Below are 54,859 nucleotides of genomic sequence, written 5' to 3' on the forward strand. Positions count from 1 at the left end.
TACCAGAAAGTGTATACCCCCAAAGTTGGATCATTGGGGTTTTAATGTTTAAAATTTAATAGTATATTGTAGGTGTAGCACTTTTGCCTTCATTGATTGTCATTTGAGTAACATGTAAAGGAAAAATATTGTTCTTCATATTAAAACAATTTTTTCCAGGATCGTAATCCTTGATAAAATTCATTTTCTTAAATGACATTAAAGTTTCATGAACTACTTGCCTTAGGAGTGCTAGATGTAACTCCTTGAAGGGAATCCCTGGCATGTTTGGCATTTTAGTTGCTTGTAAAGAATATATATCATTCTTTAGGTTATAGTATTTTTCATTTAGCTCAGGGTCAATGTGAGCTCCGCCGTCTTTATTTACAATGAATCTAACAAGTTCTTTTCTGGTGAATGAGGTATCTGAGGCAATTAAAATTCTTCCGTTCCACCAATGTTCAAAACTAATATAGTGACCAATTTCTAAATTTTTTTCATAGCATGATGGAAGGTAAACATATTTGCCAGCAACAAATGCATTAGTAACACTTCCTCCATATATAATTGGCTTTTCACCAAATTGACAAGTAGACAAAAATTGATCTTTATTAACTTCCGGAATAAGGTTTATTAATATATCACCATAGCTTTGTTGATAGAATAAAGTTCGTAATTGTGGAGTAGCCATTTTTATAGCTGTTCTCTCTCCACTATCGTATAGCTTTGCTGCATAATTTAAGAATTTAAGCTGTTCAATAAAAGCATCATAATATTCGCTTTGTGATCTTCTTATTTTTCTGTTAACCATTGAGGTGACTCCTTTGAATAAAAATATTATTATTGTTAATGATAAAAAAGATATTGATAATATTACTGAATTGGAATCTTTTTATTCAGAATTTCCAACTGATAGTAATATAGGCATTGATGAGCTAAAGGCACTGATGACTGGAAAAGCCTTAATAGATGTATCTGATGGTGAGTATATACATTGGTTACAGCTAGATAAACATGCTTTAAGATTTGCAAAGACTATACTAGAAAAGTAACTTGTAATTACAATACTTTCATCCCTTGTCACAGCAGGGGATGTTTTTTATTTAGTTGTTGTCATCGTGCATTACATCATAGAGTGATTCGCCATCGTAAGACATGTATAAAACTTTATCTGTGTTTTCAGGATTAACAATTGCAATAGGTGTCTTAATATGGCAATCATCATAAATTGTTTCTGATAAATCATCGATTGATTTGGTAAGCTTGTTCCAATCGTGTTCAGACTCATCACCGTCAAGAACAGCGATCATTTCATCTTCGAACTCTTCATCAGTAGGCTTAATAGCAATAACGTCATTTTCTTTATCGTAGTAAACATCTGCAGAGTCATCATATTCTTCTTGCATGATAGACACTGCTTTGTTAATTCTAGAACGTTTTGACGCTTGAACTACTGTAATATTGCCACTATTCGTATTGACAACAACTGTCGTGGTAGCGAGGGAAACCCCAGCAAGGCCCACTGCCAACATAATCTTCAAACCTTTATTCATAAATAAACTCCTCCGATTTCAGCTTTTAACGTCAATCAGTTTATTGGACGTACATATTTACTTATTCTCTTTTACAAGTTTTTCTAATCTACTTAGATGATCTTCAAGTTCTTTATTTTGCTGTTTCAGTTCGGCTAATTCTTTTTCCAGATCATTATCTGTTGAAGTATCAAAGAAATTAGTAAGACTACTTGTTAGCATTCCAATAAAACCAATTCCTAGGAACATTAATAAAACTGCTGCAGCTTTTCCTAATCCCGTAGTAGGGGAGACATCCCCATATCCAACAGTCGTGGCCGTAGTGATTGACCACCATAATGCAGTGCTGAATGATACTTTTTCAGAAATGCAATATAGTGAGGAAGCAATAAGGATAACGGTTAAACTGATATAGAGATAATAAATAAGTCCGTTAGTCTTTAAAAACTTATGTAGTCTTCCAGTTAATCCAACTAATCGAAAAATTCTTAAAAGTTTTAATAGGCGGAATGCTCGTCCAATTCTAGCCATTCGGAAGACATAGAAAAAGTTATTAACGGGGATGATAGAGAGTAAATCAAAGATATTTTCTTTGAAGAATCTTTTCTTATCTTTTGCATAAAATAGTCTTACAAAGTAATCAATCGCAAAAACAATTAAAATTGAATTATCAATAATACTATAAGGTGGTGAAACGATATTAATTTCATGGGCGTAATCTAAAACAATTAGGACAATTGAAATGATAGCAAGTAACGCCATGAAAATATCATAAATGTAGAACTTTATTTTTTTCGTTTTACTTACTCCTAATTGAAACTATAAGAATGATGACCAAGCGATTTACCAATAGTTTGATTATTATTAATTACTTTGACGTTTAGTCCCTTAATGGTATCATTTTCTTTTATTTTTTTATGATCAAGAAGGATAGTGGCAGCACTATTTTCTGCTTTCATAATGCTATCTTTCTTATCTTCACTACTAAGACTGCTGAAATCATTAGTTACATAAATATTTAATTTATTTTTGCCTGTATATTTAATTTTTGTGACATAGTTTGCCCAATCAAATTCATCATTTGCAGATCCGCTATCCGTAGAACTTCCATTTTCATCAAGAGTTCCATTTGCCCAGCCTTTACTTTGAGCTAAAGTATCAGAAATTTCTTTATTTATACTTTTGTACTTATCCTTTGCAGCATATACATAATTATTATTTGCTAGTGAAGTAGTAACCGTTCCTCCACAAATTCCTAGTAAGCTAAGTGCGATTATGTTTTTGAACTTCATAAATAAATCTCCCTAATATTCAGCTTTTAATGACATCAGTATTTGGTCATAAATTCATTATTTCACATAATATTCCCAAATTTTGTCCCTTACTACATCAGAAAGATAGCGAGGGACATGAAAAGCTTGCATAAAGTTTGCACTATTAGCACATTGAATATCCGTATCCTGGCAGTAGAATGGAACTAGAAGTTTGATAGCACCGACATTTGCCTTATACTCTACTGATTCTTTACCAGTAAAACTGGCATGGTAGAACACCACATCCCCAACATCTCCATGAATGACATGAGCTAGTTCATGAGCAAATTGGAATATAATTTCTTCAGGTCTATGCCAATCAAGATTCATTACTACACGCCGATATTTGTAACTACTACCAGGTGGAGTATAGGGAGAAAAGTGATCCCATACAACGTCAATTTTATATTCTCTAGCTTTTTCTAATAGATAATCGCAAACTTCTTCAGCTTGTTGATACAACATTACTTACCACCACGCAATAGCCGTTTCATATATTCCAGATCTTCTGGTGGAATTTGCCGACCTTCGTAGGTGAAGACAGTATCTTCGTCTGCAAGGTCGGCTGTTTTTGTTTCTTTCGTATCTCGCCCTAAGAGGTAGTCAGTTGAGACATTGAAGAAGTCAGCAATTTTAGTAAGATTAGCACCCGACGGAATTTTCTTTTTCCAAGAATAAAGAGTGTTTTTTCCAAGACCGACTTTTTCTTCAACATCATTTATAGATAGTCCTTGTTTATCGGCCAATTTTTTTAGTCTGTCAAATGGAGTCATAACAAATTCTTCCCTTCCTATTAAAATAAAGTTTAAAAATTTATTGACAATTAAAACAAAGACTAATATACTTACACTGTAAGTTGATTGGTGAGATATGATACTTACTGTAATATATAAGGTTTTAGCCGATGTTCTAATTTGAAGTAGCTTATCTAATAAGCTTATTTTTATACTCAAATGTTAAAACAAAGACTAAAAAAAGTCAATGTTATTAAAAGAAAGTGTGGTGAAAAGATGCCAGGACTAACTTATAAGGAAAAATTAGCAATCCAATTTATTCGTAACAAGAGCGCAGGGTTACAGCCTACAAGTCAACGAGCAATTGCTGAAAAATTCGGATTATCAGCAATGTACGTTAATACAGTAGTAAATGGAAACCAACATGGTCCAAAAGCAGATGAGTGGCGGAAGAAGTTCGCTGCTTACGCTGGTATGGAGGAGGGATGAAAGTGAATGGAAAAGAAAAAGCACTTTGGTACCTTACAGTCCAATTACGAACTGTTAATGCTGAACTAGAAAAGGCCAATCAACTGGTTAAAGAGATGATTGACCTTAAAGATAAATTAGAATCCTAGCTTTTTTGCGATTAATTTTTTGTGAGCAGTTGTTTGCATTTCTTTCCATGATTGGAAATCAGTTTTATTAGCAACCCACTCATCCCATTCATCATCAGGAATTTCTTCAAATGGTATGTCGGCAAACTTACTTGCATTGAGAAATTCGTCAAGCGAGGAGTAAGTGTTATACGTATGCTGAAGCATGAAGGGGCGGCTAAAAAGTTCATCATTTGTGAATTCATTTTTACCGTTAAGCCGTTCTGCATTTTTTTGCATTTTATCAATATGGTTGATTAAATCATCTAAGCCATCATTCATGTATGTCACCACCTTTCGTTGGGGATGAGTCAAGTATAGCAGAAAAGGAGTGGAACAATTATGAAAACAAGAGAAACTATGAGAACCAGAGAAGAAATTGGTTCACCCATGCTCATGGAGCGAGAAGCTGCTAAGTATTTACGAATCAACAATAGTACATTAGCTGATCTGCGTAAGTATGGCTTCATCAATTCTTTAGATTTAGGTGCAAGAAAGTATCCTAAGTGGGAATTAGATCGGTTCATTAGTAAGTGGACTGATAGTCAAGAATCAATTGAGGATGCTCTCGAACAAGCCAAGCGAGAGCATGAAGTTAAGGACGAAAAGATCGTCCATCTATAGGAGATGAATAATGTGTGGCCGTATTTAGTAATTCTCGGGTGTTTTGCCTTTGCTGCTATTTACAGCATTGGCATCCACCATGAACCAGTGTTTAAGCAGAAGTATCGCGGAAAGCATAACAGAAAGCGGGTGTTCAGATGAAAGATGGTACCAAGCGTCTTCGCGAATTAATGGAGGAATACGATTTTCCTCTTGAAGCGATTGATGATATTCTTTATCGCCTTGGCTGGCACTTCCTTAGTGGTGGGCAACCTACCGATGATTATGTATGGACGCAGGTTCGTTACTTTGAGAACTTAGTTAAGTTTGGCAAAGTAGCACGAAAGGAGAAAGTTAAATGATTACTTTAATTGCAGTAGCAAGCACAATTGCAATGATGATTAGTCTGTTTAATGCGAATGTTCCGTTTGCTTTATTTTCAGCTTTAATTCTCTTGTGGGCTTGTTTAGCTGATACGCCCCAAAAGTGGTGGTCAAACGAAAAAAGCACCGGCGCTGACGACACCGATGCTAAATAATCCAATAACTGGATAAGAAATCTACAAGGAGATTATAACATATGTCAGAAAAGGATACTGCAGCAGAAGTTGAAAAACTTGCGAATGATGTGATTGGTCAAGCTATTTTTGTTTGCAATTTATGTGATCAATTTAAGCATGCTGAGACGTACAGCCATCATCTGAAGTTAGCAGAAGATATTGCTTACCACCTTAAGCGGCTAAGCGAATCTCAAGACTTTGATGAATTAGTTAAGCAGATTTATAACTAGGGGGTTACACAATGGCACAGCGCAGAATGTTTAGTCAAAAGGTAACAGAGACAGATAAATTCCTAGACATGGGGATGACAGCTCAGTCACTTTATTTCCATTTGGGAATGAATGCCGATGATGATGGATTTGTGGGTAATCCTAAGTCAATTAAGCGAATGATTGGCGCTAGTGAGGACGATCTTAAAGCATTAGTTGAAAAAGATTACTTGATTGTCTTTGAGGATGGTGTGGTTGTTATTAAGGATTGGCGAGTTTCAAATTATGTCAAACCTGATCGATATACTCCAACAATCTACACAGATGATCGAAAATTAATTGGTCTTGATAAGAATAAACGGTACCAATTTGTACCCAACTTGGAACCAGAACGGAACCAAGTTGGAACCGAAATGGAACCAAAACGGATCCAGAGTGGAGACAAGATGGAACCAGAATGTATCCAAAATGGTTCCAAAAAGAATAGCAATTTTTTTGAAGAAAATCCTCAATCTCAACGGGGACAAGGAATTAACGCCATGGAACCAAATTGGAACCAGAATGGAACCGAAATGGATCCACAGGTTAGGTTAGGTAAGGATAGGTTAAGTAAGAGTAAAGATAATTTAAATACTACTACTAGTACTACTCTTAATTCATATTATAAAAAGCTCGTATCCCCAAAATCAAAAATCGAATTCAAAACATTCGTGAACGAACTTGGTAGGGATGTTGTAGCATTTGCAATTGATTCGATGTCTGATAGTGCTGATCGACCATCTTTCGCATATCTACGTAAAATCCTTAATCGCTATAAAAAACAGGGATTGGATAGCTTATCTGCAGTCCAACATGACGATGATGTATATCACGGTAAGTCGGTTGTTGTCGCTAGTATGAAGCCAAAGATCCCTGTTTACAAGTTAGGAGAATAGAACCATGGAATTAAAGAATTACTTACGACACGAATATGTTGCTAAACGGCGTCATGGAGATCAAAAGATGTTAGAAGATCAGCTATTCGACATCATGCAAGTTAATCTAGCTCATCAGTTACACGATAAAGGTCATTACAATCGACTTTATTTGCCAATTGATATGGAAGCTCTAGGATGTGATGACTTTGTGATGGAACCTGAACTTTATCATTTGTTTAATCTTGGCATTGACGGGCGAAAAATTGCTGAGAAGTTAATTCATTTGATGAGACGCAATGGCTGGAAACTTAATTATTACTGTGAAGATGGTCAAATGTTTATTGATGTGGAGGAGAAGAGTTATGAGTAAGAAGAAAGCAATTAATTTTGATATATCGGAAATAGCCGACGGTGGTGTGCAAGTTAAACTTAACCGGGCATTACAACAAGTAGCAGATAATATCCTTGATCCTAACACGGACCCAACTAAAAAGCGGAAGGTGCAACTTAATATCACGTTAGCCCCTAATGAAAAGCGTGATGCCTCAGATGTCACGGTTGAAGTTAAAACCACCCTTGCTCCGGAAGTAGGAGTACCAACCACGATGCTTTTAGGTCGTGATATTAGCGGCAAGGTTCACGTTAACGAGTTGAAGTCAGGTGCGCCGGGTCAAACTTACATCGATCCAGATGATGGTAAGGCTAAGACGGATACTGGCGAACCAGTTGAAGAAGTCGAAAAAGAAGAGAAACGTAAGGTCATTGATTTGCAAAAGCAGGAGAACTAACTGATGCAAGAGCCAAACATTAATAAAACAGTTTTTGAGGGAGAATACAAAGGTCGACGAGTAATTATTCGTGAAATGCGTCAATTTGCTGGAATACCTACTTCATTCTCACCACTTCAAGATTACTATTGTGGATACGTTGAATTATTGCCAAGTGACTACTATTACAACCATTTATCAGAAACAGAATCATGCTTGTCTGTATATGGGGGCATAACATGGACACCTGAATATGGTAAATTAGCTGATCTGCCAAACGGTTGTTTCATTGGCTTTGATACTGCTCATGCCGGACAGCCTCCCTTTAGTCAGCAGACCGTCCTGAATGACTGCATAAAATTAATTAAACAAATCATAAAACGAAACGAAGAGGAGAACTAACTCATGGAAACAAAGATTAATGGTGAATTAACCCAATTTGAACAACTTGTAAATGATGCTAACGGCAATCAGCTCATTACAGGCTTAAACGGCCGGCAGTATCTTCTTGATCATGATGGGGATGCAGCTTTACTTAATGATCCGATCATTGCTCATCCCCTCCAGTTGAACCAATTAACTAGCTTGATTGAGTGGTTGGAAAGTGAAGGATCGTCAATTAACGATGCACTAAAAATCCATGTGATTAGTCCGACTAAGGTTGAGGTAATTGGAAACTTAGCTAAGGGTGGTCAACGTCCTTGTTTTGCTGAGGTTCGGGCAGTGGTTGATAGTCTTGACTTAGAAAGTTACTTAGACCAGGAAAGCATGATCATCATGCTGCAGTCACATTTTGAAGAAAATGACGACCGGAATATTATTTTGAAAGTTGTCAGTAACCTTCGTGATGAAAGTATTCACCAACAAACCGATGATGGTGTAAGCCAAAGTGTTCAAATCAATTCTGGTGTTGCTAGTGTCGATGAAGTTAAGGTACCGAATCCAGTTAAACTGATTCCTTTCCGGACATTTCAGGAAGTTGACCAGCCAGCAAGTAAATTTATCTTCCGAATGCGTGAGGGGATGCAATCAGCATTATTCATGGCTGATAACAACCAATGGCAAGTGGAAGCAAAGAATAATATTAAACGGTACATTCAGCAACTAGAACAAGAAACGTTTGGCGAGATTAAGTATCCGGTGATTGCTTAATGCAGACACAAATAATTTTTCATAACGGGCTTAAATTATCAGTACGAGAAACTACCAGGGAGATCATTAATCAATCCCTTTATGGTGACGAGCTTATTGTTACTCGATTTAATCTTGGTCACTTAGAGCGTTTTAAGATTAATTATGATGATATGGCCAAACTAGTTGCTATTGATGAATGAGGAAGCAAGCCATGAAGATTAATCGACGAACTTTACATAAAATCCTTGTTGAGTATCAAAAATTAATGAAGAGCGATGAGAGAAGAAAAGTGTATTGGATTAATCATTTAATAATGAAAGACCAAGCAAGAAGATTTGAGCTACCCTTCTACAAAGGGACAAAGTATCGTGGCAAAAAACACTGGTTAGCTAATTCTTCACTTTATTGGGAATTGAGAAAAATTGAGGAAAAGAGCGGTAATAATGAAACTAACTGAGACGCAAAAGAATTGTTTGTACTGTCACGAGGCCACACAAGAAGAATTGGAAGATCTGGGCGGTGACAGAATACTTAAAATTCTCAAAGAAAAAGTTGGGTATAGTGATGAAGAGTTGGCTGACACTCTCCTAGCATGGCCTTTTTATGACGACTGGGAAGATGGATCACAGGTTTATTGTTTAACTGGTATGAAGGGCAGTCAAATGTGCTATTTGATGTCGTTTGATTTCGACGAGGAAACTTATTCGGGACATGTGATTTGTTATTGTCCTATATGTGGGCGTCCGTTAAATGAGGAGGAAGATTAATGAGCAAGCAACGTAAAAAACACCCAACAGTTGTATTGAGAGAACAACAGTATCGGTATTACCGTCGTAAAGCAATGACAACCCGTTTGCATCATCGTCCACGTGTGAGAGCTTTACAAAAAGTTAAAGGTCTTAATGGTAAGAAATGTAGATTGTTTTATAGAATGTATGTTCAGAAAATGGGGATGAAATAAATGACGGAACTATTAATTATCAGTGCTGTCTTAATTTTTACTGTTGGTTTTATCTTAGGGACTGTCCTATCGATAAAACAAGCAAACTTTGAGGAACGGCGAACTAATCAGGTGAGAAAATACAATGACAAGTAAACGAAAAGTACTTCAGCAATTATCAAAGGAGCGAAAGAATCTGTTAGGCAAAATAGACCGGTTAGCTCAATTTATTGTTAAAGATGGGCCTAAGCTTTCATCCCCATTGGAATTAACACTACTAAATGCTCAGCTAAGGTCAATGCAAACTTATTTGGAAAACTTGGATGCAAGAATTATTTATATGCGGGGTACGACTAATGATTAGATACAATGGCGATGTAGTTTATTCCGAATCAGGGAGTGGGATAAAAGCTACTAGCAGAATACTATTTAACGAGGCACAGGTAACAGCAATTAAATCAATTGCCAGGGATGAATTTAACAAACAAGCTGATTATGGGATTGTCTATGTTGTTAAAGATATGAAGTTGGATGACTATGGTAAGCTCGAATTAATTCATGTCTTTGAAGAACTACATGATGCGCAACGATACGCAGCCGATCATCCCAGAGCTGTAATCATACCGAGAGAGGTTCAAAAGCATGACCAAATCAAAAAGTAAAAGTAAAAACCGCCGGCGGCGAGAGAATAATAAGGTTAAACGTGAAGAAAAGAATGACAAATAAAGTTAAAGAAGCATTTGGTGGATTAATCAGTGTAGTTGTCCTTTTATTCTGTGCCTGTATTTGCGGAATAATACTAGGCGGCTTGATTTCAGCCAATATCTTTTTATGGCACTGGATAATTAGCATGCTGTAAATAAAAAAGCGCACCACTGTGGCACGCTCCTTCAAATTATCAAACATAAATATTATATCAAAACGGGGAGAGTGCTAAAAGTGGGGCTTTTGAAAGAATTAGATGTTGATGGAACTACTGATAATGTTCGCTATTTCTTTAAGGACGAATATGCACGCTTATGTCGCTTAGCAGGTGGAGGAATCAAGCTAACATCCCCACAAATTGACGGAATGCCAAGAGCAAGTGCCACTGGTAATTCAATGGAAAATCAAATGGTTAAAGTTGCTAATTACCATCTCTTGGTTGAGACAATCGCTCAAGCACTCAACGCATGCAGTCTTAGAAGTAGGCGAATATTAATTGCTAAGTTTATTGAAAATAAAAAAGATTGGGAAATAGCTAATCAGATTGGTTATGAGAAAACACGCTACTATCATTACTTGAAAATTGCTTGTAGTGAGTTTGCTGATACGCTGGAAAGATATACTAGTTTGCTCGGGGATGCTGACTTACTAGAAGACCTTCATGCATACAAGGACGAAAAAAGTGAACAACGAGTGAACAAACAGTGAACTATGACTGAACTTCAGGCCCGTTTTTAAGTGCGAAAATGATATTGTCGGAAGGTTAGCGATGTAGCCTTGTGACCCCCAATTGTGCCTGAGCAAGCCTTTAACTACTCAAATTTAGGATTCTGGCTTTAAGGAAAGAGATTTCTATGCTTAATACCACACGGGATCTCTTGTTAAAGCTTGAGTGTGGATCAGATGTTTGACTGACTGACGGGTTTGAGTACTGTCATCCACATTGAGACTATCATTTACAAGTTTTATGGTAACGACTAATTTGGCTTGTACGTCTTACAGATCTCCTTAGATCATTAAATTTACATGCTACTCTGATAGTCTCGTAGCAACCGTGCTGTAATCAGCAGAAGAGTATGTAATCTAACTCAGCGGCTAGAGGATTACCGTATGAATGGACAGCAGTACCGTTACAGGAGTAGGCGGAAAACTACGACCGGGTGCGGTGATTGCGTGGTCCTGATTATACTTAGGCTGCAAGGCTGTATGGGTGCAAATCCCTACTAAGTTTTTATATCATGATTATCAGAAGAAAGGAGGTAAATTTGGCAGCTCCTTCTTCACCCGTACATTGATAATTATGGTATATAGCAATGCTAACGAGTCACATTGCTAGCTAAGATCCACGGTGGGCACACATTACTCAGTCTTGTGTGGCAAAAGTACAGTTCGAATCTGTCTCTTAGCTATTGTCCGAAATGACGTTAAACTACGATCATTTTACTTTTACCTCAGGCTAGTCTTTAAGGCTGGCCTTTTGTATTATTGTTATTGAGGTGAAATAAAGTGATGATAAGTGATGCAATTAAAATATTAAAAGAAGTCCAAAGTCTAGCTACAGATATTAAAAGTAAACCTTTGAATGATGCTATCGTAAGGTTACAAGAATCGGTAATTGATCTAAGCAATAATTATTTAGAACTTTCGGAAAAGTACAATAACTTAAAAGAGCAAGTTTCTACTTCTCAGGATGTTTATCTAGACGATGATGGTTTTATTCGTGTGAAAGACGATAACCGTAGATTTTGTCCACATTGTTGGAATAAGGATAGAAGACTATCGTTAATGCCTAAGCACGGAATAAATTTAGGGATTTCTCAGGAAGTTTCAAAGCCATATGCTTTTGAATGTGCGGGATGCAAATGGATTGTTTACTCTGCTAATGAGGATATACATTATTAAGGAGAATTAATATTATGGAAGTAGTAATTAGCTTTAATGATAATTTAAGCGGGACACCAAATATAAAAATTAATGGTAAAAGCATATCAATGTTGCATGATATCCATTTTGACTGGAATACAAAGACATCTAATAAGGATACCGCTGCTCGCTTTTCCATTTCTTACTGGGAAAAACGGAACGACCGCACTCCTGTACTACGAACCAATGAAGTCTATACTTCCGAAATGCTAGGAAAAAATTTAGCTTAAACAAAAAAGCCGACAGGTCAACGCTTGCCGGCTAAATTTATACTCAAAAAGATTTGATTTTCTATTGTTGTTTATATGTTAATAAGGTATAATATAAATGTAGTCAGGAAAGGAATTAGCTACTCCTGAAGCGACTACAGCGATCCGGCGACAGCCTTTCTATCCGGATGGAGGCGAGTTCAATGGATGAAAGAGTATATCTGGAAATATGAGGATGCCATTATCGTTAATGCTCTCGTAGCAATATCAGTTGCAAGTATCAACTTTGCAATTGCATATGCGATAATAAAAAAAGCTAATCGCAAATAGCGGTTAGCCAGCAAACTCGTTTTTCCGGATCGCAAAGGGACGAGAGGTAGCAGCTCTTGTCCTTTTGCATATACAGTATACCATATTAATGTTAGAAGGTCGATATTATGGTTAGTGAAGCGCAACAAAGAGCAAAGAAGAAATGGGACGATAAGAATAAGAATAAGAATCGGATATATCGTTACCGTTCATACGCTCGTAAGTTTATCCGTGATTTGGCTACTGACGATGACTTGAAAGAATTAGACGAACTAATACATAAAAGATTAAATGATTAAGGCGATAGCAAATGGCTACCGTCTTTTATTTTGCCCTTATACATATTAGAAAGGGGATGCTACCAATGCCAAGGTATAGAAGATGTAGACAACCTAACTGTCATGCAATGGTTCAGTTCCCTAATCATTATTGCCCTAAGCACTTTGAACATGAAGCAGAGTACCTTGCCAATAGACAGCGATGGGCACGTAAACATAGTGAACAGTATCAGCATAAAGTTAAACAGTATAACCATCATTACAATACTGTTACTCGTAATCGTAATGATAATAGAAGTGAACAGTACAGGTTCTATCGAAGTAAGCAGTGGGTTGACTTAAGACAATCAGTATTAAACCATGACCATTACCTATGCCAGTATTGCAAGGCTATCGGTAAGCTTACACCAAATAGTAAAACAGTTGATCATATCATTCCTATTGCGTTTGATCATAAGCTGATGGCTAGTAGTAGCAACTTAGCTACCATCTGTAATAAATGCCACCGCTTAAAAACAAAATGGGAGCAAAAATATTATGGAACTGGTCAAGGAATGGAAATGAAAAATGTTCCAGAAATATCAGAAATTTCTAAAATCGTTCTATTGATGCACCAAAAATAAAACATCCCCCCGGGTACGGTCAGGTGAGGAGAGCAGCACACAGAACAATTTCCTTGTGATGCACAGTAATTTTCAAATTTTTGCTTAGGGGGGTCAAAAGCAATTCATTAGGATACAAAATCGTAGCAAAAGAGGTGAAAGATGATGGTAAAACACGCATTCTATCAGCAAAATAACGGTCATTTATCATATAGTCCACCTAAATATTTAACACCAATTGCAAAGACATGTTGGCGAAAAGTAGTGCCCTTTTTAGAGGCAACTAATAGAGTTCAACGAATTGACTCGATGCTTGTTGAACAATATTGCGTTCAATACCAAGAATATCGAAATGCTTATGATACCTTACAAAAAGAAGGAGCGCAGCAAAAAATATATCGTTCTTTGCAGGATGTTCAAACAGGAAAAGTAATTGGTAAGGATTTTGTTGGTTGGAAAAAGAATCCTGCAGTTGGCAGGTTAAAAGATGCTACTCAAATGCTTAATACAATTGGCATTCAGTTAGGCTTATCACCAAAATCAAGAGCAGAATTATTCAAAACTGTTCAAAGTAAAAAAGAAGAAGGATCAACTACTAAAAGTATTCAAGAATTTTTCAGTAATAATAAAAAGCAGTAGTCGCTGGATTACTGCTTTTTTGCTACAAATTATCTTGAATGATTTCTTCAACCTTACTTCCGACAGCTTGTCCAGTCGAATAATGAATGTCGTTTAATTTGGCATCTGGAAGCTTTACACAATCAATATAGTGTTCTTTTTGATCAGTCGTCATTATTTGAACTTGTATTCCAGTAATAACCTTCCGCTGTTGTTTGCCGGCAGCGGCTCCAACCATTGCACCGAAAAAACCACCAACCATTGCGCCCAGCGTAGCATATCCTAATGAGTGATTGGATGTTTGTACACCATCGCTTTCATCAACATAGCAATACATAATATCCTCGTATTTTATGACCTCATATTGGTTATGTTTTAGCAGTGTAGAGTGGTCGATTAAAAGGAGCTTATCTTTATCATCGAAATAGGCATTTCCTAAGTGTTCTGCATTTTTCTTGATTGCTTTAATATCGTAGGTCATTGTAATTCTTCTTTCCGTTTTGCTAATAATTTAGTAAATTCTTCGATATCATCTAAAGTTGCTTGATTACGAATAAATGAGCGCGATCTAGAACGATCACTTAAATACTTTGCGCGTTGTTTGTGGTTATCTACCCATTTTTTATTGTATTGAGTTTGTTTAGTTGGCATTAATAACACCTCATTTGTTTCTATATTTATTATACTCTGCATAGTAGTGAAAAGGAAGTGAGAAAGTGAAAATTGACTTAACCCAAACTCATGATGTCCTTGGTGCATACCAGGCTACTGATTTTAGCAATGTAAAAAAGGAATATCAGGATGCTGGTACTAAATATTGTTTTGATGTTTTGGATGGCAAGTATATTACCGGATATCAAATTAAATTAGCATGTTTTAGACACTTACGCGATCTGCAACGTCAAAATACCAAAGATTTCCCCTATCATTACGATATAAGTGAAGTTCAAAATATTTTGAAATTTGCTTCAGTTTGTCCGGAAATTAAAACGCGAAAACCAGTTAAATTAATGGGATGGCAGCAATTTGTTTTAGCAATGCTTGTTGGATGGCGTGATAGTAAAGGAGATAAGCGATTCACTCGAGCAATCTTATCTGTTGCACGGCATAACGGTAAAACATACCTAATGTCAATCGTAACCATCTATAGCTTTTTGATTGAGGCAATTAATGAAGCTGGTCAAGATTTCTTAGTTAGTTCTATTAACTATAAGCAAACTAGTAAGCTGATGGGGTATATCAAGCAGATGCTCCTATACCTTATGGAAGTTCCGCCATTTGGTCAATTAGTTCTAGAATTAGGAATTAATCCTAAGACACTTTCATCACAGTCAGACCAGATTGTGATGAGTAAAACCGGAAGTCGCTTATTGGCAGTAACTTACAAGTCGGGTCAATATGATTCTTTCCACTTCAAAACTGCAATCGGCGACGAATTTGCGGATCCGGAAGTGGGAGATAATAGTAAGATTTCAAAGATTACTTCTGGGCAGCTTGATGTTACTAATAAACAGTTTATTCAAATTTCGACTGCCTATGATAATCCATCAGTACCATTTCATAATGATGAAAAACGAGTTCAAAATCTGATGGAAGCCGATTATTTGCGCCAGGGGGATGCTTACCTTGTCTTAAACTGGTGTCAGGACGATGAAAATGAAGTATTTAAGCCAGAAACCTGGTCTAAATCTAACCCATTGATGGACATGTCAGGAAAGCGTGATCGATTTGTTTTAGACCTACAAACCGAAAGAGACAACAATATGCTAACTGGTAATATGTTAGGCTTCCAAAATAAATCAATGAATATTTGGATGCAACAGTCAGCAGATAGCTTCTTAAAACTTGATGATATTGAAAGAGCAATTATTCCGCGTTTCGATATTCGAGGACGTGAAGTATATATCGGGTTTGACTATTCGATGTTTAGTGATAATACAGCTATTGCATTTGTTTATCCCTATCAAGATGAAAAAGGCAAGCAAAAATGGCACGTTGAACAACATAGTTTTATCCCTTGGAATAAAGCAGGATCAATCGAGGCTAAAGAAAAACAAGATGGGATTAATTATCGTCAATTAGCAGATGATGGGTACTGTACAATTACAAGTCACCCACAAGGCTTAATCAATGACGAACAAGTTTACAATTGGCTATTAAATTATGTTGATGAAAACCATCTTAAGGTTATCTTCTTTGGCTATGACGCCTGGGGAGCAACCACTGCAATTAAACAAATGGATATTAATACGGATTATCCATTAGAATCTATTCGTCAACGAACATCTGAGTTAAAGGATCCAACTAAGTTTCTCCAAAAAATATTTGTTGAAGGAAATGTTACTCGTCTTGACGATAAAATCTTGGAAAAGGCACTGATTAATGCTGAAATTGTTGGAGATAAGATTGGTATTCAAATCGATAAAGCCAAGGCAACGTTAAAGATTGATGTAGTTGATGCAATCATTGATGCTCTTTACCAGGGGATGTATCATTTTGAAGACTTTGGGATTGCAAATGACAAATCTGGACAAGTTGATCGAATGACGGCAGAACAAGTTAAAGCATGGTTTGAAAATAAGGATAGTGGTTTACTTGATGATTAGTAATTTTATGAAGTTAATCTGGAAGTATTTTGATGTAATTTGTTTCTTAGCGGCGATCATCTTTGCTGTATGGGGATGCTTTTTATTAAATTTTATTGCTGGAATTTTTAGCGTGGCTATTAGCTTAGTAATTATCGGTTATCTTTCAGAGAAAATAGCTAGCCTTTGATGGAAAGGGGGTGAATGCTATTGCCGTTATTTAATCAAAAAGTAAGCCCTGGCTTATCGATTTCTGATAATACCGATATACTGCATTTCTTAAATCCAGACAATTCAGATAAATATGTCGATGCTAGTACGGCACTAAAAAATTCTGATATATATTCAATTGTATTTCAATTAAGTGCTGATTTGGCAAATGGTATTTTACGAGCAGATATGCCAAGAGCCCAGGGGATTATCAGTAATCCAACTCAAACGAGTAATGCTCATGGCTTTTGGCAATCAATGTATGCCCAATTGCTTTTAGGTGGCGAGTGTTTTGCTTACCGGTGGAGAAATAACAATGGAACGGATATGACCTGGGAGTACTTACGTCCATCACAAGTTACTCCATTTTTATTGGAGAATGGATCAGGATTAATTTACAATATTAATTTTGACGAACCGGAAGTAGGCGTAAAGCAGGCCGTTCCGCAAAGTGATTTAATCCATATTCGGCTCCTTTCTCAAAATGGTGGAAAGACTGGGATAAGTCCACTTTCAGCGCTGGCTAATGAGCTTCAGATTAAAGACCAGTCCAATAAATTAACTTTAAGTGCTCTGGGACGATCAGTGGTTGCTCCAGGAATCTTAACTATTAAACATGGTGGCTTGCTAAGCGATGAAGAGAAGGCTTCACGGTCACGCAAGTTCCTCAAACAGACATCTAGCTCGCAAAATGGACCAATTGTTATTGATGATCTTGAAGAATATACACCACTGGAGGTTAAGAGTAATGTGGCTCAATTACTGAATCAAGTTACCTGGACAAGTGCTCAAATTGCAAAAGTATATGGTGTATCGGACAGCATTATTAATGGTCAAGGGGACCAACAATCCTCTATTCAAATGATGGGTAATGCCTATGTAAAATCATTAGCACGGTTTGCTAAACCAATTGTTGCGGAGCTGAATAATAAACTGAGCGCGAACATCACTCTTGATTTACGTTCTGCAATTGATCCACTGGGTGATAATTACGCCTCTACAATTGCTAATCTACAAAAGAATGGAACGTTAGGAGCAAATCAGGCAGCTTGGTTATTACAACAAGCTGGGTATCTGCCTGAGGATTTACCAGAAAAAGAAAAGCCAACTACTCAAGTCCAACCGGTGCAAGTAGTTAGTTCGGACAATTAATTGAAGGGAGGTGAAGAAGATGACAATGAAGACAGTTAAAATCACAGGTGACATTGTGGATAATAATACTGCTAGGTTTTATCAATGGTTTGGTATGGATGCTACGTCACCAGCTACAGTTGATGAAATCTTGAATGATGGCAATACAGACCCAGTAGAGGTAATTATTAACTCTGGCGGTGGCGATGTCTTTGCTGGAAGCGAGATTTATTCCATGCTTCGAAATTATGCAGGGAATGTAACAGTCAATATTATGGGAATTGCCGCATCTGCTGCTAGTGTAATCGCAATGGCCGGAAATACTGTTAATATGTCTCCAACTGCTCAGATGATGATTCATAAAGCCTGGTCATATCAAGAGGGGAATGCTGATGATCATAATCATGAGTCACAGGTATTAGCATCAATTGATAGTTCCCTTGTTAATGCTTATGTAGACAAAACGGGGATTGATCGTAATAATATCCTTCAGATGATGCAAAATGAAACCTGGATGACAGCGCAAGATGCCGTAGACAAGGGCTTTGCAGATAAGATTATGTTCCAGGATGACAAGCAACTACAAATTGCTAATTCTCTTGGCCACACACTTCCTAAAAAAGACGCGGTTAAGAAATTTATGACAATGATTGCTGAGTTCAAAGATTCAGAGAAGCCTACGCCAGCAATCAAGAATCAAATTAAAGATAATAAAGAAAAGTCAACTCCTAGTCTAAGAGATCAGAAGTTGGCTATTTTATTTGGAAAGGATGATGGGAATGTCAACAACAATTAATCAATTAAATGATACTTGGGTTGCTGAAGGACAAAAGGTAGCAGATCTAAACGCTAAGCTTAATTTAGCGGTCTTAAATGATGATTTCTCTGCAGATAAGTTTGCAGAATTAAAAACACAACGCGACAATGCGCTTGCTCGCCGTAATGCTTTAAAGGAGCAATTGGATCAAGCACGAGCTGAAGCGGTTGTGCAGATGGAAGATAGTCAAAAGAAGCCTTTAAATAATAAGGAAAAAGATCTAAAGGCAGAATTCATTAGTAATTTTAAGAACATGGTTCGTGGCCGTTTCGATGCAATTACTTCTTCTGTTGAAGTAGATGCAGACGGCAATGGAACTGGTGGTTTAACTATTCCGGTTGATGTGCAAACTGCAATTCATACTTTAGTGCGTCAATTTGCTACCTTACAAAACCTTGTTAATGTTGAAAGTGTATCTACTACTTCCGGTTCACGAGTATATGAAACGCTATCTGACATTACACCAATGAAACAAATGGATAGCGAAGACGGATTAATTCCTGATGGGGATGACCCCAAGCTTCACCTTATCAAGTATCTTATTAAGGAATACGGTGCTATTAATACTGTTACCAATAATTTACTCAAGGATTCAGCAGAGAATATTCTGTCATGGCTTGAAACATGGATTGCTAAAAAAGTTGCTGTTACTCGGAATGTTGCCATTATTGCGGTAATGGATAAGGCAACTAAGAAGCCTACAATCACTAAGATGGACGATATTAAGGATCTTGAAAATAATACCCTTGATCCTGCTATTATGGCAACTTCTACATTCGTTACTAACCAATCTGGTTACAATGTTCTTTCCAAGATTAAGGATGCAGAAGGACGTTACATGATTCAACCGGATGTAACGCAGGCTGACCGTTACTTACTAGATAACAAACCAATTACTGTGGTCGCTGATAAGTGGTTACCAGATATTTCCGGTTCTCATCCACTTTACTTTGGTGACTATAAAGAAGCGATTACCTTATATGATCGTGAACATATGTCATTACTAGCAACGAATATAGGTGCTGGTGCTTATGAACATAACACTACTAAGATCCGCTGCATTGATCGCTTTGATGTCCAAATGATTGATGATGGCGCGATTGCTGTTGGCTCGTTTAAGACAGTTGCTGATCAGACTGCGACAACTGTAGCTGATAGTGGTAAGACAGCGTAATTTGAAGGCAGGTGAAAAGCATGAGTGAGAATCAACCGGATATTAATCTATTAGTTTCACGAGTTAAGGAAATGCTATACCTTGATGGCAATGAAGATGATCAGTTAATTGATACTTACGTTAAAGCGGCTCATGCTTTTATTCGTAATGCTATTGGAGAAGTTAATTCCGCTTTTTATACGGATCAGCGTGTTTCATCTTTAGTGGAAGTTGCGGAAATTTCATTAGCAGGAACTTATTATCAAAATCGTTTAGCCTTATCTGATACTCAAACTTATCCCATTGATTTAACAGTTAATAGTATCATTGGTCAATTACGAGGCTTAAGGAATTCGTACGATGAGGAGAGTGATAAGAATGAAACTTCCGATCAGCCGGCTGAATCATAAAGTTAAATTTGGCAAGACAGAAACCATTAGTGATGAGTCAATTGAAGGATCACACGAAAGTTTTATCACTCGACAGCAGTTACATTGTGCTTTTTACCAGCGAAGCCAAACTCAACAGTATCAATTACTTGGTACTAAACTTGAAGGAACGATTGTGATTGCTGTTCGTTCCCAATATCATGTTGAAGATAATCTTCAAGCTCAAATAGATGATGATAATGCTATCTATAATATTGTTACGATCTCTCGTGATGAAAGTCATTCACCAATAAGATATGATTTAATTACACTAAAGGATACTGGAAAGAAGGTTGGTTAAAGTGGACTTTGCAGCTTCACTAGAAGAATTTGGAAGAAAAGCAGAAAAAATTGCTGTTCCTGATCATGAAACTAAGAAAAAGATGACTGCCGCTGGTGCAGAAGTCCTTGTTTCAAAGTTGAAGGAAGTAACGCAAGAGAAGCACTACCAGCCGGGACGGAAGACAGGGAAGGTTAAACACTTAGCTGATTCGATTATCTTTGAAAATAAAGATATGGGGGATGTGGATAACGGAAATTCCCTGGTTGGGTTTGAAGGGCCAAAAGATAGCGGCATTAATCATGCACGTATTGCTAGATTCTTAAACGATGGAACAGTAAAGATGCGTGGAGACCACTTTATTGATAATACGAGGCGTGATGCCAAAGATGAGGTATTCGAGGCTCAAGCAAAAGTCTATCGAGGTCAGCAAAAATGAAATCTCCTTCACAACAAGCTGAATTACTGATAAAGAATAAGTTTTCGTTAATTGATGAAGTATATCGAGAATCGATTCCTAAAGAAATTATCGGAAATCAAGCCAAAACAATTTGTTTAATAACTGAATGGCTTAATGAGCCTACTTATTATGCAAATGCCACTTTTAAGGGATGGACAATTGGCGTTGAGGTGCAGCTTTTTTATCGAAAAGCATTGAGCGGAGAAGATGTAACAAACTTGGAAATAGAATTAGCAAAGAAATTCGTTCATGACAAATGGACGGTTGAACAATCAAAAGCGCATGTGAAAGATCCTGATACTGGTCAAAGTACCAAGGTCTTTTATTTTGCCAAAGACTTAGTAATAAAAGGAGTGTGAGAAAATGGCAGGAATGTCTATTAAAGGGATCGACTTTGTTATGGCTGGAATTACAGATGACAAAGGTGTTTTAATTACTGATCCCGAAAAAGGCGGATTAGGGCCGAAAGGAATTGCTCTTTGGGACGGTGATGGCGATGGTGCTACTACTGCTAATATCACTGGCCTCGAAGAAGCAGGGCAACAACAATATGCTAACAATAAAGTTAAGCGAATTAATCACGGGGTGCCAACGCCACAAGTTGCATTAACTATGTTGGATATGCCATATGAAGATGGAAGTAAAATGGTAGGTTATACGGATATTAACGGCGGTCGGGTTCTTTCTAATAAGAAACCGCATGTTGCGCTTCTTATTGCATCCCATGACTTTGACGGGAATTGGTTCTTTGATGCCTTTGCAAATGGTGAAATGACGCTTCCTACGCGTAATCATGGAACAAATAACAAGAATGAAACTGATAGCAATGTTGCGTTTACCTATCAGAGTCTGAACCCAATCCCTAATAATGTCTTCTTAAACAAAGAAGGCTCTCAACAATCTTTCAAAGCCTACAATACTGGCGATTCAGCATGGCAAGGCTTTGAGACAATGTTGAAAGAAGTATTCGGTGGCTATTCTGGAGATAATCCAATGGCAAGCTATATTCAAGCTACTGGAACTGGTAGTTTTACAAATACAAATCAGTCTGATGTAAATAAGCCAACTGTTTAAGTGAAGATAAGTCGCCATTGAAATAAACAGTACAGAAATGGGCGGCTGAATGGAGGTAAATATGACGGTTAAAATTAATACAAAGCAAATTGGACTTGGCAAACCAATTAATATTCATGCAACAGTAGGAGCGGTCGATAAAGCAGATGAAATGATGATTACATTGCTTTCTTTGGATGCTGAATTTAGTAAATCAGATAAAAATCTAGACAGTAGTGAAGCCATGCTTGCTGTCCTAAAAAAAGAACGAGAAGTTAATAAAAAGATCTTTGTCTTTCTTCAAGATGTCTTAAAACTGAGTGATAAACAAGTTGATATGATCAAAGAACGTGTCGATTATCAGCAACTTGGGAGTTATATAAGTTATGTCTGCAATCGTATTAAAGGTGTACCAGAAGATACGCATCAAAAGGCGGTTAATAATAAGAAAAAGGGCCCAAAAGGACAAGGGGAGAAATCCTCCGATCAATAGATTTACTGAAACAGGAAATTGAAGATCGTAACTATCTAAAAAAGCAGTTAATGTTTCAAGGCGGAATGGCGCCGTCACAAGTTGACTGCCAAGAATATGAAGAACTGCTGAAAATACTGAGTGCTAAATCTAGGGAGGATCGACCAATGAATACGGGGGATGCCCATAAGAAGTTAGCAATGTTAATGGGAGGTGGATAAATTGAAAGTTGAAAATGAAATGGCGACGCGGATATCAGTTGATACGATTGCTGCAACTAAAAGTTTATCTGCGTTCCGGAGTTCAATTAGTGCGGCCACGAATGCCTGGAAAGCTAATGAGACTGCATTGAAAAATTCAGGCCAGTATGCTGAAGCTGCTAAGGCGCGTATTTCCGGCTTAAATGAAGTAATAGAACTTCAGAAGGCTAAGATTTCTGAATTAAAAAGTCGTCAGGAAGGTTTGAACTTATCTAATAAGGATCAATTAGAAACATGGCTGAAATTAGATAAAGATATCTCTCAAGCTAGTAAACAATTAGCTTCGTATGAGGTACAAGTTAATCGGGCTAATAGTACATTAAAGTATCAAACTTCGGGTTTAGCTGAATTACAAACTAGTTTTCGAAGAGCCCAGGAGTCTTCACGAGCATATGCAAACTCACTAGAAGCAAACGGAAATAAAATAGCGGCTGATCGCGAAAGGCTGAGCGGATTAAGAAGTAGCTTAGAGAATTTAAGCAAGCAACATGCAATTCAAAGAAAAGAATTAAATGAACTTGCTCAAACTGAAGGTAAACTTAGTGAAGCCTATCGAAAACAAAAAGTTCGCTATGATGAAACATCTGCTTCTATGGGACAAATGAAGACGCAAGCAAAAGAACTATCTGCTAGCTTAAATCCGCCTAAAACGACAGCATGGATGTATATTCGGAATAACATTCTTAAAGTTGATGAAGCAGAGAAAAGAGTTCTTAATACTGGTTCAAGAATGAAAGAATTCTTTAGAAGTGGATTTGCTGGGATCATGACAGCTAATGCTCTTCCAATGATAACGAATCAATTACACCAAATCGTCGTAAATGGGACTGCGGCTGCCAAAGTAGGAGCTGCAATGGAGGCTCGTTGGAAAAATATTGGTGTCAGTAGTAATGGAATTAAGCAATTAACAGCACAAGTTGGCGAGTTAAAGACTAACACAAATCTTTCTGCTCAAGCAGTTAATGCTCTTCAAACTAGGTTTTATGGAATGACGCATTCAATAAGCCAAACTAAGACATTAACTCAAGGTGTTGCTAGTTTAAGTGATCAATTAAAGCTATCTGATAAGCAATCGGAAGCTTTTGCTGGCGGATTAAATAGGATTTATAGTTCTGGAAAGGTTACTTCTTCCGCCCTTGGACGTTTAGAGAAACAAGCACCCGGATTAAGTTCAGCACTTGCTAAAGCATCTGGCATGACCAGAAAAGAATTTAATGATTTAGTTGCATCTGGGAAAATGACTAGCGATCAGTTTAATAATATATTGACCAATGCTTCTAAAAACTATGCTAAGAATGCGAAGGCGTTTGGTCAATCATCAGGTGGAGCCCTGCATCGGTTACAAGCAGAATGGGCATCCACCCAAGCTAAACTAGCAAAGCCATTGCTTAAAGTTTCTGCAACAGGATTGAATGAACTGGATAAAGCTTTAAACAATAAGGAAACACAAAAAGGCCTAGAAGACCTTGCTAAAGGATTTGCTAATGTTGCTGTTTTTGCAGCTAAAACTATTGGCGTTCTTGCTAAGCATCAAGGAATAGTAAAAACTTTAGGAGCAACTATATTAACACTTGTTACAACTTTAAAACTTGCCCAAGCAGGTTTAGTTGCTTTTAGGATTGCAACTACTACGGCATTAGGTCCAATTGGATTAGCAATTACCGCAATTGTTGGAATAAGTACTGCCTTAGTCCAACTTTACAAACACAATAAAAAATTTCGTAATTTTATTAATGGGATTGCTAAGTTTGCAAAGAGTGGATTGAAAAAAGTAGGAAGCTTTTTCAAAAATACCTTCAAACAGATTAGCAAGAGCCAGGAACAATCCAATCGTGAACAGGCAAAAGCGAATAAGCAGGCCGAAAAGAATTGGCGTAACTTTACCAATAGTTTATCCAGAAATTGGAAGTCTTATTGGCGTAATCGTGATAAGGAACAACGTCAAAACGAGAAACGTAACCAGCAGTACTGGAATAATGTTCGTAAGTCAGCTTCACGTGGCTGGAAGAATATGGAATCTAGTGCACGTGCGGGTGTTAACAAGGTCAGTCGCTGGTATAGCAATATGAATAGGTCAACATCACGAGTTATTCAAAATATGTACAGGCAACATCCAAAAACATTTCAAAGTATGTATAAGGTTATTCAAGATCGTACTAGGGCTTGGCATGACCTTGTTACTGGACACTGGTCACAATTAAAAAATGATACGGGTCGTTTAGCAAAAGATCAATCAAGAGCAAATAAAGATATCTTTGAAGATATGTATAGTGCAATCAATAAAAAAACTGGCGGTTGGCTAGGCAAAGTTGTTGATTCGTGGAAAGATCATATGTCTCAAATTGGGGATGCTATTTCCAACGGTAAGAAAAAAGCCGGTGCAGCAATGGCAGACTTAGCCAATGGTGTTTTGAAACCATTTAAGACGTTGATTGATGATATCCAAAGCGGTATTAATTGGGTATTAGATAAGATTGGCGCTAGTAAACTTGGTGGATCCTGGTCCGCTGCTATCCCTACTTTTGCTACTGGTACTGCTGGCAACCCGGATGGATTAAAGAAGTCAACCATTGGAATGGTCAATGATGGAGCAGGATCACATTGGCGAGAATTGTATTCCTATAAGGGTCAAATAGGTGCTTTCCCTAATAAAAGGAACTTTATTACTTTCTTACCGAAGGGGATGTCAATCTTAAATGGTGAGGACAGTCATAAGTTTATGTCTGCTATTGGATTACCTAGGTTTGCGAATGGAATCGGTGATTTCTTTGCTAACCTAAAAGATGATGTGGATAACTGGACGGATCAAGCTGAAAAGATCATGGCTCACCCGATCCAGTTTATGGAACATGTCTTTACTAAGAAGCTTAGTGGTTTGAGTAGTGGAATTAAATTAGCACAATCAATGATAACGAATGTTCCAGTTTATGTGGCCAAACAAATGGCTAATTGGGTTAAGCAACAGTTTGAAACACTTGATTCAGCTATGAATCCTAATGGAACAAGTGCCGCACCTACAGGAGATCATAAACATTGGATGAAACAAGCAGGAATCCCAGAAAGTTGGTATGATTCGATTAACTATATTGTTACTCATGAATCAGGATGGCGAGTTAATGCAACCAACCCTAGCTCAGGTGCTTATGGTTTACCACAATCTTTACCAGGATCAAAAATGGCTGCCGCTGGTCGAGACTGGCGAACAAATCCGATTACTCAACTTAAATGGATGAAGAGTTATGTTGGACGTTATGGCGGTGGACCAGGAGCTGCTGCATTCTGGAGAGCACATCATTGGTATGCAAATGGTGGTTTAGTTGATAAAGAACAGCTGATTCATATTTCTGAAGGTAATAGGCCAGAAATGATTATTCCATTGTCAGCATCTAAAAGAGGTCGAGCTTACCAATTATTAGGTGAGGTCGTAGCAAGATTTAAGCACGAAGATGGACAGGCTCAGCCAACACGAGATGACCAATCTATCAGTCGTAAAGAATTCATGTCGTTAGAATCGAAATTAGATCAACTAATTAGCGGAGTACAGCAACTTGTTCAGGTTGGTCACCAGCAAATTGATGCTACTGTTAATTCCGGAAATAAATTTGGAATGAAAGCCAATCGGTTAAGTGCTTATACTACGATGGCTAAAGATCAACGGTTAAATGATTTTATGAGTTATAAGAGGTGATAAAATTTGAATGTAAGTAACCCAGAATTGTATCTGAAGATTGGTGACCAGGATGAATTTAATATTGAGGATAAAGTCCAAGGATTAACTTTTCTTGGGGATGATTCAACACCTGCTCTTGCTAATACCTATCAAGAAATACCTGGTTTAGATGGTAGTAAACTTCAGTACACAACTTTTTCTCGGTATCAAGTAGTTGCTAACTTTTGCATCTACTTTACAGACTGGGAGGACTATAAATTAGCCAAACATCAATTTTATCGACTTTTTACATCACGACAACTTATTAGAATGCGGACGGACGTTGAATCAGCGATCGTCCGTTTTGTTTACCCAAATCTTCCAGAGATTAAGCCAGACCAAAATGGTTCTCACTTTGCTACTTTTAGTATGAACTTCGACAATCCATCTGGGTTTCGCTATTCTCTCTATCGAAGTGATGGGACTTATAGTAATGATTTAGATGGTGTGCAGTTTGGTATGAATCTTCATATGAACGATGATCAGTACAATTATCATTTCACTACGAATCAATTTAAAGTTTACAACGCTAGTGACGTGCCAATTGATCCGTGGAAGTATAAATCTGATCTTAAAATCATTGTGAAATTTAGTGGTAAATCATTTAAGCTTACGAATACTACTACTGATACTGAATGGACCTATAAAAAATCATCAAATGGACAAGAGACAATTGTTCTAGATGGAATTTTCACAACGCTAAATGGAAATCCGGCTAGCGCTAATTCTGATTATGGAACAATAAGATTAGCCACTGAATGGAATAACTTCACTGTTGATGGTGCGGACAGTGTTGATATTACTTTTAGTTTTCCATTTGTTTATATTTAATGGATATCGATAATAAGGTCAAAGTTAGAGGCGTTGGACGCACCGAAACCGAGCCTCTTAACTGTATTGATCCAGATAGCTTTTATATCACGTGGGAAGCTAATTCAACGTGGAGCCTGCAATTTACGGCTCATAATGACCACTCGTTTGCCTATTCAATGTTGGATAGCCAAGCGTCAATCTTCTTTGATGGTCAAGAGTACATCATTAAGCAGGCTGAACCGAATGCTAATAGTGGGGTAGATTCGATTGATGTTGTTGCCACTCATGTTTACTTTGAAATTGCTCGGTTACGCAAGTATAAGACCTATATTGATCCAGCTGATGCGGATAAACAAACCGATGTTAAAGTCTACGGAAGTACGCAAACGGACAATGACTCTGGAAGTGATTCTGGAGATGATAGCGATGATACTGATCCAAATGCTCAAAAGAACGTTACAACTACTACTAATGGAAACACCACAACCAAAACTACTGTTACTAAAACAGATGAAACTAAGTCGGATTCCGAAGATGAAAACCAAGTTACCTATCATATTGAAGATGTCTTAAAGCATTGGATTGATGGTAATAACCTTGGCTTTACTTACCAGGTAATTGGCGATTTTCCAACTGCTCGAATTGAAGAGCTTGCTGATGGTAGTGGAACTGATATGCTAAGTAAGATTACTGAAGCGTGGCCAAACGCAATTGTTTATCCGGATAATAAAAATATTCGTGTATATGCACAAGATCAGTTCTACAAAGATTATGGCAACCGCCTTGACTATGAGTACAACACCACTGAATTTAAGTGGACGTTTGATTCAACTAGTCTCACCAATGAAGTTATGTGTATCGGTGGGAAGTATTCTATTGAGACACAAGTAGACACTTCGACTAGTGGGGATGATAGTCACGGTTCTGGTGGTGCTGGTGCCGATAAAGTTGTCAATGATGCCAAACAGTACCTCGGTGTTCCTTATGTGTGGGGAGGAGCCGGTGGTGCTCGTGGCGGCGATCCTCACAGTGGGATGGATTGTTCTTCTTTTGTAAGTCAAGTTTATAAAGATATGGGTATTAATATTCCAGCTTATACAGTTGCAATGGAGCCATATGGTAAACAAATCGATCGGTCGCAAGTGCAAACTGGTGACATGGGATTTTATGGTTCGCCTGGCGGTTCATATCATATTTGTATGGCTCTAAATAACAGCACAATGATTTATGAACCGCGCCCAGGCCAATCATGTATGACCCAGTCGATAGATTCTTATCCGCCAACTTGGTGGGAACGTAATGATCAAATGGCGGCAATTGTTGCTGGTGATAGTGATAGTGGTGGTGATACGACTTCGGAAAGTTCTTCATCAACATCTAGCGAATATTATTATTTTGCTCCCTTTATGTATCGTGATGAGGAATCAATTAAGAAGTACGGCGAATATCCGGCTGAACCGATTGAAGATGGCCGTTTTAGTGATAAAAATGCGATGTCTGATTATGCTAAGACGAAAATTCAACCAGATCCAGCATTATCATTAGAAGTTACGACTTATTCGAACTTTAAGCCGGTTGCTGGTGACATGATCCATATCATGGTTAAAGAACAATCAATCTGTACTAATGAAGCAGTGGTTGGCTTTAACTGGTATCCATATAGTGCTACCAATCCAACTTCTGTCACGCTTAATAGCAATTCACAGAACATCTTAGATTATCAGCATTCACGTCAAGTTGCGTTGACTGATGCCATTAATTCTGTTCGACAAGACGCACAAAAAAGTATTGAAGCTTCTAGTCAAGCCAACCAAATTGGCGGTGACAAGAAGCTTTTTACTTGGCTCAAGGAATACGCGGGGTGATTGATGATGGATATCTGGGATTGGATTGATTATTTAGCAAAAGGATTGAAGAAAGTTGCTAACGAATCACAACAAAATTATCAACAAGTTCATGCATATATCGATGGCCACGATCAAAAAACTTTGAACCAAGTCACTGAGATTGTGCATGACGTAATTAAATTAAAGTCTCCCAATGGCACAATTTACGAAATCACCATTGAAGACGATGGAACGATTAATAAGAAGAAAGTCGGTGAGTAATCATGGATCAGCAATCTAAGTCATTAACGCAAGTCGTGAATGATAAGAAAGAGACGGATAAGAATATGGAGGCTGTGGATCAGAATATTTATTGGATGCAAAATGGTCAGCATAATTTAGTAACTACGATGACTGGCGGAACTGTTTCTAGTGAAAAATACAATGACAGTCCAGTAATTGAGATTGAGCAAGGCACTCTCAGAAGCAATGAATTTAATCTCAACGGTGTCTCCTCCATTTCAAGTCGCCTCATGGCTAAGTTAAATGCGACTGATAATTCAATTTCTGCCACTACTTATGTTGAATTCTTAAAGAGCGATGGCAGTTTTGCCGGTAAGTCGAATATTGTCTATATCGTCAATAACGGCGCTTGGCAATCCGCTGGCACAGTCAATATTAAGATTCCGACCGGCACTACTAAGGGAAGATTAGTTTTTAATATTTCTGGTTCTGGTAAAGCGTGCGTATCACGGGCCCAAGTAAATCTAGGTTATAAGGTGACGGATTGGAGTAGTTTGAAGTAAGGAGGAAAGTAATGGGAGAAACTAATAATCTCAAATATCTTGAAAAAACATCACCACAAGATTTGATTGACGTACTTAATTCAGACTTTGAACAGACAGCCAATCAATATAATTCTTTCTGCCAACTCATCAATGACCGGCTAGCGATTCATAATTCATTGCATTACAATCACAGCCCAATTGATCCTGGTTACAATCGCAGAACTCGACTGGACCTGATAAAGAATATCCATAATTTGAACCAGGCCTTTGATCGGCTTGCCAGTCTGCTTAATCGATCACCATTCAGGAAGATGGATAAAGGGCGGATTATTCCTTACGATTTCACTGCTTGGATTGATGTCGGCATTAAGCTAACGAAAGAGCAAATTAACGACTACATCAAGCAAGTCGAAAACGTCCTAAAAGAATTATTTGATTTCAAAATAAAATATCGTCTTAACGACTAAAGCCACCTCATTGCGAGATGGCTTTTCTGTTAGAAGGAGGAATTTAGAATGCAAAGCACAATTATTCAAATCGATACGTTAAAACCTATGGGAACTTTAGTGGACCTAACCAGTCAATTTAACGCCCGGGTTGGGGACGCGTTTACACCTATTACTATCCAATGGACTGAAGGTAAAATTGCTAAGAATTTAGATGGCTTACACCCAGTTTTTGAAGCAGCAGTTGGACAAGGGCATTTAGAAAATGGTCAAATTCAAATGAGTGCTGATGCAGTACCTGTACGTTGGGTAGGAGATCAAAGCGCTGTTCAGAATTATGGCCAAACAGTTTTGAAATTTCCACCACAAGTCTTTCCTAAAGAGGGGTTGTGTTATGGACACCTGGCCTTAGAAAATGATCAAGGAGTTCGTGAAACATCTGTTGATATTTGGTTTAAGGTATTTGGTGGCGTCTTCAATATGGGATTAGCTTGCAATTACTTTATTACCGACTTTGAGGAAGCCTTAGCTAAAGCAAAAGGCGATGTATACCAAGCCCTTGATGACATTAAGCAACAGTACCAACTAAAAATTCAATCGGCCGAAAACGCAATTGACGATAACATCGCTTCGCTAAAAAAATTAGCAGCTGCAGTTGGTGCTATTCAAGCGCAGATTGATGCAGGGAATGTAGTAACATTAGTACGTCATGAAGCTGACTATAATGAATTAAAAGATAATCAAACCTTGTTAAAGGATGAAGTTAGGAATCAACTTTCTAAAATCTCATTCCATCCAGAAACATTCCCAACGTTAGCAGCTATTCAAGTGCAATATCCTAAGGGAACAAGTAATATTTGTGTTTCAATGGATAATAAGCATGGCTTTGTTTGGAATGGAACAACATGGGAAGACATTGGTGTTGTATTAAGTGACGGCCTATCAAATGAAGAACAACAAGTGTTGCATAATGCATTGCATGGTAAAACTATTGTCTATGATGAAGCCGCAAGTAAACCACCATATAATGACTTAAATTCACTTGAAGATAATACAATCGTAACCTATGCGACTGATATTACTAAAATTCGTCACGCTCCAGAAAACCAAATTGCAGATTCAACCTGGGGTGCAACTGTTATCACAATGAATTACGCAAGCAGTTCAGATGGGGCTGGACGTGTTCAATTCTTGATTACTAATAGTGCTGATCAATTTGTTCGAGTACAATGGGGATCCCCGATTACTTGGAGTGAATGGAAGAGCTCAATCATTCGTTCTTACCCAATTATTTATGACGTTCAAAAGGCTAAAGCACCATTTAATAATCTTGATACAATTCCTGCTAACAGTTTGATTCTTTATGCTCAGACAATTAATGACATGCAAGGGAGTCCTGATAAAAGTTTAGTACGGCAACATACTGGAGCGACTGTTTTAACGATTGGTTCCCATTTAGCTGGTTATAATGCAGGAACTATCCAGCTTTTATTTCTAGATAATGGTCAAACATTTACACGCATGATTTGGGGTGAACCAGCTAAGTATACTGAATGGAATCGTCCTTTAGAAAAGCGCGATTTTGTTGGGATTATGGCTTTTTCAAAAGATTTAAAAGAAGGTCGGTATACTGATTTAAATAAGCTTCCAGTAAATACGACTGTCTCATATTCTCTTAGCGATGAAGAAACCAGTTTAATTGCTAATTATCCAAGTAAAGTACCGGGAACTGTTCGAACGATTTCATGCGATCTTTACGATGCTCCGGGTCAATTTCAAATCTGTGTTGATCGCAATAATACTATTTATCATCGGATTTTATGGGGAGACCCAAGCTATTGGACACCATGGAAGTCGGAATCAACAGAGATAGAAAAGATTAAACCTTCAATCAGTCTTTTCCAAAACATTGGGATTATTGGTGATTCATATGCATCCGGTGAATTGTATGTCGATGGCAACTATATTGACCACTATGATATCAGCTGGGGACAAATTTTAGCCCGTAAAAATGGTATCAAAGCAGTTAACTTTAGCAAAGGTGGATTAACTACTCGTGATTGGTTAACCAATGAGCATGGCTTATCATTACTTAACTCTAGTGATCCGCAAGATTTATATATAGTTGCGCTTGGTATTAATGATTATTCTAAACTAGGTGATGCCTATTTGGGTGTCGAGAATGATGTTAATACTCAAGCCAATACTTTCTATGGTAATTATGGAAAGATCATTACAGCTATTAGAGCAAAAGCACCGCAAGCTAAAATTGTTCTCTCAACAATGTCCTATGACGGACAAGGAACTGCTCATAATTATAATGAGGCAATTAAAACTTTAGCTCAGCATTTTGGCTTACCAGTAATTGAACAGAATAATGATGCTTTATTTACTTCTGATCTTTACCTTAATCACATGGTAGGAGGTCACCCAACAGCTCCAGTTTATGCAGCAATGGCAAATGCTTTCCAACGCTTAATCGAAGAATCAATGATTGATAATCTTGATTATTTCATGACATATAAGCAATAGGATTTTTTTAATCGCCATAAAATTATTATAGGCAGTTTTATTTAAAAAACTATCTTAAAACGAAAAAAACGTTTATTTTGCTGTAATGATAGATAATTAGCGAGTATAATATAAAATATAAACGAGATATTCGTTTAAAGGAGATATTATGATAAAGTTAATTGGATTTGAAATATTTGGTCATTCTTTATTTAAGGATGGGACATTGTTTTCCATACGTACGGAGAATAAAAATACACAACAATCAATAAGCCGTGTAAATCACCTAAACCAATCTTTATCTATAAATAAGATAGTTGGTATTGTTGGTATAAATGCGACTGGGAAAAGTACTTTAATGAGAATTTTTAAGGGGTTGAATGATTTATACTTGTTTGATAGGTCTATTGATCAAACAGAGTTAAATAAAGCATTACGATCAAAAAATAACTCTATTCAAGTTAAAGCTTTTCTGGCTAGTGATGACAATAAAATATTTAAAATTAATACGGATTTTAAGGAAATTCATAATGAAGACAGCGTCTCTTGGATTATAACAGACGAAAAAATTTTTAAAAAGAAAGCAAAATATATTTCAAAAAATGAATATTTCTCATTTGATGAAAAAAATGCAGAATGCCTTTCTAAAAATGAGCAGTTTAGTTTTGATAAGAAAAAATATTTTGACAGAAATAAATCATTATCAGAGCAATCTAAGAGTGTTATAAAACCTAATGATTCTGTATTTAGAATTGTATTAGACGATAATGACAAACGAGGATTCGTTTTGTCAACAGTTGAAATAACAGACGTTAATGTGCCAAGGACCTTTTCAGATCAGACACCTAGAGAATTATTGAAATATCTAGATCCTTCAATTGAATATTTGACTTATAAAAGAAATAAAGAAGGAAAGATTATTAGTTGTTCATTAAAGTTTAAGAATAGTGATGAAATTATACATGGCTCCAATTTTAATGAAGTCACATCTTATCTGTCTTCAGGTACAATTAAAGGAATAACATTGTTTTTTGAATTTGTAGTTGCTTTAAGAAGAGGAGCAACACTCCTTGTTGATGAAATTGAATTGCATATTAACAAGCAGATAGCACGTGATTTTATAGGCTTATTTAGTGATCCAACGATTAATAAAAACGGAGCTACGTTAATATATTCTACTCACTACATAGAATTAACTGATGATCTTAGGAGAAATGATGAGGAATATATTTTAAAACGGAATACTTATTCAGAGCTTACACGACTAAGTGATAAAATTGATAGAAATGATTTAAAAAATTCTGAATTTTTCCAAAATAATATGTTAGGTGGCACAGCTCCTAGCTATAGTCGCTTACAGAACCTAAAAGATTCAATAAGAAGTACTATGTGATAGGAGAAATTTCATGAATGGATTGATGGTTGAAGGAACAGCGGAACAAGCAATTATTGATCTTTTGCTTAAAAATGGTCTCTTAACGTTGAGCAAGGATAATTTGATTCAAAGTCCGCAAAACGAATTTTATCAGGTAGGATTAAATGCAAAAAAATTCCAACGCGATTTTTTAAATCATGAGTTTGACAATGTTTATGTACATGTTGTGCTAGATGATCCTAAGAAAAGGTTGAAACTTTATAATGTAGATCAACTTATTTATTATGTAACTAGGGAAGAAATTGAAGCAATTCAGCTTTACGCATATCCTGAGTGGAAAGAGCAGTACTTGAGATTTGTTAACAGTAATTCAAAGCACAAAAATATTGATTGCAAACCAAGTGCATTTTTTAAGAGTGAAGATGGTCTGGGAATAAAAAATATAAAGAAGTATGACTATGTTTATGATTTATGGGTTAATAATATAGGTGGACTTGTTAATGCAATTAAGAGTGTAAAAAACGAAATGCATAAGAAAAATTCTATTCAAAAATGTTTTAATGGTAGAAAAAAGAGTAAGAAAGTTGAATATAAATACCTAGCTGATTTACTCATGCTTTAAATTTAACTAATGCGTCCATTATGGGCGTTTTTCTTTTACCCTTAAAAAGGAGGCGAGGCAATGCATATATTTACAATCCATTCTTTTCTGAGTCTTAGCTGGGCTGAATGGGGCTCCATTCTAGTAATTGGAACCGCCGTATTTGGGGGGGCACATAAGTTAATCGCCAATTTAATTGATAAAGTCCTTAATCCAATCAACCAGAATCTTCAAAAGTTCAATAAAAACATTGAAGACTGGAATGAATGGCACAAACACGCCAATAAACGATTTGAAAATGGTGATAAGCACTTTATTCGCCATGATGAACAATTAAGAGATCACGAACGTCGAATTACAAATTTGGAGGAACAAAACAAATGAACGTCATTAACGAAATTCCATCATATTTAATTACGGTTACCGCTTCGGTAGCCTTTTTTATTGCCTTGAAACTAATGCAAAACTTTATTCACGCCAAAGTTATCCACGCAAAGACCGAAACTTCCCGTGCTGCTTGGTTATGTGCGGCCCAACTTGCGGATAACGCGGTAGCTTCTTTAGTCGGCAAAGATATAGCCGGTCATGAGAAGTTTCGTCAAGCAACGGATATTGTCCAACAGGCGCTTCAAAAGCAGGGTATCAAGAATATCGACCTTAACGCCATCGAGACCCTTGTTCAATCAGCTTATGAAAAGTCTGCATTGACACCCACCGTTGATCCGACATCGCAACAAGAACAATCGACTAAAACTGCCACTATTCCAGCCGGCCAAGCGCCAGCAATTGATCCAATGAAAGGAGAAGAATAATATGCGTAATCAATTTATCGATGTTTCAAGTTACCAACCAGATACTGTTGCCTTTTTCCAAGCTGTGAAAGCTCAAGGTGCATTAGGGGTCGTTGTTAAGTTAACGGAAGGGTCCGAAGATGGTTCGGCTTATGTTAATCCACGTGCGGCCGCTCAAATTCGTAATGCCTTAGCAGTTGGCTTGCGCGTATCCTGTTACCACTTTGCCCGTTACACATCCGTGGCCGATGCACAAAACGAAGCGCGGTTCTTCGTTAAGATCGCTAAGCAGTTCGGTATGTATGATGATACTTTGATGATTGATGATGCGGAAGTTCATTCGGCAGCAGATTATCAATCAGCATCACTAGCCTTCCTCCAAGAAGTAGAAGCTCTAGGTTACAAAAATACTGGGATTTACTCCATGAAATCCTTCTTCACTGGTGGTATTCTTAATTCACATGGCTTTGATTCCCGGAAGATTTGGATTGCCGGCTATGGTGTGACTGAACTGGGGATTGATAACGCAAGTGCATGGCAATATTCTGATCATAGCATCATGGGAATTGATACCAGTTATGACTTTGATGGCGCCTTTACGACTGGTTCAGTATCAGGCAATGTTCCGCAAGTTGTTATTCCAGAACCTAAGCCGGTGCAACACGTTGGCCATCCAGCAAGCGGAACCTACATTGTCCAACCAGGTGATACATTGAGTGGAATTGCGGAAAAATACGGAACTACTTACCAGAACCTCGCAGCAATCAATGGGATCGGAAATCCAAACCAGATCAATGTCGGCCAAGTCCTCAAAGTCACCGGAAAAGCATCAAACGAAAATACTTACTTTGTTCAATCAGGCGATACGTTATCCGGAATCGCCGTCAAATTCGGCACCACTGTCTCTGACCTCGTAAGCCGTAATCACATTGCTAACCCGAATGTAATTTATGTAGGTCAAAAACTTTACTTAGCCGGCAACGGTCAATCCAATGCTTATACTGTCCAAGCAGGGGATACATTAAGTGGAATTGCAGCTAAGTTTGGCAAGACCTGGCAATCATTAGCTCAAAAGAATGGAATAGCAAATCCTAGCGTGATTTTTGTTGGTCAAACAATTCAGATTTAATATAATAGTAAAAATTAGCGAAACACCCTGGTAACCGTATATGGTCACTAGGGTGTTTTCATGTTATATTAAAAAATAAAATAAGGTTAGGTGATAATTAGTGTCAGAGCTCTTAAATGAGATAGTAAAAAATATCACACATAAAATGGGAACTGTGGGATTTTGGTTGATTTCCTTGCTTTTAGAATTTATACCGTATGTTTACAAGATGGTTCAAGAATTACTTGGAATTTTAGATGAAAATCTCAGAAAAGCTTTTTTTATTTCTGAACAATTACTAGCATTAGTTTTGTTATGTTATTTAATTGCGGCGTTTATAATAATATGTTTTAAGAAGCCTATTGGTCAAAAAATGATACTTCGCTACAATAATATTATCTTGTACCCTGGGATTATGTGGCTACAGCTTTTAATATTTCCATATATAATTCAACAGTACTATACTAATCACGGAATAACATCATTTTCTGACCTTCCTATTGTCTTCTTAATAAGTATGGAAGTTATATTAACATTTTTTATTATAAAGGATATTAATAAAAGTTAATTCTCCATACAGTGCGTTTGTGATATTCACATTACTATATAAACTTTAAGGCCACCACTTTATATAGTTGAATAATTGTAAACTTCTTACCACATTTTTACCACCTAACGTTACATGCTTATCAAATTAAGCTTAATTTTTCTAAAATTTCTCCAATGCTAAAACGCTTATAATGCCAGTAATTTCAATGCCTTGATTAGTTTGCTGAAATTAAGTGAATACAGCTTAAAACAATCAACATAATAAGAAGCCTTTATGGCCGTTTTGAAGACCGATGAGCAATTGGACGAGAAGTAAAAGTTGATATAATAGACTTTTAAATATTTAAAAATCACAAAGTAGACCAATCTATAGACCAATTAAAGTGTTTTGCCCACCATTTGCCCACCAGAAACAAAAAGTTCGAGGTTATTCATGACTTCGAACTTTTTATTTTTTATCATAATGATCAGGTAATAATAAATGGCGTATTATAGAGAGGAGAATCATTGTTATGTCTCTAAATATAAAGGGAGGAAACTTACTTATGCAAAATAAAGATGCGTGTACGTCAATTATGGTTGGGAAAAAGGCATCACTGGATGGCATTGTTTATATTGCAAGAAATGAAGATCGGGTAAAAGCAATCGAGCCTAAACGTTTTTTAGTTAAACCGGCAGTAGCGGACCGCCATAAAACTTATGTATCGCCATACAATAAAGTAACGGTTCCATTGCCAACAAGCAGCATGCGGTACACATCAACACCCTCATTAGATCAAACTGCTGGTCCGAATGAGGAAGATGGAATTAACGAAGCCAATGTTGCAGCTTCATTTACTGAAAGTGTCTATGCTAATGATCGAGTATTAGCTTATGACCCCTTTATCAAAAATGGGTTAGCTGAAGATTCGCTGTGCACCTTAGTCTTGCCATTTATTCACTCTGCTCGGGATGGAGTTGAGTATACTGGAAAATTAATTGCTAAATATGGTTCTGCAGAAGGTAACGGGATGCAATTTGCTGATAAAGATAATATTTGGTATATGGAAGTAGTAACAGGTCACCAATGGGTTGCGGTTCGTATTCCCGATGATTGTTACGCAGTCACGCCTAACCAGGTGGCGATTGAAGATATTGATTTTAACGATCCTGATAATTATATGTGGTCTGAGGGAATTCAAAAATTCGTCGAAGAACACCAATTAAACCCTGACCATAATCGTTGGGATTTCCGTCATATTTTTGGAACAAGTACGCAAAAAGATCGCCATTATAACACACCACGGACTTGGTTTGCGCAACGTTACCTTAGTCCGCAAGCATCTCAAGGGCAAACCCCAGAAGATGCAGAGATGCCATTTATTCGTAAAGCCGAGTTTAAAATTGCCCATGAAGATATTCAGTACGTCCTAAAATCTCATTTTAATGAAACGCCCTTTGACCCAATGACTGCTGGCCCAGAAAGTAAAAAATACCGGGCAATTTCATTATCACGAACAGCACAGTCACATATTCTACAAGTTCGCGATACTAAAAAATATAAATCAAGTATTCATTGGATTGAATTAGGAGTACCGGCTTTTAATCCTTATGTTCCATTCTTTGCCAATGCAGATGATACTGACGAATCTTACCGAAACGTTCCAGCAACAATGGATTTAAAATGTGCTTTTTGGTTAAATGAGGCTTTAGCAGAAGTAGTAGAAAGCCATTATCATGAATTTATTGAAAAAGATGAAGCATATCAAAAGGAATTGAATGAATGGGCACGACGAAAGATCGCTGAAGTTGACAAGAAAGCAGTAAAACTTACCGGTCAAGCACTGATAGATTACCTAACTAAGCAAAATCATGAAATTGCAGTCCATTATAATCAACGGACGACGGAACTTTTCTATGAACTATTAACTGCTGGTTGTGAACTTTCAAAAATGTCATTTAAGATGGATCCCAATCTTTAACTTTTGTCCATTGACTTCTTACACTTTAAGATTAAAATATAATTAACTTAAAATGAGAGAAGGATGAAGATGAGGATCAAGGAAAAGGCAGAACGTCAATATTTACAGGATGTTTTTACTAAATTAGGTTTTTCTGCAGAAGATAGTGATTTATTAGCTGATACGCTTGTTGATGCAGATTTGCGTGGTATTTCTTCGCATGGTATTCAACGGTTAGCGTGGTATCGGCGCATGATTAAGGAAGGGACAATTAAGCCTCAAAATAAGGCAAAAATTATTCGAGAATTACCAGGAACAGTACTTGTTGATGCTAATCAAAATATGGGACAGCTTGCAACAGTTTTAGCAACCAATAAAATTATTGAAAAGGCTAAGCGGACAGGGGTAGCAATAGCAGTAATTCGTAACTCAAACCACTTTGGGACTGCAGGGTACTATACCTGCTTAGCGCTAAAAGCAGGGTTAGTTGGAATTGCGCTTACCAATACGCGGCCACTAGTTGTCCCAACCAACGCAACGCAGGCCTTTTTAGGTTCTAATGCCTTTGCCTTTGGCTTTCCTGCTTCTCCTCATCCATTTATGTTTGATGGGGCGACTTGTGTTGTTTCTGGTGGTAAAATTCAGGTTCATGCTAAAAAGGGTGAGAAGCTCCCGGGTGAATGGGCAGTTGATGGGCAACGTCAGTTAGTAACAGATGCTGAAAAAGCAGAAGATATTCTTGCCACTGCGGCATTTACAGAGGGGGAACAAAAGGGCGGCGGTGTCCTAACTCTTGGTGGTAATAGTGAAGCAAATTCAAATTATAAGGGAATGGGTAACTCCCTAGTGATTGAATTATTAACAGGGATTTTGGCTCAAGGTTCAATTTCAGCAGATACTGTTAGTGGTAAACACGATTTTAGTCAATTTGTAATGGTATTTGACCCAGCCTTTTTCGGTGATCCAGAGGTTCTTAAAAAAGATGCTACGGCAATGCTTGACCGGGTTCGGCAACTTGAGCATGTACCTGGCAAAGAAATTTGGGTGCCAGGTGACCGTGAGTACCGTCTTTTAGCAACAAATCAAGAAAAAGGCGTATTAATTGATAAAAAAGCTTATCAAGAGATGAAAGAAATTGGTGACGAATTAGCCGTTTCTGTTCCCCAATCAAATTAAGTGCTTTCTAAAATATACGTTTCCTAACTTAGGATCCTGAAAGTGGTAAACTGGGGTTATTAGGGAAAAAGGAGCGTTATAAAAATGGAAAATCGCGAATTAGTAATGTTTTGGCTTGCTGGTGATCACCGATTAGCAATTCAAAAAGGCTTAACTCCCGCAATTTTGGCGAGTGAACTTAAGAAAAAAGGCTATCAGGATGGTTTAATAAAAGACTTTCTCAATGATTTTGCTCGCGATTTAAAAAACGACCACTAATAATTATGGGACCAATATTTGACCAAACAAAAAAACTCTCAACGTTTATTACAGACGTTGAGAGTTTTTAATGTAAAATAAACTAACTAATTTATCTTTCCAATATTAGTAGGATTACTACTTAATAATTGAGGTTAGTTATTTTGTAACTTTGCCATACCGTTCTTAGCAACTTCTTCCAATTGCTTTGCAGAATCAGCCATAGCCTTCTTTTCACGGTCATTAAGAGGAACTTCGATAACCTTAGCAACACCAGAAGCATTAACAACAGCTGGAGTACCAATGTAAAGGTCGTTGAGGCCGTATTCACCGTTCATTGGGGCACCGATTGGGAGAACAGAGTTTTCATCACGAAGAATAGCCTTAGAAATCCGCATCAAAGCGGTAGCAACACCGTAGAAAGTAGCACCCTTACGGTTAATGATTTCGTAAGCCTTGTTACGAACATCATCTTCAATCTTAAGTAATTCATCGTCTGAAATACCTTCATCCTTAGTAATGTCAAGTAATGGCTTACCACCGATAGTAGCACTTGAGAAGGCAGCAAATTCTGAATCACCGTGTTCACCCATAATGTTAGCAATAACATCACGTGGGTCTACGTGAAGCTTCTTAGCAAGAGCAACACGTAGACGAGCTGAATCAAGTGAAGTACCAGAACCGACAACCTTGTTCTTAGGGAAGCCAGAAAGCTTTTGAACAGCGTAAGTAAGGATGTCAACGGGGTTAGCAGCAACTAAGAAGATACCGTCAAAACCAGACTTAACAATTGGTTCAACAACAGACTTGATAATCTTCAAGTTTTTGTCAACTAATTGAAGACGAGTTTCACCAGGCTTTTGCGGAGCACCTGCAGTGATGACTACTAAGTCAGCATCTTTGCAAGTATCGTAATCTGCAGAGTAAATATTCTTAGGAGCAGTGAAGGCAGTAGCATCTTCAAGATCCATTGCGTCTCCTTCAGTCCGTTCCTTAATAATATCAACAATAGCGAATTCTTCAGCGATTCCTTGTTGGGCCATTGCAAAAGCATAGCTAGAACCTACAGCACCGTCACCAACAAGAACAACCTTTTGATGATTCTTAGACATAATAAACAGTCTCCCTTTCATCTTATGTATAATACATTATTTGAGATTTCTCTCACAGTAACGATTATAACATTCCTTGTGAAAATTACTATAAAATTCAAAAAAGTCTTCTCAATAAATTAACTTGTGAAGATACCAGCGCCTAAAATAATCGCAGCTAAAAGAATTGCGGGCCAGAGTAAGACATGCACAAGTGCCCCTACTAGAAGGACTAGCATAATTAAACCAATAAATTTAATAGTAAGAAGTCCGACTTTCCATAATAACCAACAAGCAAGAATAGCAATTAAGATACTCACTTAATCAATCACCTTCCATTAATATTGTGAAATTAGTATAGCATTTTTTCTGAAAATTAAAGTTTAAACATAGATTAAACTTTGGAACAATGCAGACCTGTGCTAAAATATACCTATCTAAGGAGATTAATTTAATTGATCAGGAATAAAAATAGAGGAGGTGGTTACCATTCTGAATAGAACTAAGCAGTTTATGCGCGATAATGATTTAATGTATAAAAAAGAGTACATTCGGCCAATGATGACACCCCAACACGTATATGTGTTCCGTTTCGGCAAACACAAACTAAATAATCGGGTAATTGTTCGATATTCTCATACGTGGACTGGACGATTAAAGATTAATGAGATTGATGTTCGTCTCCATCACCAGCATCATCCCCGTATTTTCTTGACTGAGTCCGACTTAATTGATTACTTGAACCATCATCTCGACAAAGAAAAGAAACGTGAACAAGAACGACCACATATTAATGAGGCTGATGAAAAAAATAATTAGCCTTTATTAATCATCATTTATCGTGACCATTTGATTAGTTTGTGGTCACGATTTTATTATTTAAGGAGGCCATTAAATGGATTGGACAGCAGTCAAAGTAATAACCACAAGTGAGGCAGTAGAGGCAGTTAGTTATATTCTTACCGATGAGGGTGCCCAAGGCGTACAAATTGAAGATGCAGCCGATTTTCAGGACCTACATAAGGGTAAATATGGCAACCGTGGTGAATTTATTGATCCATCATCAATCCCGCATCGGCAGAGCGGGGCCGCAGTAACTGGCTATTTTCCACAAGATATCTTTGTTCCAGAACTATTGCCTACGATTCATCAACGAGTTGCTAAATTAAGTGATTATGGTTTAAATCCTGGTGAAAATAAGGTCTCTGCCGAAGTGGTTGATAATCAAAAATGGGCTACGGTATGGCAAAAATATTATCATCCACTGCGCGTAACAAATCAGCTGACGATTGTACCTCAATGGGAAGCGTATCATCCAGAAGATCAGCGTGAAAAATTGATCTACCTTGATCCGGGGATGGCATTTGGAACTGGTACCCATCCTACGACACGGCTAATGCTAGAAGCGTTAGAAAAAGTAATCACAGGTAATGAATATGTGATTGATGTAGGGACAGGCTCCGGTGTTTTAAGTATTGCCGCCAAACTTTTAGGAGCGGGTAAGATTGATGCCTATGATATTGACGAGGTTGCCGTTAATTCTGCAAAAAAAAATCTAGCGTTAAACCCCGATGCTCAGGGTGTCCATGTTGGTATTAATAGTTTACTAGATGGAATCCATACCCAAGCTGATATAGTTGTTGCTAATATTTTGGCGGAGGTTATCGTACCCTTAATTCTACAAGCATACGTGAACTTACGGCCAGGCGGAAAATTTTTAGTATCTGGAATTATTGACGACAAAGCCTCATTGATTCGCCGGAAACTTCGTGAACAAGGTTTTATTATTGAGGATGAGCAGCAAATGAAAGATTGGCATGGCATGATTGCATCTAAACCAATTGAGGTGAAATAAATGCAACGATATTTTATTAATGTTGATCCAGCACAAGAAATTATTTTGCCACAAGAACCTGCGCATCACCTATTAAAAGTAATGCGTGCAAAAATAGGTACAAGGGTTGAAGTAGTTTTGGCAGATCAGTATGTGTATATCGCTGAACTAATCGCAACAGCTCCAGTGGCTAAGCTAAAAATTACCCAAAAGCTATCTAATAATAGTGAACTGCCAGTTTCAGTAGTATTAGCATGCGGTGTTCCAAAAACAAAGGAAAAGCCAGAATTAATTGTTCAAAAAGCCACTGAATTAGGAGCAACTAAAATTGTTTTTTTTGAAGCAGCGCGTTCAATTAGCCACTGGCAAGAAAATAAACGAGAACGAAAAATTACTCGTTTACAAAAAATAGCTGAATCCGCAGCCGAACAATCTCATCGTAATAAAATTCCCCAAATTGAGTATTGTGATAATTTAACCCAGCTATTAAATAACTATCAGGCAACTAAGCGTGTGGTTGCATGGGAAGAATCTGCTAAGCAAGGCGAAACGAGTGCTTTATCGCAGCAATTTCAGAACTTAAAAACAGGTGATTCAATTCTTGCTATCTTTGGCCCAGAAGGTGGTTTGACATCTGATGAAGTTAGTCAAATGAATAGCACTGGAGTAGTATCTGTTGGTCTTGGACCACGAATCTTACGGACAGAAACGGCACCGCTGTATTTTATGGCAGCAATTTCATATGCAACAGAATTGTTATAATGAATACACCCTACTTATGGTAAAATATATGACAACTTTAATCGGTGATTCAAAACTGAATATAGGTGTTGAAAGAGAATGAATTTTATGAAAAAAGCATGGCAAAGGTTGGATAAACAGTTGTGGTTATCCAGTATTTTAGTCGGAATGGTATTAACATTAATTATTGATAAGCTTCCTTTTGTGACAAGGGTAGCGATGGTAGAGCTCATTTTAATTTTAGTTAATGGCCTTTTTAGTATCTGGACAGGATATTGGATTTACAAGCATCAAGGAAAATGGCTGGAATTATTTATTTTCCCATTCTTTTATTTCATTACTGCTTATTTCTTTATGCCACGGTATACGTATTATTTTGCTCTTGCTTACTTAGCATTAGCATATTTGTCATGGTCATTACGACAGCAAAAATAACTGGAGGGAGGGGATCTAATGTCAGAATTAAAAGAATTAACACATGAAGACGTTCGAGAAATTGTTAGTTCGTATATGAATGAAGAACATGTTGCTTTGGTTGAAAAAGCTTATCACTTTGCTGAAGTTGCTCATCATGACCAACGACGTAAATCAGGCGAGCCGTATATTATCCATCCAATCCAAGTAGCTGGGATTTTAGCAAACTTGCATATGGATCCAGAGACTGTTTGTGCTGGTTACTTGCACGATATCGTCGAAGATACGGGAGCAACGCTAAGTGATATTCAGGAGCTTTTCGGCCCAACTATTGCCATGATTGTTGATGGTGACACTAAGCTTGGGAAGATTCGCTATAAATCAAATAAAGAGCAAATGGCAGCAACGCACCGTAAACTTTTATTAGCAATGTCTAAAGATATTCGCGTTATGATTGTAAAACTTGCTGATCGTCTTCATAATATGCGAACGTTAAAACACCTGCGCCCAGATAAGCAACGACGAATTTCCAATGAAACGCTTGAGATTTATGCACCAATTGCCGATCGGTTGGGAATTAGTACAATTAAATGGGAGCTTGAAGATCTTTCACTTCGTTACCTAAATCCACAACAATATTATCGAATTGTACATTTGATGAATTCACGGCGGGATCAGCGAGTAGATTATATTGATGATTCTATTAAGTTAATAAAAAAGGCAATTGCTGACCTTGACCTAGGACCCAATGTTGAGATTTATGGCCGACCAAAGCATATTTATTCTGTTTATCGCAAAATGGTTACCCAACATAAACAATTTAGTCAAATTTATGATCTTCTGGCAGTTAGAATTGTAGTGGATTCAATTAGGGATTGTTATGCTGCCCTTGGTGCGATTCATACTAACTGGAAGCCGATGCCAGGGCGATTTAAGGACTATATTGCAATGCCTAAAGCAAATGGTTATCAGTCCCTTCATACTACGATTATTGGTCCAGAGGGACGCCCGCTAGAAGTACAGATTCGGACACATAAAATGCATGAGATCGCAGAATATGGTGTTGCTGCTCACTGGGCTTATAAAGAAGGAAAGACAAATGGTATTCAACAGACCCAAGATAGTCAAAAGCTAAACGTCGTAAAAGAAATTTTAGAGTTACGAAGCGAGAGTCAGGGTACTGATGAATTTATGCAGGGTATTCAAAGCGATATCTTTACTGATAAGGTTTATGCTTTTACCCCTAAGGGCGATGTAATTGAGATGCCTAAGGGATCAGGACCGCTTGATATGGCCTATCAGATCCATACAGAAGTTGGAAATCATACGACTGGGGCAAAAGTTAATGGACGAATTGTACCATTAGATTATGAGATTAAAAATGGTGATATCGTTGACATCCTTACATCATCATCGTCAGCAGGACCAAGCCGTGACTGGTTTGACCTCGTTTCAACTCGGCGGGCGCGAAATAAGATTCGCCAATTTTTCCGTGCTCATGACCGCGAAAAGAATATTGAACAAGGAAAGCAGTTATTGGAAAACGAACTGCGTGAAGCGGGATATTCACCAGCAGAACTTATGACCGATGAAAAGTGTGAAGAAGTCGCTAAAGAATCTCATTATAATAGTAGTGATGATATGTTTGCGGCTCTTGGATTTGGCGATTTAGCACCTGTAGGCATTCGGAATCGGTTTACTGCTGATATTCGCCAGCAGGCAGAGAGCGACCGTCAGCAAGCAGCTGAAAAAGCAGTCCTTGAAGACCACCAAACCCTTGAAAAACCTAATGAACGTGAAAAGCAAAAGCAGGCTAAAGCTTCAAGTGAGGGCGTGGTAGTTGAAGGCGTTGATAACCTTCTTGTTCGCTTAAGCCATTGCTGTAGCCCGATTCCTGGCGATGCCATCACTGGTTATATTACTAAAGGACGTGGAGTTTCGGTTCACCGTGATGATTGTCCCAATATTAAAGCAGCGCGAAAAAATGGCGAACGGATTGTTAGCGTGTATTGGGCAAATCCTAATGGGGATAAGACTAACTACAATGCTGACCTTGAAGTTCAAGGTTATAACCGGAATGGGTTATTAAATGATGTTCTTAAGTCAGTTAATAATAGTACCCGGTTCTTAAATTCCGTTAATGGTAAGGTTGACCATAATAAGATGGTAACGATTAGTTTGATTATTGGTGTCCGTAACCTACGTCAATTACAACTAATTATGGATAGCTTAAAAAACATTCCCGATGTGTATGTCGTTAAGCGAATTATTCGTTAGGAGGATTAACGTGCGAGTTGTTTTACAAAAAGTAAATCATGCGGCTGTTTCGATTGATAATGCGGTTGTTGGAAAAATCAATCAAGGATACCTCCTTCTAGTAGGATTTGCTCCAGATGATGGTGAGGAACAGATTGATTACCTTGTTCATAAAATTACTAATCTACGGGTCTTTGAAGATGAAAATGGTAAGATGAATAAGGGGCTGCGAGACGTTAATGGAGCGATTTTATCAGTTTCACAATTTACTTTATACGCTGATACTAAACATGGTAATCGGCCCGGCTTTTCTCAAGCGGCCCGACCAGAAATTGCCGAGCCATTGTACGATTTGTTTAATCAAAAATTGGCGGCAACCGGTATTCGTGTAGAAACTGGTCAATTTGGTGCCATGATGAAAATAGACCTTGAAAATGATGGTCCAACGACAATCTTGTATGAACGATAGGTAGTAAAAGAGAGCGTGAAGAAGGCTCTAGTGTTCAGCTTTTTTGAACACCAGAGCCTTTTTGTGTACTGTGCTATAGAATTTTTAACTATAAGGAGCCTTATGTGACAGCTCCATATTTTTAATCAGAAAATATTACAGGACAAGTTCAACTGCTGATAAAGCCTAGCCTGCTATGGGAGGTGAAACTACGAACGAGATAAGCTAGCTCACGCCTGCTTTCTTTACTAGTATTGGCTTAAAATTCGATCAACGGCGCCACCGTAGCTTTCACCGAATAAAATTAAATGCATGCATAAGTAGTAAAAACGATACCACGATAATCGTTCATCAAGTTGGTCGTCAAATGGGAAAATTTGACTATATGCATGGTAGAAGCTATTATCAAAACCGCCAAAAACCGTAGTCATGGCTAAGTCAAATTCCCGATCGCCATATACAGCGTCGGGATCAATTAAGAATGGTTCATGATTACCAGCAAACAAAAAGTTACCAGCTCATAAGTCGCCATGGAGTAGGCTAGGTTTTACCTCATGCTGGCGATAAAAATTGCTAAACTGCTTGACCATTTGGGAGTAATGCGCTTGCCGCCATTTATTCCAACGACCACGTTCGCTTGCTACCGTTACTTCTGGTTCTAATCGCTGGTTAACGTAAAAATCAACCCAGTCAGAGTTCCAAGAATTATTCTTAATAAGGGCTTTTGTTTGGTGATTTTCCATAAAGCCAAACTTATCATGGTAGTGTTGATGCATCTTTGCAACAGCATAACCTAGATCAGCTTGATTGCCCCACGTTTCGTCAAGCCAGTTAAGAATTAGATAAGCATTATCATCGATTTCACCGTGGTAAAGTGGAGTAGGAGTATTTATAATTTTGCCGATTGCCTTAAGACCACTAATTTCGTGCTTAAAATAGTCCTGCTTATGTTTGGGTTGAACCTTAATAAAAAACTTTTTTCTGTCACTAGTAATTATTTGATAAGCAAGGTTAATATCGCCACCGCTTACTGGTTTAACAGAAGTGATATCAGTTAAAGGGAGTTTCTTAAACCAAGCAGTATTTAAGTTGTTCATCGTATTAGGCCTCCTTGATTAGTCTTAACTTATTTATAACATTTTGAAGCAACTAGTGTTAAGCAAAATTTATTTGTTAGGTGAGTGTTGACTTTTAAGATGCTTTCGAGTATGGTAAAAATGTAAATTAAAGAATATTAATAGCTTTTGATAAAGAATGCTTGAGTATCTGGTATTAGCAGCGATTGGAGATGGGTGAAAGCTCCAAGAATCCAGCCTCAATTGACACTTTTGAAGCTGAGCATTATTGCTCCGTCGTTTGACGTTATCTTTGAGTGATACCAAGGTGGTACCGTGCATTTGCACCCTTGTAATTTCAAGGGTGCTTTTTTATTTAAATTGTTATTAATGATATTGAAAGAGGTAAGCGGAGAATGAAGAGAACAAATTACGCTGGGAATACAAATGAACAGCAAGTAGGTCAAGAAGTGGTTTTAAAAGGATGGGTTGCTAAGCGGCGTAATCTTGGTGGCCTTATTTTCATTGACTTATGGGATCGAGAAGGAATTGTTCAATTAGTATTTAACGAAAAGGAAAATCCAGAAGCATTTAAGATTGCTAATGCTGTTCGTAACCAATACGTTCTTGAGGTTCAGGGAAAGGTTCAATTACGGGCAGAAAAAGAAATTAATCCTGATATGAAGACAGGGAAGGTTGAAGTTGCCGTTGATAATGTCAAGGTTCTCGCCAAGTCTGAAACGACACCATTTGATATTGTCGATAATGTTGATGCTTCGGAAGATTTACGGATGAAGTACCGTTACCTTGACCTCCGGCGTCCCGAAATGATGCGTAACCTTAAACTACGGAGTAAAGTTGCTTCAATTGTTCATAATTACTATGATAATGAGGGATTTATGGATGTTGAGACTCCAGATTTAACGCGGTCTACACCTGAAGGGGCCCGGGATTACATTGTGCCATCCCGGGTTTATCCTGGTCATTTCTATGCATTGCCACAATCACCACAATTATTTAAGCAATTATTAATGGCCGCCGGAGTAGATAAATATTACCAGTTAGCTCGTTGCTTCCGTGATGAAGATCTTCGTGGTGATCGGCAACCAGAATTTACGCAAATTGATACCGAAATGAGTTTTGCTACTCCTGAAGATATTCAAACCGTTACGGAAGGTTTAATTAAACGGGTAATGAAAGAAATCGTGGGTGTTGATGTTAAGACTCCTTTCCCACGAATGGAATGGCAAGAAGCAATGGATAAGTACGGTTCAGACAAACCAGATACGCGGTTTGGCATGTTGATTCATGATCTTTCTGATATTGTAAAAGACAGTTCATTTAAGGTCTTTGCTAATACTGTGGCTGATGGAAATTATGTTCGGGCGATTCGTGTTCCTGGTGGTGCTGACAAATATTCACGAAAAGATATCTCGAAGTATGAAGATTACATTAAGCGATTTGGTGCAAAGGGACTTGCTTGGGTTAAAGTAACAGCAGATGGATACAATGGACCAGTTGCAAAATTCTTAAACGACCAGGCAGCACAAATCAATGCGGAAATGGATGCTAAGGATGGCGACTTGATTCTTATTGTTGCAGGCAGTTTCCATGTTGTTGCCGATTCTTTGGGTTATCTTCGTCGGGCAATTGCAGAAGAATTAGACATGATTAAGCCTAATCAATGGAATTACCTTTGGGTCGTTAATTGGCCAATGTTTGAATATGATGAAGGATTTGGTAAGTGGATTGCTGCCCACCATCCATTTACAATGTTAAATGAAGAAGACCTCCATTATCTTGAAGACGGTGAAGACCCGCATAAAGCTCACGCACAAAGCTATGATATTATCTTGAATGGTAATGAGATTGGTGGTGGATCGATCCGTATTCACGATCCAAAAGTTCAAGAAAAAGTTTTAAAGGCATTGGGATACACTAAGGAACGAGCAGAGGCCCGTTTCGGTTTCTTGCTTAAAGCTTTAACAATGGGAATGCCACCAGAAGGAGGATTAGCATTTGGATTAGATCGTTGGGTAATGCTTCTTGCCCAAGCTGATAATATTCGTGATGTTATTCCATTCCCTAAGAATTCTAAAGCAGTTGAACCATTGACTGCTGCTCCAGGGAAAGTTAGTCAACAACAACTTGATGACCTGAAAATTGAATTTGATGAAAAGGTTGATTACAAGCAAGATCAAGATCCCGCTGAACAATAATTTAATTTAAAATAAACCCTGCGAATAAGCGCACAGTTTTGACTGTATCGTTATTCACAGGGTATTTTTATTTCAAAATTTTCTTTAAGAAATCTTGCGCACGAGGACTAGTTGGATGACTGAAGAATTCTTCAGGAGTTCCAGTTTCTTGGATATAGCCATCTGCCATAAACCAAATTTGATCGGCAACTTCATGAGCGAATCCCATTTCATGAGTTACGACCACCATCGTCATCCCGGATTTTGCCAGGTCACGCATGACTTTTAGTACCTCATCAACCATCTCTGGATCAAGCGCGCTTGTTGGCTCGTCAAAAAGCATTACTTCAGGGTTCATTGCCAGGGCACGAGCAATCGCGACCCGTTGTTTTTGTCCTCCTGATAGTTGATCTGGGTATTGTGCCGCCTTATCTGCTAATCCGACTTTATCTAGTAAGGATAAGGCGGTTTTTTGTGCCGTTGCTTCATCGATTCCCTTAACTTTGACGGGCGCAATAGTAATATTTTTTAATACAGTCATGTTAGGGAAGAGGTTAAATCCTTGGAAGACCATTCCCATTTTTTCTCGTAATTGGTCAAGTTTTTTATCATTGAGACCGATTAATTCTTGTCCTTCAAAAAGAACTTGCCCGCTAGAAGGCTTTTCAAGGGCGTTAAGGCAACGAAGAAAGGTACTTTTACCAGCTCCAGAAGGTCCAATCACGCAAATTACCTGTCCTTTATCGACATGTTCGGAAATATCTTTTAAAACAATAGTATCTTTAAACTTTTTTTGTAAATTTTTTATTTCAATCATTTTAGTGGGCATGTTTCATTCTCCCCTCAAAGTAAAGTAAGATTCTTGAAAGTGTAAATGTAAGAATAAAGTAAATTATCATCGTGATAAATAATGGAAGAACTCCTTTATATGTTGCTGACTGAACTAACTGTGTTTGGTACATTAATTCAGTAACTCCAATCACGGATACCAGTGAACTATCTTTTAGCAATGTTATTAATTCATTACCTAGTGCGGGCCAAATATTCTTAAGCGCTTGCGGCATAATTACATAATGGAAAGTCTCATTCTTACTCATTCCTAAGCTTCGGGCAGCTTCTGTTTGACCAAGAGGAATTGATTGAATTCCAGAACGGATAATTTCAGCAACGTATGCTCCAGAATTTAACGAAACTGCAATAATCCCAGCAAGTAAAGCAGGTAAAGATTGAATAATTGCCCCAATACCAAAGTAGACAAACATGATTTGAACCATCATTGGTGTTCCCCGCAAGAACTCAATATAACAAACAGCAATTGAGTGTAGTAGTTTGTTATTTGATAACCGCATTAAGGCGAAGAGGGTTCCAAGAATGAAACCAAAGAAAACTGAAACAACGGTAATGATTAGGGTATACTCAATACCTTTTGCAAAATAACGCCAGTAACTAAGAACCGTGTTTTGCTTTTTGTAGCTCTTCATATACTGTGAGGCTTGGGGAATCCATTTTTTATTAATAAGGTTTTCGTCGTTCACCTTTTTAATTGTCTGGTTAGCGGCATTAACTAATGAAGTATCGCCCTTGGGGAAAGCCATTGCGATCCCACCAGCTGTATTTGGTAGTTTTGAATTGAAAGCATATAAGTTTGAGTTATTTGCGGCATAAGCCTTAGCAGTGGCGGCATCCATTAAAATTCCGTCATATTTATGTGATTGTAACCCAATTACGAGTGATGATAATTTTGCTAAACCTTTGCCATTTGCTTGCGGCATTTCCTTGGAGATAAGTGAAGATTGGAGTGTTCCATTTTGTGCTCCAACTGTCTTTCCATTGAAACTTTTGGCATTAACAAGCTTATCTTTGTCACTCTTATTTATTAGAAAATAGCTATCTCCAGAATAATAGGTGTTAGAAAAGTCAACGCTCTTCTTTCGTTCATTAGTAACGTTCATTCCAGAAATGATAGCATCGATCTTGCCGGTTTCCAATGCGACAAGGAGTGAATCAAAGTTCATATTTTTTATTACTAGTTTGACACCCAGATCTTTAGCGAATTGTTGTGCAAGCGAAACTTCAAAACCTACATATTTGGTTTTCCCATTTTGCTTAGTAGTAAACTCATAGGGAGGATAGTCAGCGCTTAAGCCGACCACTAAAGTTCCTTTTTGCTTAATTTTCTGAAGTGAATCATCACTTGCAATTTGCGATGTACTCGAAGCTGAGGTTGAACTAGACGAGTTCTCTTCAGCTGCTAATGCTGAAATCGGGGTGCATAATATTGGGAATGCAATGATTATCAACATTAATAAATGTTTAAAACCTTTCATAATCAATAGCTCCTTTGAATTTTGTAATAAATTTGTTGATATGTAATATACGCCTAAATGATTAATTATGCAATATAAAATAAATAAAAAGTATAATTATTCATATAAATGCATAATAATTACAAAAATATAAAAGCGTTTTCTTTCATCTGTACCACTTAGTATGGATATTCAAAGAATTTTTAATTTTTATTTAAAAGTGATATTGACAGGCTAAGTCATGTTGGGTACAATAGCTTTTGTAGTGAAAGGGAAGCTAGGTATCTGCTTCCTTGATACGTAACTTTAAGCTCGGAGGGAGGGAATCAACATGTCAAAAACAGTCGTTCGTAAGAATGAATCTTTAGACGACGCTCTTCGACGCTTTAAACGTTCGGTTTCACGTAACGGAACTTTGCAAGAATACCGTAAACGTGAATTTTACGAAAAGCCAAGTGTAAAACGCAAGTTGAAATCTGAAGCGGCACGGAAGCGTAAGAATAAGCGCAGTCGTCGTTACTAAAATGTGTGCTCTCACCTGTTGCCTGGTGAGAGCTTTTTTATATGAAAGAAGGACTAAAAATGAGTTTGCTACAACAGCTAACAGCAGATATGGTAAGTGCAATGAAAAAACGCGATAAGGAAACTCTTAACGTTGTTCGGATGCTTAAAGCTGCAGTCCAAAACGAACAAATTGAACTAGGCCATGACTTGAACAATGATGAAGAAGTTGCTGTAATGGCGCGGGAATATAAGCAACGTAAGGAATCATTAGCAGAGTTTGAAAAGGCAGATCGTGATGATTTAATTGAACAAACTAAAAAAGAGTTAGCGATTGTTGAAAAATACATGCCCCAGCAGTTATCAAAAGATGATGTTGAAAAAATCGTCAGTGAAGTAATTGCTACTCTTGGTGCTGACAGTATGAAAAATTTTGGTCAAGTAATGGGAGCTGTTATGCCAAAAGTAAAAGGGCGAGCAGATGGTAAGTTAGTAAATCAAGTTGTAAAAGAGCAATTGAATAAATAACAGAAAGTGCAATAAGTCGAGCATTTCCTTGCAACGGTTTATTGCATTTCTTTTTAATTTTGGGGAAGAATATATTACTCTTAGAATAGGTAGAAAATAAAAAGGGGTCCTTAGAATGTGTACATCTGTAATTTACCAAGCAGGAGACAGTTATTTTGGCCGTAACTTGGATTTAGAAGTTTCACTTGGTCAACAAGTAGTTATTACTCCGCGAGATATGGTATTGAATTTTCGCGAGTTGCCAACTTTAGAACATCACTATGCCATAATTGGAATGGCAATTGTTCGTGATAACTATCCATTATATTTTGATGGAATAAATGAAAAGGGTGTAGGGATAGCAGGACTTAATTTCGATGGACCTGCTCACTACTTTCCGGTTCAAGAAGGAAAAAAGAACATTGCTTCATTTGAATTAGTTCCATATATTCTTGCCCAAGCATCCTCGGTTGCAGAAGCAAAAGAACTTCTCACTAATGCAAATATTGCTAATATTAATTTTTCTGAAAAAATGCACGCTGCGCCCCTTCACTGGATTGTTGCGGACAAGACTGGGGCATCGATAACGGTAGAATCTACAACTGCCGGATTAAACGTTTATGATAATCCTGTTGGAGTGCTCACTAATAATCCCCAATTTCCGGATCAATTAGTTAATCTAAGTAATTATCAGAGTGTATCGCCAGCGGATCCGCAAAATACGCTTGCTCCGGACACGACATTACCAGTATATAGTCGAGGATTCGGTAGCCGTTTTCTTCCTGGCGGCATGGATTCAGAAAGTCGATTTGTTAAGGCCGCC

77 protein-coding genes and 1 pseudogene (1 of these 78 cut by a window edge) are annotated in these 54,859 nt (G+C 37.6%); 64 read left to right on the forward strand and 14 right to left on the reverse strand.

Annotation, left to right across the window (positions count from 1 at the left end; all coding sequences use genetic code 11):
• Nucleotides 1-55: 55 nt before the first annotated feature.
• On the reverse strand, nt 56-790 hold the full coding sequence (locus DTK66_RS05175) for a response regulator (RefSeq protein ID WP_003668163.1): 735 nt from the start codon (nt 788-790) through the stop codon (nt 56-58).
• Between the two features lie 4 nt (nt 791-794).
• Here DTK66_RS05175 and DTK66_RS05180 point away from each other — a divergent pair, with 4 nt between their 5' ends.
• Nucleotides 795-1,031 carry a hypothetical protein gene (locus DTK66_RS05180; RefSeq protein ID WP_035152832.1) on the forward strand — a complete coding sequence of 79 codons (237 nt, stop codon included), beginning with the start codon at nt 795-797 and terminating at the stop codon, nt 1,029-1,031.
• 51 nt (nt 1,032-1,082) lie between these two features.
• Here the strand turns inward: DTK66_RS05180 and DTK66_RS05185 are convergent, their stop codons facing one another.
• From DTK66_RS05185 to DTK66_RS05205, 5 genes are all read right to left on the reverse strand, one after another.
• On the reverse strand, nt 1,083-1,511 hold the full coding sequence (locus tag DTK66_RS05185; protein WP_225209003.1) for a hypothetical protein: 429 nt from the start codon (nt 1,509-1,511) through the stop codon (nt 1,083-1,085).
• A 78-nt stretch (nt 1,512-1,589) separates the two neighbouring features.
• Nucleotides 1,590-2,300, reverse strand: coding sequence for an ion transporter (locus tag DTK66_RS05190; protein WP_368356243.1), 711 nt, complete (start codon nt 2,298-2,300; stop codon nt 1,590-1,592).
• A gap of 20 nt (nt 2,301-2,320) precedes the next feature.
• Entirely contained in the window at nt 2,321-2,803 is a 483-nt protein-coding gene (locus tag DTK66_RS05195; protein ID WP_191668073.1) for a hypothetical protein, read from the reverse strand.
• A gap of 57 nt (nt 2,804-2,860) precedes the next feature.
• Entirely contained in the window at nt 2,861-3,289 is a 429-nt protein-coding gene (locus tag DTK66_RS05200) for an ImmA/IrrE family metallo-endopeptidase (protein WP_191667977.1), read from the reverse strand.
• Nucleotides 3,289-3,597: a helix-turn-helix domain-containing protein gene (locus DTK66_RS05205; protein WP_191667978.1), complete on the reverse strand. Its 309-nt coding sequence runs from the start codon at nt 3,595-3,597 to the stop codon at nt 3,289-3,291. Before DTK66_RS05205 ends, DTK66_RS05200 begins: the two co-directional genes overlap by 1 nt.
• Before the next feature lie 180 nt (nt 3,598-3,777).
• Here DTK66_RS05205 and DTK66_RS05210 point away from each other — a divergent pair, with 180 nt between their 5' ends.
• Together DTK66_RS05210 and DTK66_RS11080 are read left to right on the forward strand one after the other, a co-directional pair.
• Entirely contained in the window at nt 3,778-4,047 is a 270-nt protein-coding gene (locus DTK66_RS05210; RefSeq protein ID WP_191667979.1) for a hypothetical protein, read from the forward strand.
• A 2-nt stretch (nt 4,048-4,049) separates the two neighbouring features.
• Nucleotides 4,050-4,175, forward strand: a complete 126-nt coding sequence (locus tag DTK66_RS11080) for a hypothetical protein (protein ID WP_255505070.1) — start codon at nt 4,050-4,052, stop codon at nt 4,173-4,175.
• On the opposite strand, the gene DTK66_RS05215 is transcribed toward DTK66_RS11080, so the two are convergent.
• Complete coding sequence (locus tag DTK66_RS05215) at nt 4,164-4,475, reverse strand: hypothetical protein (RefSeq protein ID WP_191667980.1); 312 nt, start codon at nt 4,473-4,475, stop codon at nt 4,164-4,166. The genes DTK66_RS11080 and DTK66_RS05215 overlap by 12 nt on opposite strands.
• Nucleotides 4,476-4,535: 60 nt before the next feature.
• Here DTK66_RS05215 and DTK66_RS05220 point away from each other — a divergent pair, with 60 nt between their 5' ends.
• From DTK66_RS05220 to DTK66_RS05320, 23 genes are all read left to right on the forward strand, one after another.
• Nucleotides 4,536-4,817, forward strand: coding sequence for a hypothetical protein (locus tag DTK66_RS05220; RefSeq protein ID WP_153930684.1), 282 nt, complete (start codon nt 4,536-4,538; stop codon nt 4,815-4,817).
• Between the two features lie 137 nt (nt 4,818-4,954).
• Nucleotides 4,955-5,158: a DUF6877 family protein gene (locus DTK66_RS05225; protein ID WP_065532944.1), complete on the forward strand. Its 204-nt coding sequence runs from the start codon at nt 4,955-4,957 to the stop codon at nt 5,156-5,158.
• Nucleotides 5,155-5,334 (forward strand): hypothetical protein, encoded by a 180-nt coding sequence (locus tag DTK66_RS05230; RefSeq protein WP_153703901.1) that lies wholly within the window; start codon nt 5,155-5,157, stop codon nt 5,332-5,334. Before DTK66_RS05225 ends, DTK66_RS05230 begins: the two co-directional genes overlap by 4 nt.
• Before the next feature lie 41 nt (nt 5,335-5,375).
• The gene (locus DTK66_RS05235; protein ID WP_191667981.1) at nt 5,376-5,585 is read left to right on the forward strand and encodes a hypothetical protein; all 210 of its coding nucleotides are present in this window, start codon (nt 5,376-5,378) and stop codon (nt 5,583-5,585) included.
• Between the two features lie 11 nt (nt 5,586-5,596).
• Entirely contained in the window at nt 5,597-6,499 is a 903-nt protein-coding gene (locus DTK66_RS05240; protein WP_191667982.1) for a DnaD domain protein, read from the forward strand.
• A gap of 4 nt (nt 6,500-6,503) precedes the next feature.
• A complete protein-coding gene (locus DTK66_RS05245; protein ID WP_191667983.1) occupies nt 6,504-6,851 on the forward strand; it encodes a hypothetical protein in 348 nt (115 codons plus the stop codon).
• On the forward strand, nt 6,844-7,269 hold the full coding sequence (locus tag DTK66_RS05250; protein WP_191667984.1) for a replication terminator protein: 426 nt from the start codon (nt 6,844-6,846) through the stop codon (nt 7,267-7,269). Before DTK66_RS05245 ends, DTK66_RS05250 begins: the two co-directional genes overlap by 8 nt.
• A 3-nt stretch (nt 7,270-7,272) precedes the next feature.
• Entirely contained in the window at nt 7,273-7,650 is a 378-nt protein-coding gene (locus tag DTK66_RS05255) for a hypothetical protein (protein WP_191667985.1), read from the forward strand.
• 3 nt (nt 7,651-7,653) lie between these two features.
• Nucleotides 7,654-8,400: a hypothetical protein gene (locus tag DTK66_RS05260; RefSeq protein ID WP_191667986.1), complete on the forward strand. Its 747-nt coding sequence runs from the start codon at nt 7,654-7,656 to the stop codon at nt 8,398-8,400.
• Complete coding sequence (locus DTK66_RS05265) at nt 8,400-8,582, forward strand: hypothetical protein (RefSeq protein WP_191667987.1); 183 nt, start codon at nt 8,400-8,402, stop codon at nt 8,580-8,582. The genes DTK66_RS05260 and DTK66_RS05265 overlap by 1 nt, the downstream gene beginning before the upstream one ends.
• Before the next feature lie 11 nt (nt 8,583-8,593).
• Nucleotides 8,594-8,839, forward strand: coding sequence for a hypothetical protein (locus DTK66_RS05270; protein ID WP_191667988.1), 246 nt, complete (start codon nt 8,594-8,596; stop codon nt 8,837-8,839).
• Entirely contained in the window at nt 8,826-9,149 is a 324-nt protein-coding gene (locus DTK66_RS05275) for a hypothetical protein (protein WP_191667989.1), read from the forward strand. The genes DTK66_RS05270 and DTK66_RS05275 overlap by 14 nt, the downstream gene beginning before the upstream one ends.
• On the forward strand, nt 9,149-9,343 hold the full coding sequence (locus DTK66_RS05280) for a hypothetical protein (RefSeq protein WP_191667990.1): 195 nt from the start codon (nt 9,149-9,151) through the stop codon (nt 9,341-9,343). Before DTK66_RS05275 ends, DTK66_RS05280 begins: the two co-directional genes overlap by 1 nt.
• The gene (locus DTK66_RS11085) at nt 9,344-9,478 is read left to right on the forward strand and encodes a hypothetical protein (RefSeq protein ID WP_255505071.1); all 135 of its coding nucleotides are present in this window, start codon (nt 9,344-9,346) and stop codon (nt 9,476-9,478) included. It abuts the gene before it with no gap.
• On the forward strand, nt 9,468-9,686 hold the full coding sequence (locus DTK66_RS05285; RefSeq protein WP_191667991.1) for a crAss001_48 related protein: 219 nt from the start codon (nt 9,468-9,470) through the stop codon (nt 9,684-9,686). The genes DTK66_RS11085 and DTK66_RS05285 overlap by 11 nt, the downstream gene beginning before the upstream one ends.
• Nucleotides 9,679-9,984, forward strand: coding sequence for a hypothetical protein (locus tag DTK66_RS05290; RefSeq protein WP_063164146.1), 306 nt, complete (start codon nt 9,679-9,681; stop codon nt 9,982-9,984). Before DTK66_RS05285 ends, DTK66_RS05290 begins: the two co-directional genes overlap by 8 nt.
• Before the next feature lie 277 nt (nt 9,985-10,261).
• Nucleotides 10,262-10,735: an ArpU family phage packaging/lysis transcriptional regulator gene (locus tag DTK66_RS05295; protein ID WP_191667992.1), complete on the forward strand. Its 474-nt coding sequence runs from the start codon at nt 10,262-10,264 to the stop codon at nt 10,733-10,735.
• A gap of 801 nt (nt 10,736-11,536) precedes the next feature.
• A complete protein-coding gene (locus DTK66_RS05300) occupies nt 11,537-11,929 on the forward strand; it encodes a hypothetical protein (RefSeq protein WP_191667993.1) in 393 nt (130 codons plus the stop codon).
• Nucleotides 11,930-11,943: 14 nt separating this feature from the next.
• Nucleotides 11,944-12,180, forward strand: a complete 237-nt coding sequence (locus DTK66_RS05305; RefSeq protein WP_191667994.1) for a hypothetical protein — start codon at nt 11,944-11,946, stop codon at nt 12,178-12,180.
• Between the two features lie 186 nt (nt 12,181-12,366).
• On the forward strand, nt 12,367-12,489 hold the full coding sequence (locus DTK66_RS11090) for a hypothetical protein (RefSeq protein WP_255316930.1): 123 nt from the start codon (nt 12,367-12,369) through the stop codon (nt 12,487-12,489).
• A 107-nt stretch (nt 12,490-12,596) separates the two neighbouring features.
• Nucleotides 12,597-12,767 (forward strand): hypothetical protein, encoded by a 171-nt coding sequence (locus tag DTK66_RS05310; RefSeq protein WP_191667995.1) that lies wholly within the window; start codon nt 12,597-12,599, stop codon nt 12,765-12,767.
• A gap of 65 nt (nt 12,768-12,832) precedes the next feature.
• A complete protein-coding gene (locus DTK66_RS05315) occupies nt 12,833-13,369 on the forward strand; it encodes an HNH endonuclease (protein WP_191667996.1) in 537 nt (178 codons plus the stop codon).
• A gap of 144 nt (nt 13,370-13,513) precedes the next feature.
• Nucleotides 13,514-13,987: a phage terminase small subunit P27 family gene (locus tag DTK66_RS05320; protein WP_066035350.1), complete on the forward strand. Its 474-nt coding sequence runs from the start codon at nt 13,514-13,516 to the stop codon at nt 13,985-13,987.
• 22 nt (nt 13,988-14,009) lie between these two features.
• Here the strand turns inward: DTK66_RS05320 and DTK66_RS05325 are convergent, their stop codons facing one another.
• On the reverse strand, nt 14,010-14,447 hold the full coding sequence (locus DTK66_RS05325) for a hypothetical protein (protein WP_191667997.1): 438 nt from the start codon (nt 14,445-14,447) through the stop codon (nt 14,010-14,012).
• Nucleotides 14,444-14,617 (reverse strand): hypothetical protein, encoded by a 174-nt coding sequence (locus DTK66_RS05330; protein ID WP_223660012.1) that lies wholly within the window; start codon nt 14,615-14,617, stop codon nt 14,444-14,446. The genes DTK66_RS05325 and DTK66_RS05330 overlap by 4 nt, the downstream gene beginning before the upstream one ends.
• Before the next feature lie 65 nt (nt 14,618-14,682).
• Between DTK66_RS05330 and DTK66_RS05335 the strand changes: the two genes are divergently transcribed.
• The 28 genes from DTK66_RS05335 (at nt 14,683) to DTK66_RS05465 (ending at nt 40,706) form a co-directional block, all read left to right on the forward strand.
• Nucleotides 14,683-16,572, forward strand: a complete 1,890-nt coding sequence (locus DTK66_RS05335; RefSeq protein WP_191667998.1) for a terminase large subunit — start codon at nt 14,683-14,685, stop codon at nt 16,570-16,572.
• Between the two features lie 7 nt (nt 16,573-16,579).
• The gene (locus DTK66_RS05340; protein ID WP_225209004.1) at nt 16,580-16,741 is read left to right on the forward strand and encodes a DUF1056 family protein; all 162 of its coding nucleotides are present in this window, start codon (nt 16,580-16,582) and stop codon (nt 16,739-16,741) included.
• A gap of 20 nt (nt 16,742-16,761) precedes the next feature.
• On the forward strand, nt 16,762-17,913 hold the full coding sequence (locus DTK66_RS05345) for a phage portal protein (RefSeq protein WP_438268342.1): 1,152 nt from the start codon (nt 16,762-16,764) through the stop codon (nt 17,911-17,913).
• Between the two features lie 19 nt (nt 17,914-17,932).
• Nucleotides 17,933-18,688, forward strand: coding sequence for a head maturation protease, ClpP-related (locus tag DTK66_RS05350; protein WP_191668000.1), 756 nt, complete (start codon nt 17,933-17,935; stop codon nt 18,686-18,688).
• Nucleotides 18,666-19,883 carry a phage major capsid protein gene (locus DTK66_RS05355; RefSeq protein ID WP_191668070.1) on the forward strand — a complete coding sequence of 406 codons (1,218 nt, stop codon included), beginning with the start codon at nt 18,666-18,668 and terminating at the stop codon, nt 19,881-19,883. The genes DTK66_RS05350 and DTK66_RS05355 overlap by 23 nt, the downstream gene beginning before the upstream one ends.
• A gap of 20 nt (nt 19,884-19,903) precedes the next feature.
• The gene (locus DTK66_RS05360; protein WP_191668001.1) at nt 19,904-20,272 is read left to right on the forward strand and encodes a head-tail connector protein; all 369 of its coding nucleotides are present in this window, start codon (nt 19,904-19,906) and stop codon (nt 20,270-20,272) included.
• Complete coding sequence (locus DTK66_RS05365) at nt 20,241-20,591, forward strand: phage head closure protein (protein WP_191668002.1); 351 nt, start codon at nt 20,241-20,243, stop codon at nt 20,589-20,591. The genes DTK66_RS05360 and DTK66_RS05365 overlap by 32 nt, the downstream gene beginning before the upstream one ends.
• Entirely contained in the window at nt 20,584-21,009 is a 426-nt protein-coding gene (locus DTK66_RS05370; RefSeq protein ID WP_003666932.1) for an HK97-gp10 family putative phage morphogenesis protein, read from the forward strand. Before DTK66_RS05365 ends, DTK66_RS05370 begins: the two co-directional genes overlap by 8 nt.
• Nucleotides 21,006-21,389, forward strand: coding sequence for a DUF806 family protein (locus tag DTK66_RS05375; RefSeq protein ID WP_003666933.1), 384 nt, complete (start codon nt 21,006-21,008; stop codon nt 21,387-21,389). The genes DTK66_RS05370 and DTK66_RS05375 overlap by 4 nt, the downstream gene beginning before the upstream one ends.
• A 4-nt stretch (nt 21,390-21,393) precedes the next feature.
• A complete protein-coding gene (locus tag DTK66_RS05380) occupies nt 21,394-22,104 on the forward strand; it encodes a phage tail protein (protein ID WP_191668003.1) in 711 nt (236 codons plus the stop codon).
• Between the two features lie 61 nt (nt 22,105-22,165).
• Nucleotides 22,166-22,576: a phage tail tube assembly chaperone gene (locus tag DTK66_RS05385; RefSeq protein ID WP_225209005.1), complete on the forward strand. Its 411-nt coding sequence runs from the start codon at nt 22,166-22,168 to the stop codon at nt 22,574-22,576.
• A gap of 65 nt (nt 22,577-22,641) precedes the next feature.
• Entirely contained in the window at nt 22,642-22,776 is a 135-nt protein-coding gene (locus tag DTK66_RS11095; RefSeq protein ID WP_255505072.1) for a hypothetical protein, read from the forward strand.
• Nucleotides 22,769-26,503 (forward strand): aggregation-promoting factor C-terminal-like domain-containing protein, encoded by a 3,735-nt coding sequence (locus DTK66_RS05390; RefSeq protein ID WP_438268343.1) that lies wholly within the window; start codon nt 22,769-22,771, stop codon nt 26,501-26,503. The genes DTK66_RS11095 and DTK66_RS05390 overlap by 8 nt, the downstream gene beginning before the upstream one ends.
• Nucleotides 26,504-26,509: 6 nt before the next feature.
• Nucleotides 26,510-27,355: a phage tail domain-containing protein gene (locus tag DTK66_RS05395; RefSeq protein ID WP_191668005.1), complete on the forward strand. Its 846-nt coding sequence runs from the start codon at nt 26,510-26,512 to the stop codon at nt 27,353-27,355.
• Nucleotides 27,355-29,202, forward strand: a complete 1,848-nt coding sequence (locus DTK66_RS05400; RefSeq protein ID WP_191668006.1) for a phage tail protein — start codon at nt 27,355-27,357, stop codon at nt 29,200-29,202. Before DTK66_RS05395 ends, DTK66_RS05400 begins: the two co-directional genes overlap by 1 nt.
• A 3-nt stretch (nt 29,203-29,205) precedes the next feature.
• Nucleotides 29,206-29,445 carry a hypothetical protein gene (locus tag DTK66_RS05405; protein WP_191668007.1) on the forward strand — a complete coding sequence of 80 codons (240 nt, stop codon included), beginning with the start codon at nt 29,206-29,208 and terminating at the stop codon, nt 29,443-29,445.
• Nucleotides 29,446-29,447: 2 nt separating this feature from the next.
• Complete coding sequence (locus tag DTK66_RS05410) at nt 29,448-29,969, forward strand: hypothetical protein (RefSeq protein WP_225209006.1); 522 nt, start codon at nt 29,448-29,450, stop codon at nt 29,967-29,969.
• A gap of 11 nt (nt 29,970-29,980) precedes the next feature.
• Nucleotides 29,981-30,418 (forward strand): hypothetical protein, encoded by a 438-nt coding sequence (locus tag DTK66_RS05415; protein ID WP_191668008.1) that lies wholly within the window; start codon nt 29,981-29,983, stop codon nt 30,416-30,418.
• A 48-nt stretch (nt 30,419-30,466) separates the two neighbouring features.
• Nucleotides 30,467-32,929: an SGNH/GDSL hydrolase family protein gene (locus tag DTK66_RS05420; RefSeq protein ID WP_191668009.1), complete on the forward strand. Its 2,463-nt coding sequence runs from the start codon at nt 30,467-30,469 to the stop codon at nt 32,927-32,929.
• 148 nt (nt 32,930-33,077) lie between these two features.
• Nucleotides 33,078-34,301, forward strand: coding sequence for an AAA family ATPase (locus tag DTK66_RS05425; protein WP_191668010.1), 1,224 nt, complete (start codon nt 33,078-33,080; stop codon nt 34,299-34,301).
• Between the two features lie 13 nt (nt 34,302-34,314).
• A complete protein-coding gene (locus DTK66_RS05430) occupies nt 34,315-34,905 on the forward strand; it encodes a hypothetical protein (RefSeq protein ID WP_191668011.1) in 591 nt (196 codons plus the stop codon).
• Nucleotides 34,906-34,965: 60 nt separating this feature from the next.
• Nucleotides 34,966-35,268 carry a hypothetical protein gene (locus DTK66_RS05435; RefSeq protein WP_191668012.1) on the forward strand — a complete coding sequence of 101 codons (303 nt, stop codon included), beginning with the start codon at nt 34,966-34,968 and terminating at the stop codon, nt 35,266-35,268.
• The gene (locus DTK66_RS05440) at nt 35,265-35,696 is read left to right on the forward strand and encodes a phage holin, LLH family (RefSeq protein WP_191668013.1); all 432 of its coding nucleotides are present in this window, start codon (nt 35,265-35,267) and stop codon (nt 35,694-35,696) included. The genes DTK66_RS05435 and DTK66_RS05440 overlap by 4 nt, the downstream gene beginning before the upstream one ends.
• Nucleotide 35,697: 1 nt before the next feature.
• Nucleotides 35,698-36,804 (forward strand): LysM peptidoglycan-binding domain-containing protein, encoded by a 1,107-nt coding sequence (locus DTK66_RS05445; protein WP_191668014.1) that lies wholly within the window; start codon nt 35,698-35,700, stop codon nt 36,802-36,804.
• 100 nt (nt 36,805-36,904) lie between these two features.
• Complete coding sequence (locus DTK66_RS05450) at nt 36,905-37,351, forward strand: hypothetical protein (RefSeq protein WP_191668015.1); 447 nt, start codon at nt 36,905-36,907, stop codon at nt 37,349-37,351.
• A 526-nt stretch (nt 37,352-37,877) separates the two neighbouring features.
• On the forward strand, nt 37,878-39,293 hold the full coding sequence (locus tag DTK66_RS05455) for a C69 family dipeptidase (protein ID WP_191668016.1): 1,416 nt from the start codon (nt 37,878-37,880) through the stop codon (nt 39,291-39,293).
• Between the two features lie 69 nt (nt 39,294-39,362).
• Nucleotides 39,363-40,448 (forward strand): Ldh family oxidoreductase, encoded by a 1,086-nt coding sequence (locus tag DTK66_RS05460; protein ID WP_191668017.1) that lies wholly within the window; start codon nt 39,363-39,365, stop codon nt 40,446-40,448.
• An 84-nt stretch (nt 40,449-40,532) separates the two neighbouring features.
• Entirely contained in the window at nt 40,533-40,706 is a 174-nt protein-coding gene (locus tag DTK66_RS05465) for a hypothetical protein (protein ID WP_191668018.1), read from the forward strand.
• Between the two features lie 134 nt (nt 40,707-40,840).
• Here DTK66_RS05465 and DTK66_RS05470 read toward each other — a convergent pair whose 3' ends face one another.
• Nucleotides 40,841-41,797, reverse strand: coding sequence for an L-lactate dehydrogenase (locus DTK66_RS05470; protein ID WP_153931326.1), 957 nt, complete (start codon nt 41,795-41,797; stop codon nt 40,841-40,843).
• Nucleotides 41,798-41,916: 119 nt separating this feature from the next.
• Nucleotides 41,917-42,096 carry a hypothetical protein gene (locus tag DTK66_RS05475; RefSeq protein ID WP_191668019.1) on the reverse strand — a complete coding sequence of 60 codons (180 nt, stop codon included), beginning with the start codon at nt 42,094-42,096 and terminating at the stop codon, nt 41,917-41,919.
• Between the two features lie 193 nt (nt 42,097-42,289).
• Here DTK66_RS05475 and DTK66_RS05480 point away from each other — a divergent pair, with 193 nt between their 5' ends.
• The 6 genes from DTK66_RS05480 (at nt 42,290) to dtd (ending at nt 47,490) form a co-directional block, all read left to right on the forward strand.
• Entirely contained in the window at nt 42,290-42,595 is a 306-nt protein-coding gene (locus tag DTK66_RS05480; protein ID WP_153931327.1) for a hypothetical protein, read from the forward strand.
• 76 nt (nt 42,596-42,671) lie between these two features.
• Complete coding sequence (gene prmA / locus DTK66_RS05485; protein WP_191668020.1) at nt 42,672-43,631, forward strand: 50S ribosomal protein L11 methyltransferase; 960 nt, start codon at nt 42,672-42,674, stop codon at nt 43,629-43,631.
• A complete protein-coding gene (locus DTK66_RS05490; RefSeq protein WP_153931329.1) occupies nt 43,632-44,372 on the forward strand; it encodes a 16S rRNA (uracil(1498)-N(3))-methyltransferase in 741 nt (246 codons plus the stop codon).
• 87 nt (nt 44,373-44,459) lie between these two features.
• Complete coding sequence (locus tag DTK66_RS05495; RefSeq protein ID WP_225209007.1) at nt 44,460-44,786, forward strand: hypothetical protein; 327 nt, start codon at nt 44,460-44,462, stop codon at nt 44,784-44,786.
• Between the two features lie 18 nt (nt 44,787-44,804).
• Nucleotides 44,805-47,042 carry a RelA/SpoT family protein gene (locus DTK66_RS05500; RefSeq protein ID WP_153931331.1) on the forward strand — a complete coding sequence of 746 codons (2,238 nt, stop codon included), beginning with the start codon at nt 44,805-44,807 and terminating at the stop codon, nt 47,040-47,042.
• Between the two features lie 10 nt (nt 47,043-47,052).
• The gene (gene dtd / locus DTK66_RS05505; protein ID WP_191668021.1) at nt 47,053-47,490 is read left to right on the forward strand and encodes a D-aminoacyl-tRNA deacylase; all 438 of its coding nucleotides are present in this window, start codon (nt 47,053-47,055) and stop codon (nt 47,488-47,490) included.
• 227 nt (nt 47,491-47,717) lie between these two features.
• Here the strand turns inward: dtd and DTK66_RS05510 are convergent.
• Nucleotides 47,718-48,566 (reverse strand): annotated as a pseudogene (locus tag DTK66_RS05510) (fructosamine kinase family protein).
• 374 nt (nt 48,567-48,940) lie between these two features.
• On the opposite strand from DTK66_RS05510, the gene aspS reads away from it, so the two are divergent.
• Nucleotides 48,941-50,743, forward strand: coding sequence for an aspartate--tRNA ligase (gene aspS / locus DTK66_RS05515; protein ID WP_153931334.1), 1,803 nt, complete (start codon nt 48,941-48,943; stop codon nt 50,741-50,743).
• 67 nt (nt 50,744-50,810) lie between these two features.
• On the opposite strand, the gene DTK66_RS05520 is transcribed toward aspS, so the two are convergent.
• A complete protein-coding gene (locus DTK66_RS05520) occupies nt 50,811-51,551 on the reverse strand; it encodes an amino acid ABC transporter ATP-binding protein (protein WP_303645500.1) in 741 nt (246 codons plus the stop codon).
• Entirely contained in the window at nt 51,541-53,049 is a 1,509-nt protein-coding gene (locus DTK66_RS05525; RefSeq protein ID WP_191668022.1) for an ABC transporter substrate-binding protein/permease, read from the reverse strand. Before DTK66_RS05525 ends, DTK66_RS05520 begins: the two co-directional genes overlap by 11 nt.
• A gap of 310 nt (nt 53,050-53,359) precedes the next feature.
• Here DTK66_RS05525 and rpsU point away from each other — a divergent pair, with 310 nt between their 5' ends.
• The 3 genes from rpsU to bsh all read left to right on the forward strand — a co-directional run.
• Nucleotides 53,360-53,551 carry a 30S ribosomal protein S21 gene (gene rpsU, locus DTK66_RS05530; protein ID WP_003674289.1) on the forward strand — a complete coding sequence of 64 codons (192 nt, stop codon included), beginning with the start codon at nt 53,360-53,362 and terminating at the stop codon, nt 53,549-53,551.
• 59 nt (nt 53,552-53,610) lie between these two features.
• On the forward strand, nt 53,611-54,057 hold the full coding sequence (locus DTK66_RS05535) for a GatB/YqeY domain-containing protein (protein WP_191668023.1): 447 nt from the start codon (nt 53,611-53,613) through the stop codon (nt 54,055-54,057).
• A gap of 115 nt (nt 54,058-54,172) precedes the next feature.
• On the forward strand, nt 54,173-54,859 hold the 5' portion of the coding sequence (gene bsh, locus DTK66_RS05540; protein WP_191668024.1) for a choloylglycine hydrolase. The gene runs 291 nt beyond the window's last position; only the first 687 of its 978 coding nucleotides appear in the window; its start codon is at nt 54,173-54,175; its stop codon lies beyond the right edge, outside the window.

This window comes from Limosilactobacillus walteri, from assembly GCF_014830205.1.
In the GTDB taxonomy this organism is placed as follows: Bacteria; Bacillota; Bacilli; order Lactobacillales; family Lactobacillaceae; genus Limosilactobacillus; species Limosilactobacillus walteri.

Bases quoted from the DNA above. Each gene is read 5' to 3' on its own strand.
- DTK66_RS05500 (WP_153931331.1), top strand. From the start codon at position 44,805: ATGTCAGAATTAAAAGAATTAACACATGAAGACGTTCGAGAAATTGTT.
- rpsU (WP_003674289.1), top strand. From the start codon at position 53,360: ATGTCAAAAACAGTCGTTCGTAAGAATGAATCTTTAGACGACGCTCTT.
- DTK66_RS05235 (WP_191667981.1), top strand. From the start codon at position 5,376: ATGTCAGAAAAGGATACTGCAGCAGAAGTTGAAAAACTTGCGAATGAT.
- DTK66_RS05300 (WP_191667993.1), top strand. From the start codon at position 11,537: ATGATAAGTGATGCAATTAAAATATTAAAAGAAGTCCAAAGTCTAGCT.
- DTK66_RS05425 (WP_191668010.1), top strand. From the start codon at position 33,078: ATGATAAAGTTAATTGGATTTGAAATATTTGGTCATTCTTTATTTAAG.
- DTK66_RS05175 (WP_003668163.1), bottom strand. From the start codon at position 790: ATGGTTAACAGAAAAATAAGAAGATCACAAAGCGAATATTATGATGCT.
- DTK66_RS05525 (WP_191668022.1), bottom strand. From the start codon at position 53,049: ATGAAAGGTTTTAAACATTTATTAATGTTGATAATCATTGCATTCCCA.
- DTK66_RS05470 (WP_153931326.1), bottom strand. From the start codon at position 41,797: ATGTCTAAGAATCATCAAAAGGTTGTTCTTGTTGGTGACGGTGCTGTA.
- DTK66_RS05375 (WP_003666933.1), top strand. From the start codon at position 21,006: ATGAAATCTCCTTCACAACAAGCTGAATTACTGATAAAGAATAAGTTT.
- DTK66_RS05435 (WP_191668012.1), top strand. From the start codon at position 34,966: ATGCATATATTTACAATCCATTCTTTTCTGAGTCTTAGCTGGGCTGAA.
- DTK66_RS05265 (WP_191667987.1), top strand. From the start codon at position 8,400: ATGCAGACACAAATAATTTTTCATAACGGGCTTAAATTATCAGTACGA.
- DTK66_RS05270 (WP_191667988.1), top strand. From the start codon at position 8,594: ATGAAGATTAATCGACGAACTTTACATAAAATCCTTGTTGAGTATCAA.
- DTK66_RS05215 (WP_191667980.1), bottom strand. From the start codon at position 4,475: ATGAATGATGGCTTAGATGATTTAATCAACCATATTGATAAAATGCAA.
- DTK66_RS05380 (WP_191668003.1), top strand. From the start codon at position 21,394: ATGGCAGGAATGTCTATTAAAGGGATCGACTTTGTTATGGCTGGAATT.
- DTK66_RS05315 (WP_191667996.1), top strand. From the start codon at position 12,833: ATGCCAAGGTATAGAAGATGTAGACAACCTAACTGTCATGCAATGGTT.
- prmA (WP_191668020.1), top strand. From the start codon at position 42,672: ATGGATTGGACAGCAGTCAAAGTAATAACCACAAGTGAGGCAGTAGAG.
- aspS (WP_153931334.1), top strand. From the start codon at position 48,941: ATGAAGAGAACAAATTACGCTGGGAATACAAATGAACAGCAAGTAGGT.
- DTK66_RS05455 (WP_191668016.1), top strand. From the start codon at position 37,878: ATGCAAAATAAAGATGCGTGTACGTCAATTATGGTTGGGAAAAAGGCA.
- DTK66_RS05415 (WP_191668008.1), top strand. From the start codon at position 29,981: ATGGGAGAAACTAATAATCTCAAATATCTTGAAAAAACATCACCACAA.
- DTK66_RS05260 (WP_191667986.1), top strand. From the start codon at position 7,654: ATGGAAACAAAGATTAATGGTGAATTAACCCAATTTGAACAACTTGTA.
- DTK66_RS05230 (WP_153703901.1), top strand. From the start codon at position 5,155: ATGATTACTTTAATTGCAGTAGCAAGCACAATTGCAATGATGATTAGT.
- DTK66_RS05220 (WP_153930684.1), top strand. From the start codon at position 4,536: ATGAAAACAAGAGAAACTATGAGAACCAGAGAAGAAATTGGTTCACCC.
- DTK66_RS05350 (WP_191668000.1), top strand. From the start codon at position 17,933: ATGACAATGAAGACAGTTAAAATCACAGGTGACATTGTGGATAATAAT.
- DTK66_RS05365 (WP_191668002.1), top strand. From the start codon at position 20,241: ATGAAACTTCCGATCAGCCGGCTGAATCATAAAGTTAAATTTGGCAAG.
- DTK66_RS05225 (WP_065532944.1), top strand. From the start codon at position 4,955: ATGAAAGATGGTACCAAGCGTCTTCGCGAATTAATGGAGGAATACGAT.
- DTK66_RS05405 (WP_191668007.1), top strand. From the start codon at position 29,206: ATGATGGATATCTGGGATTGGATTGATTATTTAGCAAAAGGATTGAAG.
- DTK66_RS05290 (WP_063164146.1), top strand. From the start codon at position 9,679: ATGATTAGATACAATGGCGATGTAGTTTATTCCGAATCAGGGAGTGGG.
- DTK66_RS05285 (WP_191667991.1), top strand. From the start codon at position 9,468: ATGACAAGTAAACGAAAAGTACTTCAGCAATTATCAAAGGAGCGAAAG.
- DTK66_RS05340 (WP_225209004.1), top strand. From the start codon at position 16,580: ATGAAGTTAATCTGGAAGTATTTTGATGTAATTTGTTTCTTAGCGGCG.
- DTK66_RS05430 (WP_191668011.1), top strand. From the start codon at position 34,315: ATGAATGGATTGATGGTTGAAGGAACAGCGGAACAAGCAATTATTGAT.
- DTK66_RS05440 (WP_191668013.1), top strand. From the start codon at position 35,265: ATGAACGTCATTAACGAAATTCCATCATATTTAATTACGGTTACCGCT.
- DTK66_RS05320 (WP_066035350.1), top strand. From the start codon at position 13,514: ATGGTAAAACACGCATTCTATCAGCAAAATAACGGTCATTTATCATAT.
- DTK66_RS11095 (WP_255505072.1), top strand. From the start codon at position 22,642: ATGGCGCCGTCACAAGTTGACTGCCAAGAATATGAAGAACTGCTGAAA.
- DTK66_RS05360 (WP_191668001.1), top strand. From the start codon at position 19,904: ATGAGTGAGAATCAACCGGATATTAATCTATTAGTTTCACGAGTTAAG.
- DTK66_RS05310 (WP_191667995.1), top strand. From the start codon at position 12,597: ATGGTTAGTGAAGCGCAACAAAGAGCAAAGAAGAAATGGGACGATAAG.
- DTK66_RS05245 (WP_191667983.1), top strand. From the start codon at position 6,504: ATGGAATTAAAGAATTACTTACGACACGAATATGTTGCTAAACGGCGT.
- DTK66_RS05465 (WP_191668018.1), top strand. From the start codon at position 40,533: ATGGAAAATCGCGAATTAGTAATGTTTTGGCTTGCTGGTGATCACCGA.
- DTK66_RS05280 (WP_191667990.1), top strand. From the start codon at position 9,149: ATGAGCAAGCAACGTAAAAAACACCCAACAGTTGTATTGAGAGAACAA.
- DTK66_RS05210 (WP_191667979.1), top strand. From the start codon at position 3,778: ATGTTAAAACAAAGACTAAAAAAAGTCAATGTTATTAAAAGAAAGTGT.
- DTK66_RS05195 (WP_191668073.1), bottom strand. From the start codon at position 2,803: ATGAAGTTCAAAAACATAATCGCACTTAGCTTACTAGGAATTTGTGGA.
- DTK66_RS05325 (WP_191667997.1), bottom strand. From the start codon at position 14,447: ATGACCTACGATATTAAAGCAATCAAGAAAAATGCAGAACACTTAGGA.
- DTK66_RS11085 (WP_255505071.1), top strand. From the start codon at position 9,344: ATGACGGAACTATTAATTATCAGTGCTGTCTTAATTTTTACTGTTGGT.
- DTK66_RS05445 (WP_191668014.1), top strand. From the start codon at position 35,698: ATGCGTAATCAATTTATCGATGTTTCAAGTTACCAACCAGATACTGTT.
- DTK66_RS05410 (WP_225209006.1), top strand. From the start codon at position 29,448: ATGGATCAGCAATCTAAGTCATTAACGCAAGTCGTGAATGATAAGAAA.
- DTK66_RS05490 (WP_153931329.1), top strand. From the start codon at position 43,632: ATGCAACGATATTTTATTAATGTTGATCCAGCACAAGAAATTATTTTG.
- DTK66_RS05420 (WP_191668009.1), top strand. From the start codon at position 30,467: ATGCAAAGCACAATTATTCAAATCGATACGTTAAAACCTATGGGAACT.
- DTK66_RS05275 (WP_191667989.1), top strand. From the start codon at position 8,826: ATGAAACTAACTGAGACGCAAAAGAATTGTTTGTACTGTCACGAGGCC.
- DTK66_RS05200 (WP_191667977.1), bottom strand. From the start codon at position 3,289: ATGTTGTATCAACAAGCTGAAGAAGTTTGCGATTATCTATTAGAAAAA.
- DTK66_RS05250 (WP_191667984.1), top strand. From the start codon at position 6,844: ATGAGTAAGAAGAAAGCAATTAATTTTGATATATCGGAAATAGCCGAC.
- DTK66_RS05185 (WP_225209003.1), bottom strand. From the start codon at position 1,511: ATGTTGGCAGTGGGCCTTGCTGGGGTTTCCCTCGCTACCACGACAGTT.
- DTK66_RS05240 (WP_191667982.1), top strand. From the start codon at position 5,597: ATGGCACAGCGCAGAATGTTTAGTCAAAAGGTAACAGAGACAGATAAA.
- DTK66_RS05305 (WP_191667994.1), top strand. From the start codon at position 11,944: ATGGAAGTAGTAATTAGCTTTAATGATAATTTAAGCGGGACACCAAAT.
- DTK66_RS05330 (WP_223660012.1), bottom strand. From the start codon at position 14,617: ATGCCAACTAAACAAACTCAATACAATAAAAAATGGGTAGATAACCAC.
- DTK66_RS05495 (WP_225209007.1), top strand. From the start codon at position 44,460: ATGAAAAAAGCATGGCAAAGGTTGGATAAACAGTTGTGGTTATCCAGT.
- DTK66_RS05355 (WP_191668070.1), top strand. From the start codon at position 18,666: ATGGGAATGTCAACAACAATTAATCAATTAAATGATACTTGGGTTGCT.
- DTK66_RS05480 (WP_153931327.1), top strand. From the start codon at position 42,290: ATGCGCGATAATGATTTAATGTATAAAAAAGAGTACATTCGGCCAATG.
- DTK66_RS05385 (WP_225209005.1), top strand. From the start codon at position 22,166: ATGACGGTTAAAATTAATACAAAGCAAATTGGACTTGGCAAACCAATT.
- DTK66_RS05460 (WP_191668017.1), top strand. From the start codon at position 39,363: ATGAGGATCAAGGAAAAGGCAGAACGTCAATATTTACAGGATGTTTTT.
- DTK66_RS05255 (WP_191667985.1), top strand. From the start codon at position 7,273: ATGCAAGAGCCAAACATTAATAAAACAGTTTTTGAGGGAGAATACAAA.
- DTK66_RS11090 (WP_255316930.1), top strand. From the start codon at position 12,367: ATGAAAGAGTATATCTGGAAATATGAGGATGCCATTATCGTTAATGCT.
- DTK66_RS05205 (WP_191667978.1), bottom strand. From the start codon at position 3,597: ATGACTCCATTTGACAGACTAAAAAAATTGGCCGATAAACAAGGACTA.
- DTK66_RS05535 (WP_191668023.1), top strand. From the start codon at position 53,611: ATGAGTTTGCTACAACAGCTAACAGCAGATATGGTAAGTGCAATGAAA.
- DTK66_RS05400 (WP_191668006.1), top strand. From the start codon at position 27,355: ATGGATATCGATAATAAGGTCAAAGTTAGAGGCGTTGGACGCACCGAA.
- DTK66_RS05520 (WP_303645500.1), bottom strand. From the start codon at position 51,551: ATGCCCACTAAAATGATTGAAATAAAAAATTTACAAAAAAAGTTTAAA.